54 protein-coding genes are annotated in these 55,906 nt (G+C 65.1%); 29 read left to right on the top strand and 25 right to left on the bottom strand.

Annotated features, from left to right (window positions below; all coding sequences use genetic code 11):
* Positions 1-234 precede the first annotated feature (234 nt).
* Complete coding sequence (gene tyrS / locus DMX10_RS17270) at positions 235-1,434, bottom strand: tyrosine--tRNA ligase (protein WP_111262223.1); 1,200 nt, start codon at positions 1,432-1,434, stop codon at positions 235-237.
* Positions 1,435-1,614: 180 nt separating this feature from the next.
* Between tyrS and DMX10_RS17275 the strand changes: the two genes are divergently transcribed.
* Both DMX10_RS17275 and DMX10_RS17280 read left to right on the top strand, forming a co-directional pair.
* On the top strand, positions 1,615-3,051 hold the full coding sequence (locus DMX10_RS17275) for a peptidoglycan DD-metalloendopeptidase family protein (protein ID WP_111262224.1): 1,437 nt from the start codon (positions 1,615-1,617) through the stop codon (positions 3,049-3,051).
* Positions 3,052-3,055: 4 nt separating this feature from the next.
* Positions 3,056-4,147 (top strand): anhydro-N-acetylmuramic acid kinase, encoded by a 1,092-nt coding sequence (locus DMX10_RS17280; RefSeq protein ID WP_111262225.1) that lies wholly within the window; start codon positions 3,056-3,058, stop codon positions 4,145-4,147.
* A gap of 63 nt (positions 4,148-4,210) precedes the next feature.
* On the opposite strand, the gene erpA is transcribed toward DMX10_RS17280, so the two are convergent.
* The 3 genes from erpA to DMX10_RS17295 form a co-directional block, all read right to left on the bottom strand.
* Complete coding sequence (gene erpA, locus DMX10_RS17285) at positions 4,211-4,561, bottom strand: iron-sulfur cluster insertion protein ErpA (RefSeq protein ID WP_111262226.1); 351 nt, start codon at positions 4,559-4,561, stop codon at positions 4,211-4,213.
* 81 nt (positions 4,562-4,642) lie between these two features.
* On the bottom strand, positions 4,643-5,056 hold the full coding sequence (locus tag DMX10_RS17290; protein WP_111262278.1) for a polymer-forming cytoskeletal protein: 414 nt from the start codon (positions 5,054-5,056) through the stop codon (positions 4,643-4,645).
* 5 nt (positions 5,057-5,061) lie between these two features.
* Positions 5,062-5,787, bottom strand: a complete 726-nt coding sequence (locus DMX10_RS17295; RefSeq protein ID WP_236206249.1) for a DUF6776 family protein — start codon at positions 5,785-5,787, stop codon at positions 5,062-5,064.
* A 191-nt stretch (positions 5,788-5,978) separates the two neighbouring features.
* On the opposite strand from DMX10_RS17295, the gene hemJ reads away from it, so the two are divergent.
* From hemJ to DMX10_RS17320, 5 genes are all read left to right on the top strand, one after another.
* Positions 5,979-6,404: a protoporphyrinogen oxidase HemJ gene (hemJ, locus tag DMX10_RS17300; protein ID WP_111262227.1), complete on the top strand. Its 426-nt coding sequence runs from the start codon at positions 5,979-5,981 to the stop codon at positions 6,402-6,404.
* Between the two features lie 30 nt (positions 6,405-6,434).
* On the top strand, positions 6,435-7,397 hold the full coding sequence (locus DMX10_RS17305; protein WP_111262228.1) for a nitronate monooxygenase family protein: 963 nt from the start codon (positions 6,435-6,437) through the stop codon (positions 7,395-7,397).
* Positions 7,394-8,656, top strand: a complete 1,263-nt coding sequence (locus tag DMX10_RS17310; protein ID WP_111262229.1) for an alanine racemase — start codon at positions 7,394-7,396, stop codon at positions 8,654-8,656. The genes DMX10_RS17305 and DMX10_RS17310 overlap by 4 nt, the downstream gene beginning before the upstream one ends.
* Before the next feature lie 96 nt (positions 8,657-8,752).
* Positions 8,753-9,865, top strand: coding sequence for a DUF805 domain-containing protein (locus tag DMX10_RS17315; RefSeq protein WP_111262230.1), 1,113 nt, complete (start codon positions 8,753-8,755; stop codon positions 9,863-9,865).
* A 53-nt stretch (positions 9,866-9,918) separates the two neighbouring features.
* Positions 9,919-10,707, top strand: coding sequence for an SDR family oxidoreductase (locus DMX10_RS17320; protein ID WP_111262231.1), 789 nt, complete (start codon positions 9,919-9,921; stop codon positions 10,705-10,707).
* Positions 10,708-10,747: 40 nt separating this feature from the next.
* On the opposite strand, the gene DMX10_RS17325 is transcribed toward DMX10_RS17320, so the two are convergent.
* Positions 10,748-12,229 (bottom strand): AAA family ATPase, encoded by a 1,482-nt coding sequence (locus DMX10_RS17325; protein WP_111262232.1) that lies wholly within the window; start codon positions 12,227-12,229, stop codon positions 10,748-10,750.
* A gap of 89 nt (positions 12,230-12,318) precedes the next feature.
* Here DMX10_RS17325 and DMX10_RS17330 point away from each other — a divergent pair, with 89 nt between their 5' ends.
* The 3 genes from DMX10_RS17330 to coq7 all read left to right on the top strand — a co-directional run bounded on the left by DMX10_RS17330 (position 12,319) and on the right by coq7 (position 14,182).
* Entirely contained in the window at positions 12,319-12,657 is a 339-nt protein-coding gene (locus DMX10_RS17330) for a histidine triad nucleotide-binding protein (protein ID WP_111262280.1), read from the top strand.
* Positions 12,657-13,466, top strand: a complete 810-nt coding sequence (locus DMX10_RS17335) for a formylglycine-generating enzyme family protein (RefSeq protein WP_111262233.1) — start codon at positions 12,657-12,659, stop codon at positions 13,464-13,466. Before DMX10_RS17330 ends, DMX10_RS17335 begins: the two co-directional genes overlap by 1 nt.
* Positions 13,467-13,534: 68 nt before the next feature.
* A complete protein-coding gene (gene coq7 / locus DMX10_RS17340; RefSeq protein ID WP_111262234.1) occupies positions 13,535-14,182 on the top strand; it encodes a 2-polyprenyl-3-methyl-6-methoxy-1,4-benzoquinone monooxygenase in 648 nt (215 codons plus the stop codon).
* Positions 14,183-14,299: 117 nt separating this feature from the next.
* Here the strand turns inward: coq7 and speD are convergent, their stop codons facing one another.
* Both speD and DMX10_RS17350 read right to left on the bottom strand, forming a co-directional pair.
* Complete coding sequence (gene speD, locus DMX10_RS17345; RefSeq protein ID WP_111262235.1) at positions 14,300-15,094, bottom strand: adenosylmethionine decarboxylase; 795 nt, start codon at positions 15,092-15,094, stop codon at positions 14,300-14,302.
* 226 nt (positions 15,095-15,320) lie between these two features.
* Positions 15,321-15,743, bottom strand: coding sequence for an OsmC family protein (locus DMX10_RS17350; protein ID WP_111262236.1), 423 nt, complete (start codon positions 15,741-15,743; stop codon positions 15,321-15,323).
* A gap of 239 nt (positions 15,744-15,982) precedes the next feature.
* Here DMX10_RS17350 and crp point away from each other — a divergent pair, with 239 nt between their 5' ends.
* Positions 15,983-16,627, top strand: coding sequence for a cAMP-activated global transcriptional regulator CRP (gene crp / locus DMX10_RS17355; protein ID WP_021221613.1), 645 nt, complete (start codon positions 15,983-15,985; stop codon positions 16,625-16,627).
* Positions 16,628-16,680: 53 nt separating this feature from the next.
* Here the strand turns inward: crp and trpC are convergent, their stop codons facing one another.
* From trpC to rpe, 6 genes are all read right to left on the bottom strand, one after another.
* Entirely contained in the window at positions 16,681-17,517 is an 837-nt protein-coding gene (trpC, locus tag DMX10_RS17360; protein WP_111262237.1) for an indole-3-glycerol phosphate synthase TrpC, read from the bottom strand.
* Positions 17,514-18,563 (bottom strand): anthranilate phosphoribosyltransferase, encoded by a 1,050-nt coding sequence (gene trpD, locus DMX10_RS17365; RefSeq protein ID WP_111262238.1) that lies wholly within the window; start codon positions 18,561-18,563, stop codon positions 17,514-17,516. The genes trpC and trpD overlap by 4 nt, the downstream gene beginning before the upstream one ends.
* A gap of 1 nt (position 18,564) precedes the next feature.
* Positions 18,565-19,158 carry an aminodeoxychorismate/anthranilate synthase component II gene (locus tag DMX10_RS17370; protein WP_111262239.1) on the bottom strand — a complete coding sequence of 198 codons (594 nt, stop codon included), beginning with the start codon at positions 19,156-19,158 and terminating at the stop codon, positions 18,565-18,567.
* Positions 19,159-19,168: 10 nt separating this feature from the next.
* Positions 19,169-20,656, bottom strand: a complete 1,488-nt coding sequence (gene trpE / locus DMX10_RS17375; protein WP_111262240.1) for an anthranilate synthase component I — start codon at positions 20,654-20,656, stop codon at positions 19,169-19,171.
* Positions 20,657-20,746: 90 nt separating this feature from the next.
* The gene (locus DMX10_RS17380) at positions 20,747-21,586 is read right to left on the bottom strand and encodes a phosphoglycolate phosphatase (RefSeq protein WP_111262241.1); all 840 of its coding nucleotides are present in this window, start codon (positions 21,584-21,586) and stop codon (positions 20,747-20,749) included.
* Entirely contained in the window at positions 21,586-22,254 is a 669-nt protein-coding gene (gene rpe, locus DMX10_RS17385) for a ribulose-phosphate 3-epimerase (RefSeq protein ID WP_111262242.1), read from the bottom strand. Before rpe ends, DMX10_RS17380 begins: the two co-directional genes overlap by 1 nt.
* Positions 22,255-22,363: 109 nt before the next feature.
* On the opposite strand from rpe, the gene DMX10_RS17390 reads away from it, so the two are divergent.
* Entirely contained in the window at positions 22,364-22,750 is a 387-nt protein-coding gene (locus DMX10_RS17390) for a hypothetical protein (protein WP_111262243.1), read from the top strand.
* Between the two features lie 83 nt (positions 22,751-22,833).
* On the opposite strand, the gene DMX10_RS17395 is transcribed toward DMX10_RS17390, so the two are convergent.
* The 6 genes from DMX10_RS17395 to DMX10_RS17420 form a co-directional block, all read right to left on the bottom strand.
* A complete protein-coding gene (locus tag DMX10_RS17395; protein WP_111262244.1) occupies positions 22,834-23,661 on the bottom strand; it encodes an ABC transporter permease in 828 nt (275 codons plus the stop codon).
* Between the two features lie 11 nt (positions 23,662-23,672).
* On the bottom strand, positions 23,673-24,905 hold the full coding sequence (locus tag DMX10_RS17400) for an ABC transporter permease (RefSeq protein WP_111262245.1): 1,233 nt from the start codon (positions 24,903-24,905) through the stop codon (positions 23,673-23,675).
* Positions 24,906-24,974: 69 nt separating this feature from the next.
* Positions 24,975-26,006 (bottom strand): ABC transporter substrate-binding protein, encoded by a 1,032-nt coding sequence (locus DMX10_RS17405; protein ID WP_111262246.1) that lies wholly within the window; start codon positions 26,004-26,006, stop codon positions 24,975-24,977.
* Between the two features lie 52 nt (positions 26,007-26,058).
* Positions 26,059-27,168, bottom strand: a complete 1,110-nt coding sequence (locus tag DMX10_RS17410; protein ID WP_111262247.1) for an ABC transporter ATP-binding protein — start codon at positions 27,166-27,168, stop codon at positions 26,059-26,061.
* A gap of 153 nt (positions 27,169-27,321) precedes the next feature.
* Positions 27,322-27,951 carry a response regulator transcription factor gene (locus tag DMX10_RS17415; RefSeq protein ID WP_111262248.1) on the bottom strand — a complete coding sequence of 210 codons (630 nt, stop codon included), beginning with the start codon at positions 27,949-27,951 and terminating at the stop codon, positions 27,322-27,324.
* Positions 27,948-30,347 (bottom strand): PAS domain S-box protein, encoded by a 2,400-nt coding sequence (locus DMX10_RS17420; protein ID WP_111262249.1) that lies wholly within the window; start codon positions 30,345-30,347, stop codon positions 27,948-27,950. The genes DMX10_RS17415 and DMX10_RS17420 overlap by 4 nt, the downstream gene beginning before the upstream one ends.
* Positions 30,348-30,491: 144 nt before the next feature.
* Between DMX10_RS17420 and DMX10_RS17425 the strand changes: the two genes are divergently transcribed.
* Positions 30,492-31,544, top strand: coding sequence for an alpha/beta hydrolase family protein (locus DMX10_RS17425; protein ID WP_111262250.1), 1,053 nt, complete (start codon positions 30,492-30,494; stop codon positions 31,542-31,544).
* Position 31,545: 1 nt separating this feature from the next.
* Here DMX10_RS17425 and DMX10_RS17430 read toward each other — a convergent pair whose 3' ends face one another.
* The 3 genes from DMX10_RS17430 to DMX10_RS17440 are packed head-to-tail and all read right to left on the bottom strand — an operon-like array spanning position 31,546 to position 34,011.
* Complete coding sequence (locus DMX10_RS17430; protein WP_111262251.1) at positions 31,546-32,313, bottom strand: TerB family tellurite resistance protein; 768 nt, start codon at positions 32,311-32,313, stop codon at positions 31,546-31,548.
* Position 32,314: 1 nt separating this feature from the next.
* Positions 32,315-32,989: an N-acetylmuramate alpha-1-phosphate uridylyltransferase MurU gene (gene murU, locus DMX10_RS17435; RefSeq protein ID WP_111262252.1), complete on the bottom strand. Its 675-nt coding sequence runs from the start codon at positions 32,987-32,989 to the stop codon at positions 32,315-32,317.
* Complete coding sequence (locus tag DMX10_RS17440; RefSeq protein ID WP_111262253.1) at positions 32,986-34,011, bottom strand: aminoglycoside phosphotransferase family protein; 1,026 nt, start codon at positions 34,009-34,011, stop codon at positions 32,986-32,988. Before DMX10_RS17440 ends, murU begins: the two co-directional genes overlap by 4 nt.
* Positions 34,012-34,138: 127 nt before the next feature.
* On the opposite strand from DMX10_RS17440, the gene DMX10_RS17445 reads away from it, so the two are divergent.
* The 12 genes from DMX10_RS17445 to DMX10_RS17500 all read left to right on the top strand — a co-directional run bounded on the left by DMX10_RS17445 (position 34,139) and on the right by DMX10_RS17500 (position 48,762).
* The gene (locus DMX10_RS17445; protein WP_111262254.1) at positions 34,139-36,916 is read left to right on the top strand and encodes an LPS-assembly protein LptD; all 2,778 of its coding nucleotides are present in this window, start codon (positions 34,139-34,141) and stop codon (positions 36,914-36,916) included.
* Positions 36,897-38,189: a peptidylprolyl isomerase gene (locus tag DMX10_RS17450; protein ID WP_173179798.1), complete on the top strand. Its 1,293-nt coding sequence runs from the start codon at positions 36,897-36,899 to the stop codon at positions 38,187-38,189. The genes DMX10_RS17445 and DMX10_RS17450 overlap by 20 nt, the downstream gene beginning before the upstream one ends.
* A gap of 78 nt (positions 38,190-38,267) precedes the next feature.
* A complete protein-coding gene (pdxA, locus tag DMX10_RS17455) occupies positions 38,268-39,257 on the top strand; it encodes a 4-hydroxythreonine-4-phosphate dehydrogenase PdxA (protein ID WP_111262256.1) in 990 nt (329 codons plus the stop codon).
* Positions 39,258-39,375: 118 nt separating this feature from the next.
* A complete protein-coding gene (gene rsmA, locus DMX10_RS17460) occupies positions 39,376-40,179 on the top strand; it encodes a 16S rRNA (adenine(1518)-N(6)/adenine(1519)-N(6))-dimethyltransferase RsmA (RefSeq protein WP_111262257.1) in 804 nt (267 codons plus the stop codon).
* Between the two features lie 38 nt (positions 40,180-40,217).
* Positions 40,218-40,598, top strand: a complete 381-nt coding sequence (gene apaG / locus DMX10_RS17465; protein ID WP_111262258.1) for a Co2+/Mg2+ efflux protein ApaG — start codon at positions 40,218-40,220, stop codon at positions 40,596-40,598.
* Positions 40,599-40,610: 12 nt separating this feature from the next.
* Positions 40,611-41,435 (top strand): symmetrical bis(5'-nucleosyl)-tetraphosphatase, encoded by an 825-nt coding sequence (locus DMX10_RS17470; protein WP_111262259.1) that lies wholly within the window; start codon positions 40,611-40,613, stop codon positions 41,433-41,435.
* The gene (glpE, locus tag DMX10_RS17475; protein WP_111262260.1) at positions 41,432-41,761 is read left to right on the top strand and encodes a thiosulfate sulfurtransferase GlpE; all 330 of its coding nucleotides are present in this window, start codon (positions 41,432-41,434) and stop codon (positions 41,759-41,761) included. The genes DMX10_RS17470 and glpE overlap by 4 nt, the downstream gene beginning before the upstream one ends.
* 279 nt (positions 41,762-42,040) lie before the next feature.
* Positions 42,041-43,963: a PrkA family serine protein kinase gene (locus DMX10_RS17480; protein ID WP_111262261.1), complete on the top strand. Its 1,923-nt coding sequence runs from the start codon at positions 42,041-42,043 to the stop codon at positions 43,961-43,963.
* Positions 43,964-44,075: 112 nt separating this feature from the next.
* Positions 44,076-45,347 carry a YeaH/YhbH family protein gene (locus DMX10_RS17485; protein ID WP_111262262.1) on the top strand — a complete coding sequence of 424 codons (1,272 nt, stop codon included), beginning with the start codon at positions 44,076-44,078 and terminating at the stop codon, positions 45,345-45,347.
* A 10-nt stretch (positions 45,348-45,357) separates the two neighbouring features.
* On the top strand, positions 45,358-46,923 hold the full coding sequence (locus DMX10_RS17490) for a SpoVR family protein (RefSeq protein WP_111262263.1): 1,566 nt from the start codon (positions 45,358-45,360) through the stop codon (positions 46,921-46,923).
* A 59-nt stretch (positions 46,924-46,982) separates the two neighbouring features.
* Complete coding sequence (locus DMX10_RS17495) at positions 46,983-47,564, top strand: DUF4136 domain-containing protein (RefSeq protein WP_111262264.1); 582 nt, start codon at positions 46,983-46,985, stop codon at positions 47,562-47,564.
* Complete coding sequence (locus DMX10_RS17500; protein WP_111262265.1) at positions 47,530-48,762, top strand: multifunctional CCA addition/repair protein; 1,233 nt, start codon at positions 47,530-47,532, stop codon at positions 48,760-48,762. The genes DMX10_RS17495 and DMX10_RS17500 overlap by 35 nt, the downstream gene beginning before the upstream one ends.
* On the opposite strand, the gene folK is transcribed toward DMX10_RS17500, so the two are convergent.
* Positions 48,735-49,277, bottom strand: a complete 543-nt coding sequence (gene folK, locus DMX10_RS17505) for a 2-amino-4-hydroxy-6-hydroxymethyldihydropteridine diphosphokinase (protein ID WP_111262266.1) — start codon at positions 49,275-49,277, stop codon at positions 48,735-48,737. The genes DMX10_RS17500 and folK overlap by 28 nt on opposite strands.
* Complete coding sequence (folB, locus tag DMX10_RS17510) at positions 49,268-49,621, bottom strand: dihydroneopterin aldolase (protein WP_111262267.1); 354 nt, start codon at positions 49,619-49,621, stop codon at positions 49,268-49,270. The genes folK and folB overlap by 10 nt, the downstream gene beginning before the upstream one ends.
* Positions 49,622-49,673: 52 nt before the next feature.
* Between folB and plsY the strand changes: the two genes are divergently transcribed.
* A complete protein-coding gene (plsY, locus tag DMX10_RS17515; RefSeq protein WP_111262268.1) occupies positions 49,674-50,243 on the top strand; it encodes a glycerol-3-phosphate 1-O-acyltransferase PlsY in 570 nt (189 codons plus the stop codon).
* Between the two features lie 54 nt (positions 50,244-50,297).
* On the opposite strand, the gene tsaD is transcribed toward plsY, so the two are convergent.
* Positions 50,298-51,323 (bottom strand): tRNA (adenosine(37)-N6)-threonylcarbamoyltransferase complex transferase subunit TsaD, encoded by a 1,026-nt coding sequence (tsaD, locus tag DMX10_RS17520; protein ID WP_111262269.1) that lies wholly within the window; start codon positions 51,321-51,323, stop codon positions 50,298-50,300.
* A gap of 204 nt (positions 51,324-51,527) precedes the next feature.
* On the opposite strand from tsaD, the gene rpsU reads away from it, so the two are divergent.
* The 3 genes from rpsU (at position 51,528) to rpoD (ending at position 55,833) form a co-directional block, all read left to right on the top strand.
* Positions 51,528-51,743 carry a 30S ribosomal protein S21 gene (gene rpsU, locus DMX10_RS17525; protein WP_003085057.1) on the top strand — a complete coding sequence of 72 codons (216 nt, stop codon included), beginning with the start codon at positions 51,528-51,530 and terminating at the stop codon, positions 51,741-51,743.
* A 195-nt stretch (positions 51,744-51,938) separates the two neighbouring features.
* Positions 51,939-53,915: a DNA primase gene (gene dnaG / locus DMX10_RS17530; protein ID WP_111262270.1), complete on the top strand. Its 1,977-nt coding sequence runs from the start codon at positions 51,939-51,941 to the stop codon at positions 53,913-53,915.
* Between the two features lie 67 nt (positions 53,916-53,982).
* Entirely contained in the window at positions 53,983-55,833 is a 1,851-nt protein-coding gene (gene rpoD, locus DMX10_RS17535) for an RNA polymerase sigma factor RpoD (protein ID WP_111262271.1), read from the top strand.
* Positions 55,834-55,906: the final 73 nt, after the last annotated feature.

A 55,906-nucleotide genomic window follows, 5' to 3' on the forward strand; every position in this document is an offset into this window, starting at 1 on the left:
TTCAACCCGCTGTCAACACCTCCTTTTCAGTTTCTTTCGGAGTCATCCGAACGAAACCGGCGACACCTGAAACCAACCTGGCGCCACCCTTCCACCGCATCGATCAAGCCTTGGCCTGACCACCCTCCAGTTACTCAACCCATTGATTTACAAGAGGTTTTTCTTGGATTCCGCTGTGGAAGTGGTGCGCATTATAGGGATACGAAACGGCACGTCAACACTTAAATGAAAAAATCATTCAACCTTCAACGAGATACGCGCAAACGCCTTCTTGCCAGCTTGGCAGACATGCACGGCGCCACGCTTGAAGATGAAGCCGCGATCAACTACCGCGCCGTCTACACGAACACCACCAGAACCGAGCAGATCACGAGCGACAGCAGCGTTCTTCACCAGCCCTGCCTTATTAAGGACAGAAGCAATCGGCATATCCTCTTCTGCTACCAACTCGATTTCCGGAAGATCCTCAGGGAGCTCGCCCTCCTTCATACGGTTGCCCGCAGAACGATGCGCAGACGCCGCAGCCTCTTCCCCATGGAAGCGAGCCACGATCTCTTCCGCCAGCTTGATCTTGATGTCGCGCGGATTTGCACCCTGCTCAATGTCGCGACGGAATTGCTCGATCTCTTCCATGGAGCGGAAGCTGAGCAGCTCGAAGTAGCGCCACATCAGCGCATCAGGAATGGATACCAGCTTGCCATACATCACGCCCGGCGCTTCCTGGATACCCACATAGTTACCCAGAGACTTGGACATCTTCTTCACGCCATCCAGGCCTTCGAGCAGCGGCATGGTGACGATGCACTGGGACTCCTGCCCGTAGGCGCGCTGCAGTTCACGCCCCATCAGCAGATTGAACTTCTGATCGGTGCCCCCCAGCTCGACATCCGCCCGCAGCGCTACCGAGTCATAACCCTGAACCAGCGGATAGAGGAACTCATGGATCGCGATCGGCTGATTGCTGCTGTAGCGCTTGTCGAAGTCATCGCGCTCCAACATGCGCGCCACCGTGTACTGGGACGAAAGGCGAATGAAATCCGCCGGGCTCAGCTGATCCATCCAAGTGGAGTTGAACGCCACTTCAGTCTTCGCAGGATCGAGAATCTTGAACACTTGGCTTTTGTAGGTCTCGGCGTTGTCCAGGACCTGCTCGCGAGTAAGCGGAGGGCGGGTGGCGCTCTTGCCGCTGGGGTCGCCGATCATTCCAGTGAAGTCGCCGATCAGGAAGATCACCTGATGCCCCAGCTCCTGGAACTGGCGCAGCTTATTAATAAGGACGGTATGTCCAAGGTGCAGATCGGGCGCAGTCGGATCGAACCCCGCCTTGATGCGCAGGGGTTGCCCCCGCTTGAGCTTTTCTACCAGCTCGGACTCGACCAGAACCTCTTCTGCGCCGCGCTTGATAAGCGCCAGCTGCTCTTCAACCGACTTCATGAAAGCCCCGTAACCGCTCGACAAACCAAAAGGGAACCAAACATACAAGATCGCTGACTAATTACAAGTTTTGCGCCCGGGTCGGTACCAACCGGCGGAAGGCAGGATCTTGAGGTTGCCTACGCCGTATTTTGGTTATATTTTAGGCAGTTAGTTCACATTCTAAAAACACCACTCGCCATGACGCATATCGTTCCTAAAGCGCCGCGCTACCCGAAAAGCCATTTGCTGGCCGCAAGCGGTGTAGCTGCGCTGCTCAGCCTGGCTTTGCTGGTGTTCCCGTCTCGTGAAGTCGAGGCGAAGAAGACCTACATCAATCTGGAAATGGAGAACGGCTCCGAAGCCCTCATCCAGGAGAAGGACGACCTCCGATCAGACACCGTCAACGGAGAAGAGGGCAGCTCGCCATTCGCATCCATTGAGCGCCCTGCGGACGACCAGAACAGCGCCGACAAAGACGCGGACAAGGACGAAGCCTCAACCGACCTAGCATCCAGCGAACCACCCAAAGAGCCCGGCCTGCACACCGTAACCGTCGGCAACGGCGACACCTTGTCGACCCTGTTCAGCAAGGTCGGCCTGTCCGCTACCGTTCTGCATGACGTGCTCAACAGCAGCAAGGATGCCAAGGACCTCAGCCGTCTGAAGGTCGGCCAGGCGTTCGAGTTCCGCCTCTCTCCCGAAGGCGAGCTGCAGAGCCTGCATTCCAAGCTCAGCGACCTCGAGACCGTGACCTTGTCCAAGACCGACAAGGGCTATGACTTCAAGCGTGACCTGGCCAAACCGGATATCCACCCCGCCTACGCCCGCGGCGTGATCGACAGCTCGCTGTTCCTCTCCGCCAAGCGCGCGGGTCTCTCGCACAACCTGACCATGGACCTGGCGAACATCTTCGACTACGACATCGACTTCGCCCTCGACATCCGGGAAGGGGACGAATTCGAAGTCATCTATGAAGAGAAGTCAGTCAACGGCAAGCAAGTAGGCACCGGCAACATCCTCGCCGCGCGCTTCACCAACCGTGGCAAGACCTACAGCGCCGTTCGCTTTACCAGCAGCCAGGGCATCGCCAGCTACTTCCGCGACGACGGCACCAGCATGCGCAAGGCCTTCATCCGGACACCGGTGGACTTCGCCCGCATCAGCTCCCGCTTCTCCATCGGCCGCCGCCACCCGATCCTCAACAAGATCCGGGCCCATAAAGGTGTCGACTACGCAGCCCCGCGCGGCACGCCTATCAAGGCCACCGGCGACGGCAAGATCGTCCTGGCCGGTCGTCGTGGCGGCTATGGCAACGCGGTGATCATCCAGCACAGCGGCAAGTACCGGACCCTCTACGGCCACATGCAGGGCTTCGCCAAGGGCATCAAGACCGGCGGCACCGTCAAGCAAGGGCAGATCATCGGCTACATCGGCACAACCGGGCTCTCCACCGGTCCCCACCTGCATTACGAATTCCAGGTCAACGGCCAACACGTCGACCCGCTCGGCGTGAAGCTGCCCATGGCCGATCCGCTGGCCAGCGCCGAGAAGAAGCGATTCCTGCAGATGAGCAAACCGCTGATGGCACGCATGGACCAGGAAAAGGCCACCATGCTCGCGCAGAACAAGCGCTGATCCAATGCCGCGCTACCTCGGAGTGATGTCCGGAACCAGCCTGGACGGACTGGACATCGCCCTGATCGACCAAGGCGAGCGCACTCGCCTGATCGCCTCACACTACATCCCCATGCCCGACTCGCTCCGCCAGGAGCTGCTATCGCTCTGCGCGCCCGGCGAGGACGAACTCGCGCGTGCGGCCCTGGCCGAACGGCGCTGGGTAGAACTCGCCGCCTCAGGCATCGACCTGCTGCTTCGCGAAAAGGGCCTCGCGGCCACCGACATCCGCGCCATCGGCAGCCACGGTCAGACCGTGCGCCACGAACCGGTGCGCGGCTTCACCATCCAGATCGGCAACTGCGCCCTGCTGGCCGAGCTCACCGGCATCACCGTGGTCGGTGATTTCCGCCGCCGCGATGTCGCCGCCGGCGGCCAAGGCGCCCCTCTGGTGCCCGCCTTCCATGAAGCGCTCTTCGACGACCGCAATGGCAACCGCGCAGTGCTCAACATCGGTGGATTCAGCAACCTGTCACTGATCGAGCCCGACCAACCGGTGCGCGGCTTCGACTGCGGTCCCGGCAATGTGCTGATGGATGCCTGGATCCAGCTCAACCACGGCCAAGACTACGATCGTGACGGAGCGTGGGCGGCCAGCGGCCAAGCACAACCGTCATTGCTGGACACACTGCTGGAGGACGACTTCTTCAGCACACGCGGCCCGAAAAGCACCGGTCGTGAACTGTTCAACCTGAACTGGCTCCAGGCACACCTCGCCAAACTGCCGCCCCTCAAGCCCGAGGATGTGCAAGCCACCCTCCTCGAACTCAGCGCCCGCAGCATGGTGGATGCGCTCAAGACCGCCCAGGCCGACACCCTCGAACTGCTGGTGTGCGGTGGCGGTGCCCACAACGGCGCCCTGATGCGCCGCCTCGCCGAACTGCTGCCCGGAACCCAGGTCAGCGCCACCGACAGCCGTGGCGTGCCTGCGGACTGGGTCGAAGCCATGGCCTTCGCCTGGCTGGCCCACTGCTGCCTCGAAGGCATCCCCGCCAACCGCCCGAGCGTGACCGGCGCCAGGGGCCTGCGCGTGCTCGGCGCCATCCATCCCGCTTGAAGCAAACCGCACAAACGAAAACGCCGTGCATGAGCACGGCGTTTCTGCATCAGCGAACAGCGATCAGATCGAGAAGGACGAACCGCAACCGCAGGTAGTAGTGGCATTCGGGTTCTTGATCACGAAGCGCGAACCCTCGAGGCCTTCCTGATAGTCCACTTCCGCACCGGCCAGGTACTGGAAGCTCATGGGATCGACGACCAGGCTCACACCGTCGCGCTCGACGATGGTGTCGTCGTCAGCCACGTCTTCATCGAAGGTGAAGCCATACTGGAAGCCCGAACAGCCACCGCCCGTGACGAAGACACGCAGCTTGAGCCGCGGATTGCCTTCCTCATCGATCAGGTTCTTCACCTTGTTTGCCGCTCCATGCGTAAACATCAGGGCTGTGGGGGTGAAGGATTCGACACTCATGCTGTAACTCTCCCGGCTGGACGCCGCCTTACTGCGCTGTGGCCACGCATTATCCGCTTACCCTAGAAAACTGGTCAACTATTAAGCGTCCGTGTTTTCCGGGCTGGCCGGCGCTTCCAGCAGGCGCTGTGCCTCCTTGATGTGCCCGAGGCGCCCCTCTATCTGCGCCCCCATGGCCATCTCCATGAGCCCGTAATAGAGATTGCCGCGAACACGCGCCTTGGCGCCCAGCTCCAGGTGTTCGGAGGCGAACACATCGCCCACCACCTCGCCGTCGATGATCACGTGGGGCGCGCGTATCTCCCCCTCCACCAGCCCTTCGACGCTGACCCTGACCAATCCTTCGCTGGCGTTTAGATTGCCCTTGAGGCGACCGTCCACCTGGACAGCACCCTGGAAGCGCAGATCGCCCTCCAGTTCCGCGCCGATGGCGATGATGCTGGTCTTGCCGCTGAAACGCTGCAGATCAGCCTTGGGTTTCTGTTTGTTGAACATGATCGTCATGACTCCTCGTCGATCCACTCGAATGTGCGCTCCAGCGGTTTCTGCTGGCCGTCCACCTGTGCTCGCACCTTTACCTGACGGGGACTGAAACCTTCGGGCAGCTGCAGCTCGGCGAAACGTCCCGCCTCGGGAATCGCCTGGAAGTGCTTGAAGGAAAAAACGACATCCTGCTGCGCCATCTCGCTGGAAAGTGCAGCCAACTCCAGGCTCGCCTCCTTGCCATCCTGGCGACCGATCACCCGCACCTGCAGCGTGCCCTTGATCGGCTGGTCATCCTTGCCGACCCGGCTGAGCATCAGCCGGAAACGGAAGCGCTGCGGCTGGTCCGTGCCGTGCAATTCGAAGGCGCGGATACGCAGTCCCTCCCGGCGACTGTCCGGCGCCAGCACGCCCCGGTAGAACGCCAGCTCCTGCTGCAGCTTGAAAACCTGCTCCTCCATCATCTTGATGCTCTGGCGGCTCTGCTCGTTGGCCTGGTGACCCAACCGCTCACCGCTTTCCAGCACCGCCTGGCGCTGCTGCAACTGATCGAGCGCACGGGTGCGCTCATCCAGCTGCGCACGCAGGCTGTCGCGTTCGGCCACGGCATCCGCCAGGCCCTCGGCGCGCAGCCAGCCACCCACGAAGAACGCCACCGGCAGCGCCAGCAGCAACACCACTACCAACCAGCGCACCAGCCGCTCGCGGCGCGGGTCACTGATTCGGACCTCCCAGCGCGACATCAGCGAAGCACGGCAGAGGGCGACCGGGGAGACAGAACGCCATCGCGAATGGCTAGCTTGGACATCGACCGCACCCTAAGACCGGAAAGCCGCCGATGATAAAGCCGCATCGGCCAAGGGCCAACCGCCGAGGTGACGCATGACCGCCGGAGCCTCTACTATCGGACCCACCTCACATCAGGGAACATCCGATGCTCTATCTCTGGCTCAAGGCCTTCCACATCATCGCCGTCGTATGCTGGTTCGCCGGCCTCTTCTACCTGCCTCGCCTGTTCGTCTACCACGCCTCGGCCGAAGACACGCCCAGCCGCGAGCGCTTCTGCATCATGGAGCGCAAGCTCTACCGCGGCATCATGCAGCCCTCCATGATCCTCACCCTGCTGATCGGCGCCGGCATGCTCTACCTCAATCCCGCCTGGCTCAAACAGGGCTGGTTGCACGCCAAGCTCACCCTGGTGTTCCTGCTGATCGGCTATCACCACGTCTGCGGTGCCATGCTCAAGCGCTTCGCCCGTGGCGAGAACGGCCGCAGCCACGTGTTCTACCGCTGGTTCAACGAAGTCCCGGTCCTGTTCCTGCTCGCCATCGTCATCCTGGTGGTGATCAAACCCTTCTGACCCCCGACTGCCCCATACGAGGAACGCCCGATGTCACTGCCCGCCCTGCTCGAACAACGCCTGCGCATGCCCGTCGTCGCCGCGCCCATGTTCCTGATCTCCGGTCCGGAGCTGGTCATGGCCTGCAGCAATGCGGGCATCGTCGGCAGCTTTCCCGCGCTCAATCAGCGCGACAGTGCAGGCTTCCGCGCCTGGCTCGACGAGATCGAAGCGGGTCTGCAGGCCGATGCCGCCCCCTTCGCGGTCAACCTCATCGTCCACCACAGCAATCCGCGCCTGCAGGCCGACCTGGCCATCTGCGTCGAGAAGAAGGTCCCCATCGTCATCACCAGCCTGGGCGCGGTAAAAGAAGTAGTCGATGCGGTGCACAGCTACGGCGGCCTGGTGTTCCACGACGTCACCACCCGTCGTCATGCCGAGAAGGCCGCCGAAGCCGGCGTCGACGGCCTGATCGCCGTAGCGGCAGGCGCCGGTGGCCATGCCGGCACCTGGAGCCCCTTCGCCCTGGTCGCCGAAATCCGCCAGTTCTTCGACAAGACGCTGCTCCTGGCCGGCTGCCTCAACCACGGCCACGAGATCCTCGCCGCACAGATGCTCGGTGCCGATCTCGCCTACCTCGGCACCCGCTTCATCGCCACTCGCCAGAGCAACGCCGACAGCCCCTACAAGCAGATGATCCTCGACGCCCGCGCCGCCGACATCGTCCACACCCCGGCCGTCTCCGGCGTCCCGGCCAGCTTCATGCGCCAGAGCCTCGAAGCCGCCGGCTACGACCTCAAGCGCCTGACCGACAAGGCCGACATCAACTACGGCGAGAAGCTCAAGCCCATCAGCGACGAGGCCAAGGCCTGGAAGACCGTCTGGTCAGCCGGCCAGGGCGTGGGCGACATCGACGACCTGCCGACGGTCGCAGAACTGATCACACGCCTCGACCACGAGTACCGTGCCGCCACCCAGCGGGCGAACCGCCTCGGCCAGCGCTGGCCAGGATGAAGCGTCGGCACCTGCTCGGCCTGGGCGCACTCGGAGCGCTCGGGCTGTGGGCCATGCGCCCCGGCGACCAGGGCCGCCCCCATGCGCCCTATTTCGCCAGCCTGCAGAACCTGTTGAAACAGGAAGGCGGCGGCGTGCCGCAACTGGTCATCGACCTCGACCGGCTCGATGCCAACGCCGACCTGCTCGCCCGGCGCCTCGGCAAGCTGCCGTTGCGCCTGGTCGCCAAATCCCTGGCCTCCAACGGGCTGCTCGAGTACCTCGCCAAGCGCCTGGATACACGCCGCTTCATGGTCTTCCACCAACCCCAGATCAACCAGTTGGCACAGGCATTCCCAGATGCCGACCTGCTGCTGGGCAAGCCGCTACCGGTCGCGGCAGCGCTCGCCTTCTACCAGCAACTGGGCAACGGCCAGCCCTTCGACCCATCGCGCCAGCTCACCTGGCTGGTCGATAGCCCGCAACGCCTGGCCCAGTACCTCGAACTGGCCCAGGCCCTGCAAAAACCCATGAATATCGCACTGGAGATCGATATCGGCCTGCAGCGCGGCGGCCACCCGGACACCGCGAGCCTGGCGCAAACCCTGCGATTGCTGGCCGACAACCAGCCGCTGCTGCACCTGCGCGGCCTGATGGGCTACGACGCCCAGGTGGCCCACGCGCCCTTCTGGACCGGCAGCCAGGATGCGTTCGAAACCGCCAATGCCCGCTACACGACGTTCATCGAGGCCGCACGGGGCTTCCCCGCCATCTGGCCCCGGCAGCCCTTGCTCAACGGCGCCGGCAGCCTCACCTATCCCCTGCACGCGAAGGGCACGACGCCGCTGAACGAGGTCGCGGTAGGCTCTGCCCTGCTCAAGCCCGTCGAGTTCGATACGCCCCTGCTGTCCAGCCACCAGAGTGCGATCTGGATCGCCGCTCCGGTGCTCAAGGTACAGAGCGGCGCCCTTCCCTACCTGCAACAGGCACAAGGCGCACTCGAAGCCTGGAACCCCAACCGGCACAACGCCTACTACCTCTATGGCGGTCGCTGGCCGGCGCAACCGGTCTCGCCCGGGGGCCTGTCCTATGACGGCATCTACGGGCGCAGCGCCAACCAGGAGCGCCTGATCGGCTCCGCCGGCACGGCACTCGCCGTGGACAACTGGGTGTTCCTGCGTCCCTTGCTCTGCGAAGGCTTGTTCAATCGCTTCGGCGAACTGCGCCTGCTCCGCCATGGCAAGCTGGTCGGCACCTGGAAGCCGCAACCAGCCGCCTGACCGGCTCCGCTTTTTGTGCGGCAGGCCGCTTGTGCCGCAGGGTACGCCACCATTACGCTGTGCCATCCCCAACCAGCCGCCGACAAGGATGCCCGCATGTCCGATGCCCGCTACAAGATCGTCTTCGAAGGAGAACTGATGCCCGGTGTGGCATTGGAAACCGTGAAGGAGAACCTCGCCAAGCTCTTCAAGAGCGACGCCAGCAAGATCGACAGCCTGTTCGGTGGACGCCCCGTTGCGCTCAAGCGCGACCTCGAGGAAGTCGAAGCGGACAAGTACCTGGCCGCCCTGCAACGTGCCGGCGCCCAGGTGCGCAAGGAACAGGACCTCGCCGCCGGCTTCAGCCTGGTGGAAACCGAGGACCACCCCAATCCGGAGACCCTGGCAGCCGTCGAAGCCGAGCAGGACACCGGAACCATGACCTGCCCCAAATGCGGCCATGAGCAGGCCAAGTCCGTCGAATGCCAGGCCTGCGGCATCATCATCGAGAAGTACCTGGCGCGTCAGGCCCAACTGGCCGAAAGCGCCCCGGCAACCACCCCCGCCGTGGCCGGCACCGCGACCTCGCCCTACGCCACCCCGCAGGCGCAGGTTGGCGAAGCGTTGCCGCAGTACTGCGAGCTGCGCCCATTCGGCATCACCGGCCGTATCGGCCGAGTGCGCTACCTGGCCTGGTCCTTCGTGTTCATGATCGCGCTGCTGGTCGTGCTTGGCGTCGGTGCCGGCATCGGCTTCGCCATCCACCCGATCGTCGGCGGCCTCATCGCCACCGTGCTGGGTATCGCCGCCATCGTCGTCAGCGTGCAGATCAACGTCCAGCGCCTGCACGACATCGGCTGGTCGGGCTGGCTCTACCTGCTGAACTTCGTGCCCATCGTCGGCAGTGTCTTCCCCCTGCTGCTGCTGTTCATCCCCGGCACCACCGGCGCCAACCGCTTCGGCGCACCACCGCCGCCGAACACCAATGCGGTGAAGGTCCTGGCCTGGATGTGGCTGGTCATCCCCGTGGTCTTCGGCATCCTCGCGGCCATCAGCATCCCGGCCTACCAGGATTACGTAGAACGCTCCGAGATGAGCAGCTACGAAGCGCCGGCCGACGGCGAGTACGCGCAACCCACCGAGGAAGGCGAGTACGTCGATCCCGCCGAGTCGGCCGACCCGGCTGAGGCGGAAACACCCGCCGAGCAGGAAGAGTTCGAGTCCAACTGAGCAACCTCCCGGGGCTGACGTTGTCCAACCCGGCCCCGACACGGAGATTCGCGATGCCTCGTTTTGCCCTGATTACCGGCGCCTCCAGCGGCCTAGGCCTCGCCCTGGCGGAAGCCCTGGCTCGCCGGGGCCGCCATCTGATCCTGGTGGCCCGGCAACGCGACGCGCTGGAGAGCATCGCCTACGAACTGACCCAGCGCTTCGGCGTGGAAGTGCTCTACCGCACCTGCGACCTCTCCGAACCCCTGCAACTCTCCGGGCTGCTGCATGAGCTGAACCAGGGCGAGCGGGAAATCGACCTGCTGGTGAACAACGCCGGCATCGGCACGTCCGGCCTCTACGTCGAACAGGACTGGAGCCGCGAACAGGAGCTCATCGAGCTCAACGTCCTCGCCCTCGCCCGTCTCTGCCATGAAATCGGCGGCGCCATGGCCAGCCGTGGCACCGGCCAGATCCTCAACGTCGCCTCGGTCGCCGGCTTCCAGCCTGGCGCCTGGATGAGCAACTACTACGCCAGCAAGGCCTACGTGCTCCACTTCTCCGAAGGGCTGCGCGAAGAACTCAAGGTCCATGGCGTCGGCGTCTCGGTGCTCTGCCCCGGCCCGACCCGCACCGCATTCTTCCGGGGTGCGCGGATGGCCGGCGAGAAGCTCGAAGGCAGCAAGCTGATGATGAGCGCCGAGGAAGTCGCCCTGATCACCGTGAAGGCGCTGGAAAAGAACCGCGCCATCATCATCCCCGGCTGGCGCAACCGCCTGCTGGCGGTGAGCCCGCGCCTGTCGCCGCGCTGGCTGGTCCGGCGCCTGGCCGGGCGGATCAACAAGGCCTACCTCCCGAAATAGAAGAGGCGCCGCGAGGCGCCTTTCTTCAAGTCCAGCCGTGTCAGTCGGCCTTCACGCAACGCCCGTCCGCCCAGGTCCGCAACTTGGCCTGCTCCTCGGCCATCACCACCGACAGCGGCGCCGTACCCAGCAACTGCTGCAGCAGCAGTGCCTGGCTCACGCCGACCTGGGCCGCCTGCGCGGCATAGAGCATCCCCACCACCGCTTGCTCGATCTCGGCGCCGGAAAAACCGTCGCTGGATGCCGCGAGGACCGGCAGATCGAACTGGGCGGGGTCGATGTCGCGGCGGGACAGGTGGATGCGAAAGATCTCGGCCCGCACCTCGGCGCCAGGCAGGTCGACGAAGAACAGCTCGTCGAAGCGCCCCTTGCGCACCAGCTCCGGCGGCAGGCGGTGTATGGCGTTGGCGGTGGCCACCATGAACACCGGCGCCTTGCGCTCCGACATCCAGGTCAGCAGCGTGCCCAACACGCGCTGGCTCACGCCGCCGTCCTGGTCACCGCTGGCCAGCCCCTTCTCCAGTTCGTCCATCCACAGCACGCAGGGCGCCATCTGCTCGGCCAGCTTGAGAGCATCGCGCAGGTTGCGCTCGGTCTCGCCGAAAAACTTGTTGTACAGGCAGGCGAAGTCCAGGCGCAGCAACGGCAGCCCCCAGAGACCGGCCACCGCCTTGGCTGCCAGGCTCTTGCCGCCGCCCTGCACGCCCACCAGCAACATGCCCTTGGGCATGTTGGTCGGCTTGGCTTCCATGAAGGCGCTCTGCCGCTCGCCCAGCCAGCGCTTGAGGTTGGCCAGCCCACCGACGTCGGCGAAGCGCGCGGTGTCGTATTCGAAGCTGAGCACGCCTTCCAGGTCGAGCAGCTGGAACTTGGTCTTGTTCAGCTCAGGCAGGTCCTCCTGGGTGATGGCGCCGTCATCGCAGATCACGTTGCGCGCCAGCGAACGCGCCTCGCCATGGCTGAGCCCGCGCAGGTTCTTCACCACCTGCTGCAGGGTACGGTTGTCGGTGCGCACGCGAGCGCCACGGTTGCGCTCGCTCCAGCGCGTGGCTTCTTCGCGGACGATGGCCAGCAACTCGTCTTCGCTCGGCAACGCCAGGCTGAAGCGCGCGCTGTAGCGCTGCACTTCGGCGGGCAGCTTCATCGCGTGGGAGACCAGCACCAGGGTCGGCTTGTGAATGGCCTCGGCCATGGCGACTTCCTTGAGCAGGCGCACCAGCTTGGGGTTGTCGTCGAAGAAGGGGTGCAGGTCGCACATCACGTAGAGATTGGGCTGCGGGTCGGCCTTGATCAGGCGCAACGCGGCTTCCGCATCGGTGCTCGCGCCATCGCCTACCGGGTCGCCACCGAAACCGAGCCGCTGCAGGCCCTCGGTCACCGCCCAGGTGAACAGGCCGAGCCCGCGTTTGACCGCCAGGGTGGTCAGGGTCTCCAGCACGCGCTGCTCGTCCCAGGACTCGATGACGATGAGCTTGACCTTGGAGTCCAGCACCAGCCCCAGATCGTGGATGTCGTTCTTCACACAGGCTCCTTGTGCAGCCAGGCAGGCTGGCCGGGATAAACACGCGCCGCTAAACTCGGGGGCTTCTTATAACAGGCCGGAGAATGTCCGTGGACTGTCTGTTCTGCAAAATCGTCGCTGGGGACATCCCCGCGCGCAAGCTCTATGAAGACGATCACGTGATCGCCTTCCACGACATCGCCCCCCAGGCTCCGGTGCACTTCCTGGTCATCCCCAGGAAGCACATCGCCACCCTCAACGACCTCACCGAGGACGACAAGGCGCTGACCGGGCATATCGTCCATACCGCCCAGCGCCTGGCGAAGGAACAGGGCTGCGACGAAGGCTTCCGCGTGGTGATGAACTGCAACGAGCTGGGTGGCCAGACCGTCTACCACATCCACATGCACGTGCTCGGTCAGCGCCAGCTGCACTGGCCGCCGGGCTGATGCGCCGCACGCTACTCCTCGCCCTCTCGCTGCTACCGCTCGCCGCCCTGGCCCAACAGGCCGGCGAGCGCCTGCGTGATGCACTGCCGGACGGCGCCCAGGGCCCCGAGCTGGTGGTGGTCCCTGCGGGCGAATTCCTCATGGGCGATACCACCGGGCGCGGCAACGACAACGAGCGCCCGCCACACCCCGTGGTCATCGAGAAACCCTTCGCAATCGGTCGCCTCGAGCTGACCTTCGACGACTGGCAGCGCTACGCGAGCGCGACCGGCAAGCCGATGCCCGATAACGAAGGCTGGGGCCTTTCCGGGCAGCGCCCGGTGATCCACGTGAACTGGTTCGACGCCCGCGCCTACTGCGACTGGCTCAGCAAGGCCACGGGCCAGCGCTACCGGCTGCCCACCGAGGCGGAATGGGAATATGCCGCGCGGGCCGGCAGCCGTGGCTACTACTGGTGGGGCGACGAACTGGACAGCAGCGAGAGCGCACCACGCGCCCATTGCCGAGGCTGCGGCACGCCCAATGCGATCCGCGGCAAGACCGCGCAGGTGGGCCAGTACCCAGCCAACGCCTTCGGGCTGCACGACACCGCCGGCAACGTCTGGGAATGGACCGCTTCGCGCTTCGTCGCCCCCTTCGACGGCAGCGAGACGCAGGCTGCGGCGCTGCTCGACCGCAGCCCGCGCGTGGTGCGGGGTGGCGCCTGGAACAGCGGACCGGCCTACCTGCGAACCAGCCTGCGTGATCTCAAGCAGCCGGGGCACGACGACTACGCCCTGGGCTTCCGGGTGCTGCGCGAGCTGCAGTGATCCCGGTCAAACCCGGGCAGTTCCGATGGGTTAAACTGCTCGGCATTCTTGCCTACCGGAGGTGCCCCATGGCCACCGAACGCCAGTACTCCCCCGTTGACCGCTTCCTGCTCCAGGCCGATGCGGCCCTCAAGACCCTGCTGCCCTTCAAGGGCCAGCCCTATCGCCCCAACCCGGCGAACCTGCAGGACGAAGCGCCCATGAGCGAGGCGGACAGCCGCCACGTCACCGGCCTGATGCGTATCAACCACACCGGTGAAGTCTGCGCCCAGGCCCTGTACCAGGGGCAGTCACTGACCGCCAAGCTGCCGGAAGTGCGCAAGGCGATGGAGCACGCCGCCGAGGAGGAGATCGACCACCTGGCCTGGTGCGAACAACGTATCCGCGAACTCGGTGGCCGCCCCAGCGTGCTCAACCCGCTGTTCTATGGCCTGTCCTTCGGTGTCGGCGCCGTCGCAGGCCTGATCAGCGACAAGGTCAGCCTCGGCTTCGTCGCCGCCACCGAGGACCAGGTCTGCAAGCACCTGGACGACCACCTGCAGCAGATTCCCGCCGAGGACGCCAAGTCCCGCGCCATCCTCGAGCAGATGCGTACGGACGAAGAGCACCACGCCACTACCGCGCTGGAGGCCGGCGGCCTGCGCTTCCCCGCTCCGGTGAAGTTCGGCATGACGCTGCTTTCCAAGGTGATGACCAAGAGCACGTATAGGGTCTGAAGCCGCAAGCGGCGAGTTTCAAGCGGCAAGCAAACTGCAAGAACGACAAAGGGCGCCCAGGCGCCCTTTGTACTTTTCACGTGCTGCTTGCGGCTTCGAGCTTGCAGCCCCCGCGCGTCAGCGCGGCATATTGCGCGCGTAGAAGATTTCCAGCATCTCGTGCCGGACGCGCTCTTCGACCTGCTTGCGCTGCTCAGCGGTCAGGTTGGAGGTCGCGTCGCCGAACAGATAGTTGTCCAGGTCGAAGTTCTTCAACAGCATCTTGGTGTGGAACAGGTTCTCCTGGTACACGTTCACGTCCGTCATCTGGTACGCGTCCTGGGTATCGTCGGAGAGGTAGTTCTGGATCGAGTTGATCTCGTGGTCGATGAAGTGCTTCCGACCTTCAACATCGCGGGTGAAGCCACGCACGCGATAGTCGACGGTGACGATGTCCGAGTCGAACTGGTGGATCAGGTAGTTGAGCGCCTTCAGGGGCGAAATCACGCCGCAGGTGGAAACGTCGATGTCCACGCGGAAGGTCGCGATCCCCGACACCGGATGGATTTCCGGGTAGGTGTGAACGGTGATGTGGCTCTTGTCCAGATGGGCCAGGATGGTCTCGGGCAGCGGGCCGGGGGACTCCTCGATCTGGCTGTCGGTGGGCGTCACCGGCTGCTCGGAAATGAGGATGGTCACGCTGGCGCCCTGGGGATCGTAATCCTGGCGGGCGATGTTGAGGATGTTCGCACCTATGATGTCGACCACGTCGGTGAGGATCTGGGTCAGGCGCTCGGCGTCGTACTCTTCGTCGATGTACTGGACGTAGGCCTGCTGGTCCTCGGGGGTCTCTGCATAGCAGATGTCATAGATGTTGAAGCTCAAGGTCTTCGTCAGGTTGTTGAACCCGTGGAGCTTGAGTTTGCTTTTCACCGTTGGGAACTCTCTGTTCATTGCGGCCCTGCCGCGTTGTTGAGCATGCCCGTCAGAAGCGCACAGTGACTTCTGCGTAGGACGGTTTACACCTCTTCGCGATGGCGATTGTGGTTATCGGTTCTGGGGCGGAGTGCCCCGGAAAAACGAGGGGGCGCATTATGCAGTCGACGGGCGTCACCTGCCAGAGTCTGCGCCCCGAATATGATGATCGGGTGTACGTCGGTCAGCCGAGCTCGACGATCTCGTAATCATGAGTGATCTCGACGCCGGCGCGCCCGAGCATGATGGAGGCGGAGCAGTACTTCTCGGCGGAAAGCTCGACGGCGCGCTTGACCTGCGCCTCCTTCAGGCCGCGACCCTTGACCACGAAGTGCACGTGGATCCTGGTGAACACCTTGGGGTCTTCGTCGGCGCGCTCGGCCTCGAGGAAGGCTTCGCAGCTCTCCACCGGCTGGCGGGATTTCTTGAGGATGCTCACCACGTCGAAGTTGGTGCAACCACCCAGGCCGATCAGCAGCATTTCCATCGGACGCACGCCGAGGTTGCGACCGCCGCTCTCCGGCGGACCGTCCATCACCACGGCATGGCCGCTGCCGGACTCGCCGAGGAAGAGGGCTTCGCCCGCCCACTGGATACGCGCTTTCATCGCCAGACTCCAGGCTGAAAAAAAGGGTCGCCAGCTTATCACAGCGCCCAGGAGGCGCCGCGTGTCACATACGTTGGTCGTTTAGTTCCCCGGCAGTTGTTACCTGCGTCTCAATTTCGGATCACCGGTCACGGTCCGTCTGTTAAGCTGACGCCGGATAACTGGCACACTTAGCCAGATAACTAATAAGAAAGTGCCTGTTGGACAAAGGCTTACCTTCAAAATTTCGGGACTCGGGCATGGTAGCTATTACCCTCACACCTAAAATCAAGAACCTCGACAAGCTGCTAGCGCACTGTCACCGCCGTCGTTACACGGCGAAGAGCACCATCATCTATGCGGGCGACCGCTGCGAGACGCTCTTCTTCATCATCAAGGGCTCGGTCACCATCCTCATCGAGGATGACGACGGCCGGGAAATGATCATCGCCTATCTCAACTCCGGGGACTTCTTCGGCGAGATGGGGCTGTTCGAAAAGGAAGGAACCGAGAAGGAACGCAGCGCCTGGGTACGGGCCAAGACGGAATGCGAAGTCGCTGAACTCAGCTACGCCAAGTTCCGTGAACTGACCCAGCAGGACCCGGAGATCCTCTACGCCCTGGGCAGCCAGATGGCGGATCGCCTGCGCAACACCACGCGCAAGGTCGGCGACCTGGCCTTCCTCGACGTCACCGGTCGCGTCGCTCGCACCCTGCTGGACCTCTGCAAGCAGCCCGACGCCATGACTCACCCGGACGGCATGCAGATCAAGATCACCCGCCAGGAAATCGGTCGCATCGTCGGCTGCTCGCGGGAGATGGTCGGCCGCGTACTCAAGAGCCTGGAGGAACAGGGCCTGGTACACGTCAAGGGCAAGACCATGGTGGTATTCGGCACCCGCTGAGACGCGCACATGAAAAAGCCGGCAGGACGCCGGCTTTTCCATGTGCACTTCCGTCAGTCAGGATCGACCGCCCGGCTCACCCCGCCACGTTCGGGGAAGAACAGCCGGCGCAACTCGGTGCCAGGTTCCTCGGCCCGCATGAACGCCTCGCCCACGAGGAAGCCGAACACCTCGCTCACCTCCATCAGCTCGACATCGGCGCGATTGAGGATGCCGCTTTCGGTGATCACCAGACGATCGCGCGGAATCCGCGGCAGCAGATCCAGGGTGGCCTCCAGGCTGACCTCGAAGGTGTGCAGGTTACGGTTGTTGATCCCCACCAGCGGGGTGTCCAGCGTATTCAGCGCACGCTCCAGCTCATCGCCATCGTGCACCTCCACCAGTACATCCAGCCCCACGTCCTTGGCGGTCTTCGCCAGTTCGCTCATCTGCGCATCGGACAGCGCCGAGACGATCAGCAGCACGCAGTCGGCGCCCAACGCCCGTGCCTCGACCACCTGGTAGGGGTCGATGAGGAAGTCCTTGCGGATCACCGGCAGCGAACAGGCGGCGCGGGCTTCCTGCAGGTAGGCGTCGCCGCCCTGGAAGAAGTCGATGTCGGTCAGCACCGAGAGGCAGGTCGCACCGCCGTCCTGGTAGCTGCGGGCAATCTGCGCCGGCACGAAGTTCTCGCGTATCACGCCCTTGCTCGGCGACGCCTTCTTGATCTCGGCGATCACCGCCGGCTGCTTGCGCGCGACCTGCCCCAGCATCGCGCGGGCAAAGCCCCGGGGCGCATCGGCGGCGCGGGCCAGGGCCTCGACCTCGGAGAAGGGCACGCGCAGACGGCGCTCGGTGACTTCCTCGGCCTTGCGGGCAAGGATCTTTTCAAGAACGGTTGGGATGCTCACGCTTCATTCTCCACTCGGAACACCGCGGTAAAGGAGGCCAGCTCGTCCAGCTTCTCGCGGGCGAGGCCGGTGTGCAGGGCGTCATGGGCGAGCTGCACGCCTTCCTTGAAGGTGCTCGCGTGGTCCGCCGCATAGAGCGCGGCACCGGCGTTGAGCACGATCATCTCGGCGGCCTTCTGGCCATTCTCGGTCTTGCGCCGACCCAGTGCGTCACGGATCAGCTCCAGCGACTGCTGCGGGCTGTCCACGGCGAGGCCGATCAGGCTCTGGCTCTTGATGCCGAAGTCTTCGGGCTGCACTTGGTACTCGGTGACCACGCCGTCCTTCAGCTCGGCGACATGGGTCGACGCGGCCAGGCTGACCTCGTCCAGGCCATCCTTCGAATGCACCACCAGGATGTGCTCGCTGCCCAGGCGCTTGAGCACTTCGGCAAGCGGGCGGCACAGCGCCTGGCTGAATACGCCGACCACCTGGTGCTTCACACCGGCCGGATTCGTAAGCGGGCCGAGCATGTTGAACAGGGTGCGCAGGCCCAGCTCACGGCGCGGGCCGGCGGCGTACTTCATGGCCTTGTGGTGGACCTGGGCGAACATGAAGCCGACGCCGACGTGCTCGATGCAGCGCGCCACCTGCTCGGGCTTCAGGTCCAGGTAGATGCCGGCCGCTTCCAGCACGTCGGCGCTGCCGGTCTTGCCGGACACCGCGCGGTTGCCGTGCTTGGCGACCTTGCCGCCTGCCGCGGCGACCACGAAGCTGGCTGCCGAGGAGACGTTGAAGATGTTGGCGCCGTCGCCACCGGTGCCGACCACGTCAACCACCCGCGCCATCGACTCCAGCTCCACACGGCTGGCCAGCTCGCGCATCACCGAGACCGCCCCGACGATCTCGTCGATGGTCTCGCTCTTCATGCGCATGCCCATGAGGAAGGCACCGATCTGTGCGTCGGTGCACTGCCCGGTCATGATCTGGCGCATCACGTCCTGCATTTCCTCGGTGGTCAGGTCCAGCTGGTTGACCACGCGGTTGAGGGCTTCCTTGATATCCATCTCAGCGCACCCCGCCTTGTTGCTTGAGGAAATTGGCCAGCAGCTCGTGGCCTTGCTCGGTGAGTATGGATTCCGGATGGAACTGCACACCCTCGATATTCAGCGTCTTGTGGCGCAGGCCCATGATCTCGTCCACCGCACCGTCGGCGTGCTGGGTCCAGGCGGTGATCTCCAGGCACTCCGGCAGTGTCTCGCGCTTCACGATCAGCGAGTGGTAGCGGGTCACGGTCAGCGGGTTGTTCAGCCCTTCGAACACGCCCAGGTCCTCGTGGAACACCGGGCTGGTCTTGCCGTGCATGGCCTGGCGCGCACGCACCACGTCGCCACCGAAGGCCTGGCCGATGCTCTGGTGGCCCAGGCATACGCCAAGAATCGGCAGCTTGCCGGCGAAGTGCTGGATCACCTCGAGGGACACCCCCGCCTCGGTGGGGGTGCATGGGCCGGGCGAAACCACGATGCGCTCGGGGTTCAGTGCCTCGATCTCGGCGACGGAAAGCTCGTCGTTACGGATCACGTGCACGTCCGCGCCCAGCTCACCGAGGTATTGCACCACGTTGTAGGTAAAAGAGTCGTAGTTGTCGATCATCAGCAACATGGGGCGATCCTCAGGCATCGGTCTTGGCGGTCTGTTCGGCGAGAGCCACGGCACGGAACATGGCGCGGCGCTTGTTCAGCGTCTCTTCCCATTCCAGTGCCGGGACCGAGTCGGCGACGATTCCCGCGCCTGCCTGCACGTGCAGTTGGCCGTCCTTGATGACCGCCGTGCGGATCGCGATGGCGGTGTCCATGTTGCCGTTCCAGGCCAGGTAGCCCACGGCACCACCGTAGACGCCACGCTTGACCGGCTCGAGCTGGTCGATGATCTCCATCGCGCGGATCTTCGGCGCCCCGGAGAGGGTGCCGGCCGGCAGGATGGCACGCAGCGCGTCCATGGCCGAGACACCTTCCTTCAGCTGCCCGGTGACGTTGGAGACGATGTGCATCACGTTGGAGTAGCGCTCGATCACCATCTTCTCGGTGACCTTCACCGAGCCGGTTGCGGATACGCGACCGACGTCGTTGCGGCCCAGATCGATGAGCATCAGGTGCTCGGCGATCTCCTTGGCGTCGGACAGCAGGTCCTCCTCCAGTGCCAGGTCGGCTTCCTCGCTGGCGCCACGCGGGCGGGTGCCGGCGATGGGCCGCACGGTGACCAGGCCGTCCTCGACCCGCACCAGCACCTCCGGCGAACTGCCCACCACGTGGAAGTCGCCGAAGTTGAAGAAGTACATGTAGGGCGTCGGGTTGAAGCAGCGCAGCGCCCGGTACAGGTCGATGGGCGCAGCCTTGAAGTCGATAGTCATGCGCTGGGAGATCACCACCTGCATGCAGTCGCCGGCGAGGATGTATTCCTTGATCTCGCGCACCGCCTGCTCGTAGTCCTCGCGGGTCGAGCTGGAGCGGTAGGGCAGGTCCTCGGTCAACTGCAGAGCCGGGTCCACGCCCAGGCGCGGGGTGATCGGCAGGCGCAGCTTTTCGCGCAGCTCGGCCAGCGCGGCCTGGCCACGCTCGAAGGCGTCGGGCGCGGCCGGGTCGACCAGCACGATGGCGTGCAGCTTGCCCGCCAGGTTGTCGAACACCACCACCGCGTCGGAGACCATCAGCAGGATGTCCGGGGTGCCCAGCGGATCGGGGTTCGGGCAGTAGGCCAGGCGCTTCTCGACGTAACGCACGCAGTCATAGCCGAAGTAGCCCACGAGCCCGCCGTTGAAACGTGGCAGCCCCGCGATGGGTGCCACCTGGTAGCGGTCCTTGAAGGCCTCGACGAAGCCCAGCGGGTCTTCGCTCTCCTCACGCTCCACCACCTCGCCATCGACGCTGACGCTGACCTGGTGGCCATGGGCGCGCAGCACGGTACGGCTTTGCAGGCCGATGATCGAATAGCGGCCCCACTTCTCGCCGCCCTGCACCGATTCGAGCAGGTAGGAAAAGGGTGTGTCGGCCAGCTTCAGGTAGAGGGAAAGGGGGGTGTCGAAATCCGCCAGCGTTTCGAAGGCGAGCGGGATGCGGTTGTAGCCTTGGGCGGCCAAACGCAGGAATTCATCGCGGGTCATGATCAGCCTCGTGGGCGAGGAGCCCGGAGGCTCCTGGAGAAAAACGTCGGTGTGCAAGCGCGCCGGAGCAGGTATCCGGCCAGAATCGAATCAGGCGCGCCAGCGCCAACGGGCCGCGGCCTTGATGATCTTCATTCCGGCTCGTTCGAGCCAACGCTTGCAGGGAACCAGCACGTTTCTATCTCTGTGAGGCAGATGATCTGGGGAGTCGGGCGACATTAGCGCAGCGCCGTGTGCCGCGCAACCGCCTGGCAGCAGCTCGCGCAGGTCGTCCACCACCAGCGCCGGCTCCTCTTCGCTGATGGGCCGGCCGTGGTTGTAGCCGTAGCTCAACGCCACGCATTGAACGCCGGCCGCCTTGGCCGCCAGCACGTCGTTGCGCGAGTCACCGATGAACAGCGACTCGGTGCGGCTGGTGCCGGTCATGTGCATCACATGGAGCAGTGCCGCCGGGTCGGGCTTCTGCTGGGGCAGGGTGTCACCGGCGATGATCAGCGGGAAGTAACGACCGAGCTTCATCTCGTCCAGCAAGGGGGCGACGAAGCGCTCCGGCTTGTTGGTGATCAGCGCCAGCTCGACGCCTTTCTTCTTCAGCCACCTGAGGGTCTCGGCGACGCCCGGGTAGACCACCGTCAGCGAATGGCTGTCGGCATAGGCCTCCATGAAGATCGCCAGCGCCTTCTCGGCATCCTCGTCATGCACCGCGCCATGGTCGAGGCCGCCGGCCAGCGCGCGGCGCACCAGCACCCGGGCACCGTTGCCGACCCATTCGCGCACCCGCTCGATACCCGCAGCCGGCCGGCCGAGGGTCACGAGCATGTGGTCGATGGCGGCGGCGAGGTCGGGGACCGAGTCCACCAGGGTGCCGTCCAGGTCGAACATCACCAGGCGCGGCAGGCGCCCGTCGAACAGCCGCTGCAGGGCGCTCATCAGGCCTGGGCCAGCTCGGCGCGCATGGCGGCGATGACTTCGGCGTAGTCCGGCGCATTGAAGATGGCCGAGCCGGCGACGAAGGTGTCGGCACCTGCGGCGGCGATCTCGCGGATGTTCTTCACGTTGACGCCGCCGTCGATCTCCAGGCGGATGTCACGGCCGGAGGCGTCGATCAGCGCACGCGCCTCACGCAGCTTGTCGAGGGTGCCGGGGATGAACTTCTGCCCGCCGAAGCCAGGGTTCACGCTCATCAGCAGGATCATGTCGACCTTGTCCATCACGTACTTCAGTGCGTCCAGGCCCGCTGCCGGGTTGAACACCAGGCCGGCCTTGCAGCCGCCATCGCGGATCAGCTGCAGCGAGCGGTCGACGTGCAGGGAGGCTTCCGGGTGGAAGGTGATGTAGGTGGCGCCGGCCTCGATGAAGTCGCCGATGATGCGATCCACCGGGGAGACCATCAGGTGCACGTCGATGGGCGCGGTGACGCCGTACTTGCGCAGTGCCGAACAGACCATCGGGCCGATGGTCAGGTTGGGCACGTAGTGGTTGTCCATCACGTCGAAGTGGACGATATCGGCGCCAGCGGCGAGCACGTTGTCGACTTCCTCGCCCAGGCGGGCGAAATCGGCGGAAAGGATCGACGGTGCGATGGCGAAGGGTTGCATGACAGACCTCGGAGCAGAATCACGGTGGCGCGGATTGTAGCCGCATTCGTTTTTCACCGGTGACAATCGCGACATTCAGTCCTGAATGCGACAGACAGAGGAGCGAAGAATGGGTGCCTATACAACGGTGGCTGGCTGGATCGAACTGAATTACTCACTTACAACTGAAGAAATCGCAGGGTGTATTGAGACCACAGGGGTGGACGTGGCGAGACTGCTGAATGACGACCAGAAAGCGCTTTATCGAGGCGGCTGGATGATTCAACCCGAAGCGATCAACGGCTCTCGATTCGTGTTCTTTGGTGCGCCGATCAGAACGGCAGCCATTCCCTATATCCGATCCCAAGTGATAGCGCTTTCACGTTTGGTGGCGTGCGGCGATGACTACACCATCCACCCGAGCGGCCATTTTCTTCTGACTGAGGACGGCACTCACGGCATCCCGGATATGGAGTGGATCATCGAAGAGGGGCACATCAGCGAAAGGCTGAAGTGAGTGCGCGCCTGGGAGCGCGCATGAACGCAGGGCAACGCCCTCGTTGTGAACGAGCACAGTGAGGGAGCCACCCTATACGGAAGTCACTCCGGCATGGAGGTACGCATCTTCTCGCTGCGCCCGCGCAGCCACTCCAGGGTCAGCAGCAGCACCACCGAGAAGCCGATCAGCAGGGTCGCCGCCGCGGCGATGGTGGGGCTGAGGTTCTCGCGGATGCCGCTGAACATCTGCCTCGGCAGGGTGGCCTGCTCGGGGCCGGCGAGGAACAGGGTCACCACCACCTCGTCGAAGGAGGTGGCGAAGGCGAACAGCGCCCCCGAGATCACCCCCGGCGCGATCAGCGGCAGGGTCACGCGGAAGAACGCGGTCAGCGGTGGCGCGCCCAGGCTGGAGGCGGCGCGCACCAGGTTGTGGTTGAAGCCCTGCAGGGTGGCCGACACGGTGATGATGACGAAGGGCACGCCGAGCACCGCGTGCACCAGGATCAGCGACAGGTAGCTGTTGCCGAGGCCCAGCGGAGCGAAGAACAGGTAGCTGGCGACACCGATGATCACCACCGGCACCACCATCGGCGAGATCAGCAGGCTCATCACCAGCGCCTTGCCGCGGAACTCGCCACGGGTCAGGCCGATGGAGGCCAGGGTGCCGAAGACCATCGCCAGCAAGGTCGCGGCCGGCGCCACGACGATGCTGTTGGTCAGCGCGCGCATCCACTCGGCCGAGCCGAAGAAGTCGGCGTACCAGCGCAGCGAGAACCCTTGCAGCGGGTAGACCAGGAAGGTGCCCGAGTTGAACGACAGCGGGATGATCACCAGCACCGGCAGGATCAGGAACAACAGCACCAGGCCGCAGAGGATGCGCAGGGTGTAGAACCACAGGCGCTCGACCGGGGACATATAGGGACTCAGCATTTCTTATCTCCTCAACCCAGGCGCAGGCGGCCGGCGCCCACCAGCCAGCTGTAGACGACGTAGAGCACCATGGTGGCGAGCAGCAGCATGCCGCCCAGGGCCGTGGCCATGCCCCAGTTGATGGTGGTGTTGGTGAAGAAGGCGACGAAGTAGCTGACCATCTGGTCGTTCGGGCTGCCCAGCAGCGCCGGGGTGATGTAGTAGCCGATGGACAGGATGAACACCAGCAGGCAACCCGCCCCGACACCGGCCACGGTCTGCGGGAAGTACACGCGCCAGAAGCTGGCGAAGGGGTGGCAGCCGAGGGAGATCGCCGCACGCATGTAGGTGGGCGAGATGCCCTTCATCACGCTGTAGATCGGCAGGATCATGAACGGCAGCATGATGTGCACCATCGCCACGTACACGCCGGTGCGGTTGAACACCAACTGCAGCGGCTGGTCGATCAGGCCCAGCTTGAGCAGCGCGCCGTTGATCAGGCCACCGGACTGCAGCAGCACGATCCAGGCCGCCACGCGCACCAGGATCGACGTCCAGAACGGCAGCAGCACCAGGATCATCAGCAGGTTGCTCTTGCGCGTCGGCAGGTTGGCCAGCAGGTAGGCCAGCGGGTAGGCCAGCACCAGGCAGATGAGGGTGATCACCGCGCCCATCCAGAAGGTGCGGGTGAAGATGTCCAGGTAGATGGCCTGGTCCGGCGTCGCCGGGGCGACTTCACCGAGGTCGTCGATGCGATGGTCGACGGCCGCCAGCAGGTAATAGGGAGTCAGGCTCGATGCGTTGCGGCGGATCGCCTGCCAGTAGGCCGGATCGCCCCAGCGCTCGTCGAGGCCTTCCATCGCGTCCTTGTAGGACGCAGGGGTCTCCTTGAACGGCAAGGCGCGGGCGGTCTTGGCCATCAGGCTGCGGTAGCCGGCCAGCTCCATGTTCAGGCGCTTGGAAAGATCGCCGATGGTCTGGTTCTTGCGCGCGGCGGCGAGGTCCTCGGCCAGGGCCTTGTAGGCCGGCTCATCGGGCAGCGCCTTGCCGTCCCAGGCGGTGATCGCCTCGACGGTCCGCGGCAGCGAGCCGACCACTTCGGGGTTGCTCACGCTCTTGTAGAGCAGGGTGCCGATGGGGACCAGGAAGGTCAGCAGGAGGAACAGCAGCAGCGGCAGGATCAGGGCCTGGGACTTCAGGCGGTTGACCCGTTCGGCGCGCGCGAGGCGTTGCTTGAGGGTCGGGCCGGCGACGAGGGTGGCCATGGCGAACTCCGGTGGATCTCTGGGTACTCCCCTCCCCCGCGAGGAGGAGGGGATGTGCTGGGTGGCCGGTTACTTGGCGGCCCAGGAGTTGAAGCGCTGCTCCAGCTGCTCGCCGTAGTCGGCCCAGAAGGTGACGTTCATGGCGACCTGGTCCTTGATGTTCTCAGGCGTGGTCGGCATGTCCTTGAGCAGCCCCTTGTCCAGCAGCGGTACCGCCTGCTTGTTGGCCGGACCGTAGGCGATGTTCTCGGAGTAGATCTTCTGCTGCTCGGGCTTGACCGAGAAGGCGATGAACTTCAGAGCGGCGTCCTGATCCTTGGCGCCTTTCGGGATGGCCCAGGCGTCGAAGTCATAGATGCCGCCGGTCCACACCACCTTCAGGTTGCTCTCTTTCTGCACGGCGGCGATGCGGCCGTTGTAGGCGGAGCTCATGACCACGTCGCCCGAGGCGAGGAACTGCGGCGGCTGGGCGCCGGCTTCCCACCACTGGATGCTCGGCTTGATCTGGTCGAGCTTCTTGAAGGCGCGATCCTGGCCTTCCTTGGTGGCGAGCACGGTGTAGACGTCTTTGGGTGCGACGCCGTCGGCCATCAGAGCGAATTCCAGGGTGTACTTGGCGCCCTTGCGCAGGCCGCGCTTGCCCGGGAACTTGCTGGTGTCCCAGAAATCGGCCCAGCTGGCGGGCGCGGTCTTGAGCTTGTCCGCGTTGTAGGCCAGTACGGTGGACCAGACGAAGAAGCCAACGCCGCAGGGCTGGATGGCCCCGGGAACGAAGTCCTCGGCCTTGCCGAACTGGGCCGGGTCCAGTTCCTCGAACAGCCCCTCATCGCAGCCGCGGGACAGCTCGGGGGATTCGACCTCCACCAGGTTCCAGGAAACGCTGCCGGTATCGACCATGGCTTTCACCTTGGCCATCTCGCCGTTGTACTCGCCGGCGATGATCTTGTTGCTGGTGGACGCCTGGAAGGGTTCGTAGAACGCCTTCACCTGGGCGTTCTTGTTCGCGCCGCCGAATGAAACGACGGTCAGGTCGGCTGCCATGGCCTGTGCGGCGCATGCCAGCCCCAACGCAAGGGCAGTGAGCTTCAAGGATTTGGACATTGTTGTTTTCTCCATAGTGCTGGGTGGGTAATGCCGGGGTGCCGCCGCGTCGTCAGTCCGCTATCAGCGGGTCCAGTGCGCGCACGTGCTCCACTTGCCAACCGAGGGACACCACGTCGCCTACCGCCAATGCGGGGTCGAGCTCGGCAATGGGTTGCTTGACGAAGAAATCGGGCTTGCCACAGACCTCCATGCGGATGCGCACGTGGTCGCCCAGGTAAACGAACTCCTCGACGCGGCCGGAGAAACGGTTCGCGCAGCGCTCGCTGCCACCGTTCAGGCGTATCCGCTCGGGGCGGATCGACAGGGTCACCGGCTCGCCCGGCTGGCCGACGTTGACCGCCAGCGCCTCGACCTTCTCGCCACGGGCCAGGCTGACCACGCAGCGCTCGCCGTCACGGCTGACCAACTGGCCGTTGAGCCGGTTGTTCTCGCCGATGAAGTTGGCCACGAAGGTGTTGCTGGGAGACTCGTAGAGCTCGCGCGGCGGGGCGATCTGCTGGATCTCGCCCTGGTGGAACACGGCCACGCGGTCGGACATGGTCAGCGCTTCGCCCTGGTCGTGGGTCACGTACACCACCGTCACGCCCAGGCGCTGGTGAATGTGCTTGATCTCCATCTGCATGTGCTCGCGCAGCTGCTTGTCGAGCGCGCCCAGCGGCTCGTCCATCAGCACCAGCTGCGGTTCGAAAACCAGGGCGCGGGCCAGGGCCACGCGCTGCTGCTGGCCGCCGGATAGCTGCGCCGGGTAGCGGTTGCGGAAGCTGTCGAGCTGGACCATGGACAGTGCGCGCTTCACACGCTCGCTGATATCGGTCTTGTTCATGCCGCGCACGGTGAGCGGGAAGGCCAGGTTCTCGGCCACCGTCATGTGCGGGAACAGCGCGTAGTTCTGGAACACCATGCCGATGTCGCGCTTGTGCGGCGGCACGTTGTTGATCGAGCGGCCGGCCAGGAGGATCTCGCCATTGGTCGGGGTCTCGAACCCGGCGAGCATCATCAGGCTGGTGGTCTTGCCGGAGCCGGAGGGGCCCAGCAGGGTCAGGAACTCGCCTTTGCGAATGTCCAGGTTGAGGTCTTTGACGATGAGCGACTCGCCGTCGTAGCTCTTCTGCACGCCACGGAAGCTGACCAGTACATCGTTCGCCGGAATGGAGGCCATCACCGCACCTTTTTGATTTTTGTTTATGCCGTCCCCAGAGACTAGAGAAGCCGGCAAGCCACGCAAATCGGGCGCTATGAGAGATTGCTATAAGGGCGTCGGAGGATCGCGTGTAGGGCGAGCCCTACAATTCCCAGCGATCCGATCAGGTATTCAGACCAGCTTGTGCTCCACCGCGTACTTGACCAGGTCGGCCACCGAGTGGGCGCCGAGCTTCTGCATCAGCCGCGCCTTGTGGGTGCTCACCGTCTTGCCGCTGACTGCCAGGTGCTGGGCGATCTCGTTGACGCCCTCCCCCTTCACCAGGCGCTCGAACACCGAGAACTCGCGCTCGGACAACAGCGCGTGGGGCGGGCGCGAATCGGTCAGGCCGACCTCGAAGACCATGCGATCGGCCAGCTCCGGGTCGATGTAGCGCCCGCCGGAGGCGACCTTGCGGATCGCCGTCAGCAACAGGGCCGGGTCGCTGTCCTTGGTGGCGTAGCCGGCAGCGCCGATCTTCAGTGCACGCGCCGCCATCTGCACCTCGTCGTGCATCGACAGCACCAGCACCGCCGGCGGGCTGTTCAGCGCGCGGATGCGCGGAATCGCTTCGAGGCCGTTGACGCCGGGCATGGAGATATCCAGCAGCACCACCTCGCAGGGCGTCTGGCGCAGGGTTTCGAGCAATTGCTCGCCGTTGCTCGCCTCGCCTACCACGCAGAGGTCCTTGGCCAGGCCGATCAACTGCTTGATGCCCTCGCGGACGATGGTGTGGTCTTCGGCCACCAGTACTCGGATCACGCGTTCTTCTCCTTGTCCAAAGCGATGCGCACCACCAGCGTGGCGCCCTCTCCCGGCGCACTGTCGATCGACAGCGCGCCGCCCAGCATCAGCACCCGTTCGCGCATGCCCACCAGGCCGAACGAGGTGCCGGGGCGACAGGCCTGCGGGTCGAAGCCCGCGCCATCGTCGCTGATGATCAATTGCAGGTCGTCGCCATCGCGCTCCAGCGCCACCTCGACGCTGTGGGCCCGGGCGTGGCGCAGCACATTGGTCAGCGCCTCCTGGAGGATGCGGAACAGGCCGATGGCCTTGGCGTCCGACAGTTGCGGCAACGAATCCGGCACCCGCACCAGGCAGGGAATGCCGCTGCGCGCTTCGAAGCGCCGCGCCTGCCATTCGATGGCCGAGGCAATGCCGGCGTCGAGGATCGGCGGGCGCAGCGCCGTGGCCACGTCGCGCACCAGCTGGAACAGCTGGGCGATCAGGCGCTTCATGCTGGTCAGGCGCTCGCCGAGGCCGGGGTCCAGCTCGCCGTAGGCCAGCTCGCACATGGAGGTCTCCAGCTTGAGCACGGTGAGCACCTGGCCCAGCTCGTCGTGCACCTCGCGGGCGATACGCGCCTTCTCCTCTTCGCGCACGCTTTCCAGGTGCGCGGAGAGATCGCGCAGCTGAGCGCGGGAGGCGGCCAGCTCGAGCTCGGTCTGCTTGTTGTCGGTGATGTCCCAGACCACGCCGTCCCAGGTCGCACGGCCGTCCTCGAAGAGCCGCGCACTGGCCTTGATGTCGGCCCAGCGCAACTGGCCGTCGCGGGTGAGGATGCGGCCCTGCCAGTGCCAGTCGCGGTCCGCGTCCAGGGCCGCCATCTGGCTGGCCCAGTAGCCGTCGACATCGTCCGGATGCACCAGGCCACGAATGCCGCGTCCGGTGTCCAGCAGCTCGCGGGCGCCGTAGCCCACCAGGGCCTCGGCACCGGCGCCGATGAAGGCGAAGTCGGCATCCTCGCCAGCGCACAGACGCTCCAGGCGGAACACCAGGCCCGGCACGTTGGAGGCGATGCCCTTGAGACGCGCCTCGCTTTCTTCCAGGGCGGCGTGGGCGCGACGGCGCTCGGTGACGTCGGTGAGGAACACCACCAGGTACTCGGAGGTGCCAAAGCGCAGGAAGCTGAGGGAAACATCCGCCGGCAGCTCGCTGCCATCGGCACGCAGGCAGTCGGTCTCGAAGGCCTGCGCGCTCTCGTCATGGTTGCGTGCACGCCGCCAGAGGTTGAGCCAGCGGTCCATATCCAGCTGCGGCTGGATGTGTGCCAGGGGCCGATCGGTGAGGCCGCCGGCCTCGTAGCCGAGCATCTGCTCGACGGCGCGGTTGGCGTAGCGCACGTGGCTGTCCCAGTTGACCCAGAGGATGCCGACCGTGCTGTGGTCGATGGAGAACTGGGTCAGGCGCAATGCCTCTTCCGCCGCCTCGCGCAACTCGATGGCATGGCGCGCTTCGAGCAGGCGCTTCTCCAGCGCACGCTGCTGGCGGCGCAGCCAGTAGATGATCGCCGCCGCGCTGAGCAGCAGCACGCCGAAGAGCAGGGCGAGGTTCTGCCAGAAGCCGGGCGACTCGCCGATGCGCGGGTATTTCGGCTGCAGCCAGCGCTCGTGAAGCTGGTCCAGGTCCTTCGGCGGGATGGTGCGCAGGGCGGCGTCCACCGCCGCGGACAGCTGCGGCCAGTCGCGCCGCGTGGCGACCCGCAGCAGTTGGGGGAAGCCGATGTCGCCCACCACCGCGAGGCCGGAGAACTCCTGCTCGCGCGACAGCCGGCTGAGCTGCGCCTCGTCGATCACCGCGTACTTCACCTGCTGTTCCAGCACCGCGCGCAAGGCTTGGCGCTCACTGGCAACCGGCTGTACCAGGACGCCGGAATAGGTTGCGCGCAGGTAGTCCGCCACCGCGCTGGGCGAGCGCACCGCAACCGGCTCGTCGCTGCCGAGCTTCTCGATATCCACGGCGCCGCCGTTGCCCCGCTCGCCCACCACCAGTTGCGGCACGCGCATGTAGGGATCGGAGAACAGCCACAGGCGCAGGCCCGCAGGGGTCTGGCTGAGGCCGGGAGCAAGGTCGATCTGGCCGGTGCGCAGGGCGTTCTCCAGCTCCGCGCTGTCGGCGAAGGTGCGCCAGACCAGAGGCACGCCGAGCGCCGTGGCGACCCAGTCGAGCAACTCGACGTTGACCCCGGACAGCTGCTGCAGGCGCCGATCCAGCTGAGCGTAGGGCGCCTGCAGGACGACACCGGCGCGCAGCTGCGAGTGCTGGTCCAGCCATTGGCGCAGGGCCGGATCCAGCGCGACGGGGGCGGGCGCGGGTGCTGCTGCCAGCGAGGAGGCGAGGCAGCAGGCGAGAAGGAGGAGACACAACGAACGAATCATGCAGGAGACACCGCACAGCCCAGGCTGCCGAGAACGAAGCCGACGTACCTTACTCCAGCAGCCCCGCCGAGGCGAAGGTGCGCCTGACAAATACCGGCCCAGCCATTAGGCTGCCTGCCTATGGCCACCCCGTGGAATCTTCAGATGCTCCGAGCCTCCCGCCCGACTCTCGCCGCCCTTTGCCTCGCCCTGTTGCTGCCGGCCGTCGCCCATGGCGAAGACCCGCCGGCCGAGGGCAAGGACGGAAGCGACCCTGCGCAAACCCCGGTGGAGCGCGCCCCCCTGGAAGAGCGCAGCCAGGAGGACGCCACCGCCCTCGAACGCCAGCTGCCGCAGAAGGAACAGCAACAACTGAAGGCCGGCGAAGACAGCTTCCTCGCCCTGTGGAAGCCGGCCAATGTGGCCGAGCCCAGCGGCGTGGTGATCCTGCTGCCCGGCGATGGCGAGAGCGCCGACTGGCCACGGGCGATCGCTCCCCTGCGCAGCAAGTTGCCCGACATCGGCTGGCACAGCCTCAGCCTCACCCTGCCCGACCCCAGGGGCAACGAGCCGCCGCCCCGCCCGGTCGAGCAGGCCGAGCCGCCCGCCGACGGCGAAACGAAAACCGAGAAGGCCGACCCGGCCACGCCCCCCCCCACGCCCGAGCAGGCCGGCAGCGCCGAGCCCTCCACCGACCCTGGCCGGCCCGTTCTCAGCGCCGAGGAGGAGCGCAAGGCACAGGCCACGCGGATCGCGGCACGCATCCAGGCGGCCATCGTGTTCGTCAACCAGCAGAGCCCGAAGACCATCGTCCTGCTGGGCCACGGCAGTGGCGCCTACTGGGCGGTGCAGGCACTGAGCGATTCGTCTTCCAGCGGCATCGACAACCTGGTGCTGGTGGAAGCCGAAGTACCCCCCGGCTACGGCCCGCCCCTGGAAGAGTCGGCACCCAAGCTCAAGCAGGCGATCGGCGATTTCTTCTACCAGGACAAGCCGCTGGACAGCGCCGCCGCCCTCAAGCGCCTGCAGGCGAGCAAGCGCGACAAGCACCCGGCCTATGTGCAGGTTGGCCTGAAGGCTCTGCCCAATCGCGACGCGGACCAGGAGCAGTTGTTCCGGCGGGTGCGCGGCTGGCTGGAAGCCCATCTGCAGGCTCCGGGCAAGCAGGCGCCGGCAGCCGCACCGGCGCCCATCATCCCGCAGTCGCCCGGCATCTGACTCAGCGGAAACCGTGACGCTCGCGGATCAGGCTGTAGGCGTTGTGCAGCTCGCGGGTCTTCTCGGTGGCCTCGCGCACCCGCTGCGGGGTGGCCCCCGCACCGGCCAGCTTGTCCGGGTGGTTCTGGCTGATGAGGCGACGGTAGGCGCGCTTGATCGCCGCCGGCTCGCTGTTGGCGTTCACCCCCAGAAGCGACAGCGCATCCTGATAGGCGCTGCCACGGCGCACCGGCGCGCCGCCGGGCACATCGAAACCGGCGCACAGGGCTTCGACCTGGTCCGCCGGCCAATCCAGCCACTTGCCCCATAGCAGGATCAGTTCACGCTCGCGCTGCCCCACCCGGCCATCCGCCGCCGCCATCTGCCAGCAACTGCGCAACAGCGCCTCGCCTTGCGCACGCTGGTAGCGCAAGCCCCGCAGGGGGCCACGCAGCTCGACCTGCTCGGCCTTGCCGCGAGTGAACGCGGCGATGGCACGACGCTGCCCCGCATCATCCAGCCCCAGGCGACGCATCTCGGCACGCGCCTGCTGGATATGCAGCTCCAGCACCCGGCCCTCGCTCTTGGCCAGGCGGCCAAGCATGAGGAACAGCAGGTCCTCGTGTGCGACGGCACCACTGCGCCGTAGCCGATCGCGCAGGCTGGCCCAGGAATCCAGCTTCAGCCGCCGATCCACCACCTGGCCGAGCAGGCCGCCGAGCAGCGCACCGGGAATGCTGGCGATGAAGAGGCCGGCGATGACGCCAAGCAGCGTGACGGGCCAGAACATCTCAGCGCCCCGCCTCGATCAGGCGCTCGACTTCCGCCAGGCGCTCGTGGGTGCCGACATCCACCCAGCGTCCGGCGAAATGTTCGCCGCTGACACGCCCCTCACCCATCGCACGGCGCAGCAACGGCGCCAGCTTGAAGGCGCCGGCGCTGCAACCGTCGAAAAGCGCGGGGTGGAGCACCGCGATGCCGCTGTAGGTGAACCCGGGCTCGCCAGGCAAGCCATCGCTGACCCTGCCCCCGGCCAGCCGGAAATCACCGCCCGGATGATGGCTGGGGTTATCCACCAGCACCAGGTGGGCGAGGCCCTGCAACGGATGATCGCGCAGGGCGCCGAAATCGTAGTCGGTCCAGATGTCGCCGTTGACCACCAGGAAGGGCTCGTCGCCCAGCAGCGGCAACGCGCGGTGGATGCCCCCGCCGGTTTCCAGCGGCTCGCCCTCGGGGGAATAGCGGATGCTGACGCCGAAGCGCTCGCCGCTGCCCAGGTGATCCTCGATCTGCTGGCCGAGCCAGGCGTGGTTAATGACCAACTCACTGAACCCCGCAGCGACGAGGGCGCGGATATGGAACTCGATCAGCGGGGTGCCGGCGGCACGAACCAGCGGTTTGGGTGTGTGCAGCGTCAGCGGGCGCATGCGCTCACCCTTGCCTGCCGCGAGGATCATCGCCCTCATGCGTGCACCGTTTCGGCTTGTGGCAGGGAGGCGAGCAGCGCCTTGAGGTCGGCCAGTTCGGGGCGACGCGCGATCACCGCCTCTATATAGGAGAAGAAGCGCGGCACATCGCCCAGGTACTTGGGCTTGCCGTCGCGATGGCAGATGCGCGCGAAGATGCCGATGACCTTGAGGTGGCGCTGCACGCCCATCAGGTCGCTGGCACGGAGGAAGTCCTCGAACTCCGGCTGCACCGGGATGCCCGCTTCGCGGGCCAGGTTCCAGTATCGCTCCAGCCAGTTGCGCACGCGCGCCTCGGGCCAGCTGAGGAAGGCGTCCTTGAACAGGCTGATGACGTCGTAGGTGACCGGGCCGTAGACCGCATCCTGGAAATCCAGTACCCCGGGATTGGGGGTGCTGAGCATCAGGTTGCGCGGCATGTAGTCGCGGTGCACCAGCACGCGGGGCTGGGCGAGCGCGCTGGCGACCAGCAGATCGCAGGTCCGCTCCCAGGCCGCCAGCTGCTCGCCGGCCAGCTCGATGCCCAGGTGACGCTTGAGGTACCAATCGGGGAAGAGCTGCAACTCCCGGCGTAGCAGCGCGTCGTCATAGACGGGCATCGGTGCCTCGAGACTGCGCTGCTGCAGGGCCAGCAGCGCCTGGAAGGCATCCTCGAACAGCGCGTCGGCATTGTCCGCGTCGATCACCTCCAGGTAGGTCTGGCGCCCGAGGTCATCGAGCATCAGGAAGCCCTGCTCCAGGTCCGCCGCGAGGATCCGCGGCACATGGACGCCCGCCTCGGCGAGCATGCCCGCGACCTTGACGAAGGGGCGGCAGTCTTCCTGGGGCGGCGGGGCGTCCATCAGGATCAGGCTGCGGCCCTCTGCCTGCCAGCGGAAGTAACGACGGAAACTCGCGTCGCTGCTGGCCGGCAGCAGCTCCGCCGGCGGCACGTCCCCCCAGCCTTCGGCGTGGAATAGAAGGGGCAGTTGCTGGTCCAGCCAGGCGCTAAGTTGTTGAAGGCGTACATCTTCATGGGGCATTACAAGGGTCTCCGACGGCGCTAGCCGTTGCGCGGGTCATGCTTTATTATCCAGCATCTTTTTCAGCCCATCGAGAGGCGTGCGGCCCCAGCGGGCCGATGGCGCGCAGGAAGCCCGGACTAACAAGATGGCAGTAAAATCCCCCGCGTTTCGTAAAAAATTCCCTCTGCTGGTGACCGGCAGCCTGCTGGCAATGCAGCCTGTAGCCACCCAGTTCGTAGTCGCCGCCGAGCAGTTCGACTGCCAGGCGTCCGCCTCCGGCGGCTGGGCCTGCGCACCCAAGGCAACAGCGGAAAGCCTGCCTCCACGCCCGGTCCACAGCGATAGCGCGGTGAGTTCCAGGGTCGGCGTAGCGGGCACCACCGCCGCCTCCGGCCAGGGCGAATCGGCCGAAGCCAAGGCCACGCTGGTCACCGAGGCAGGCGGCAAGGCACTCGCTTCCCGTAGTGCTGACTTCAGCCATCTGGACTGGGTTCCGCGTGACAAGCTGACCGCCGCACAACTGGCAGAGACCGGTCCGTACTGCGCCGGCGCCTATATCGAGCCGCGCCGACCGGGCATGAACGACAAGACCCCGCCCGAAGACTCGCCCACCTACGTTTCCGCCAAGGCCTCGCGCTATGAGCAGGAAAAGCAGGTCGCGACCCTGGCCGGCGACGTGGTCCTGCGCCAGGGCAGCATGCAGGTCGAAGCCGACGAGGCAAACCTGCTGCAGGCCGAGAACCGTGGCGAGCTGGTCGGCAACGTCAAGCTGCGCGACAACGGTGCCCTGGTGGTCGGCGACAAGGCCGAACTGCAACTGGACAACGGCGAAGCGAAGATCGACAACGCCGAATACGTGCTGCACAAGTCCCATACACGCGGTAGCGCCCTGTACGCCAAGCGCCAGGAAGACGCGATCATCCGCCTGAAGGACGGCACCTACACCCGGTGCGAACCGGGCGACAACGCCTGGCACCTGAAGGGCAACAACATCAAGCTGAACCCGGCCACCGGCTTCGGCACCGCGACCAACGTGACGCTGCGGGTCAAGGACATTCCGGTGTTCTATACCCCGTACATCTATTTCCCCATCGATGACCGTCGCCAGTCCGGCTTCCTGCCGCCGAGCATCGGCACCAGCAGCGACACCGGTTTCTCCCTGCTGACGCCCTACTACTTCAACCTCGCGCCGAACTACGACGCCACCCTCTATCCGCGCTACATGGCCAAGCGCGGCCTGCTGATGGAAGGCGAGTTCCGCTACCTGACCAAGGGCAGCGAAGGCCAGTTCGGCGGCGCCTACCTGAACGACGAGGAAGACGAGCGCAAGCTGCAGTCCGAGTACAAGGACAAGCGCTGGCTCTACAACTGGCAACACAAGGGTGGCCTGGACGAGCGCCTGATGACCGAGGTGGACTACACCGACATCAGCGACCCCTACTACTTCCAGGACCTGCAGACCGAACTGGGCATCGAGCAATCGACCTACGTCAACCAGCAGGGCGCCGTCACCTGGCGCGGCGACAGCTACACCGCGCGCCTGAACGCCCATGCCTACGAGATGGCCACGGTCACCGAGATCACCCCGTACGACCGCCTGCCCCAGATCACCCTGGACGGCGTGCTGCCGGTCGACGCCGGCGGCCTGAAGTTCTCCTACTCCACCGAGTTCGTGCGCTTCGAGCGTGACCTGCGCAAGGGCCTGTTCACCGACGAGGATGGCGCGACCAGCCCCTGGTACGACACCCGCATCCCGGGCCTGGCCCGTGCCAACGGCAACCGCATCCATGTGGAGCCGGGCGTCAGCCTGCCCCTGGACTGGAGCTACGGCTTCATCAAGCCGTCGGTCAAGTACCTCTATACCCAATACGACCTGGACCTGGACCAGCAGGGCAAGAACAGCCTGCTCGCCGGCCAGGAGTTCAACAGCAGCGAAGACCGCAGCGTGCCGATCTTCAGCCTCGACAGCGGCCTGTACTTCGACCGCAACACCGAGCTGTTCGGCAATCAGTACAAGCAGACCCTCGAACCGCGCCTGTTCTATCTCTATGTACCCGAGGAGAAGCAGGACAACATCCCGGTCTTCGACAGCAGCGAGAGTGCCTTCAGTTATTCCTCGCTGTTCCGCGAGAACCGCTTCTCCGGTCGCGACCGCGTGGGCGATGCCAATCAGGTGTCCCTGGGCCTGACCAACCGCTGGATCCAGCCCAACGGCTTCGAGCGCCAGCGCTTCAGCATCGGCCAGGCCTTCTACTTCGAAGACCGCAAGGTGCAGCTGCCCGGCATCGACTACCGCGATCGCAAGTCGGCCCAGGCCAGCGTCTCTCCGTACGCCTTGCAGTACCTGTATCGCTTCAACCGCGACTGGCGCCTGTCCTCCGACTTCAACTGGGACCCGGATGCCGGTCGCACCCGCTCCGGCAGCATGATGTTCCACTACCAGCCGGAAGACGACGTCAACAAGGTGGTCAACTTCGGCTACCGCTACCGCAACGACGCCGTGGTCTACAACCAGACCACCGGCCAATGGCAGGAAGGCGGTGACTACATCGACAACGTGACCGGCCGCGTGATCAAGGACTACTACAAGATCGAGCAGCATGATGCGTCCGTCATCTGGCCGATCGTCCCGCAGTGGAACGCCATCGCCCGCTGGCAGTACGACTACAACCGCAGCCGCACCCTGGAAGCCTTCGGTGGCTTCGAGTACGACAGCTGCTGCTGGAAACTGCGCCTGATCAACCGCTACTGGGTCGACTACGACGAGAGCACCCTTTCGCCCGAACTCAACGAGAAGGCCGACCGCGGCGTCTTCCTGCAGATCGTGTTCAAGGGCCTCGGCGGCGTGATCGGCAACAAGGTTGAAAGTTTCCTCGACAATGGCATCCAAGGTTACCGTGAACGTGAAGACCAAGCTTTCTGATTGTCTCCGCCCGCTGCTGTTGGGCGCCCTGTTCCTGGGTAGTGCCGTGCATGCCGAGGTCCAGTCGATCGACCGCGTCGTGGCCATCGTCGACAACGACGTGATCATGCAGAGCCAGCTCGACCAGCGCATCCACGAGGTGCAGCAGACCATCGCCAAGCGCGGGTCTGCCTTGCCCCCCGAGCACGTGCTGGGCCAGCAGGTGCTGGAACGTCTGATCATCGAGAACATCCAACTGCAGATCGGCGACCGCTCCGGCATCCGCATCACCGATGAGGAGCTTAACCAGGCCATCGAGGCCATCGCCCAGCGCAACGGCATGAGCGTCGATCAGTTCCGCGGTGCCCTGGCACAGGACGGTCTCTCCTATGAGGACGCCCGCGACCAGGTCCGCCGCGAGATGGTCATCAGCCGCGTGCGCCAGCGCCGCGTCGCCGAGCGCATCCAGGTCACCGACCAGGAAGTGCAGAACTTCCTGGCCTCCGACCTGGGCAAGATGCAGCTCTCCGAGGAATTCCACCTGGCCAACATCCTGATCCCGGTCGCGGACGGCTCCTCGCCCGAGACCATCCAGGCCGCCGACCGCCAGGCCAAGGATCTTTACCAGCAACTGCAACAGGGCGCCGACTTCGCCCAGCTGGCGATCTCCCGCTCCGCCGGCGAAACCGCCCTGGAAGGCGGCGAGATCGGCTGGCGCAAGGCCGCCCAGCTGCCGCCCCCCTTCGACGGCATGGTCAGCGCTCTCTCTCCGGGTGAAGTGACCGAGCCGGTGCGCACGCCGGGCGGCTTCATCATCCTCAAGCTCCTGGAAAAGCGCGGTGGCAGCACCCAGGTGCGTGACGAGGTACATGTGCGCCACATCCTGCTCAAGCCTAGCGAGATCCGCAGCGAAGCCGACACCGAACGCCTGGCCGAGCGCCTCTACCAGCGCATCCAGTCCGGCGAGGACTTCGCCGAGCTGGCGAAGAACTTCTCCGAGGACCCGGGTTCGGCGCTCAACGGGGGCGACCTGAACTGGATCGACCCCAATGCCCTGGTGCCCGAGTTCCGCGAAGTCATGGCCAAGACCCCGGCCGGCCAGCTGTCCCGCCCGTTCAAGAGCCCCTACGGCTGGCACGTTCTGGAAGTCCTCGGTCGCCGCGCCACCGACAGCGCCGACCAGATGCGCGAGCAGCAGGCGATAAACGTCCTGCGCAACCGCAAGTACGACGAAGAGCTGCAGGCCTGGCTGCGCCAGATCCGCGACGAGGCGTACGTCGAAACCAAGCTCTGATTCTTCGGCACCCTGCCACGCAGGGTGGCGCGCTGGCGGTACAATCGCCGCCACGCGCCACAGCCGGAGAGCCCCGCAATGCCCCTTCCCCGCTTCGCCCTCACCCCTGGTGAACCCGCCGGCATCGGCCCGGACCTCTGCCTGCTCCTGTCCCGCGAACGCCAGCCTTACCCACTGATCGCCATCGCCAGCCAGGCCCTGCTGGAAGAGCGCGCCAGCCAGCTCGCCCTCGACATTGGCGTCATCCCCGTATCACCCGACGCCTGGCCCGACAGCCCCGCAGAAGCGGGTTCGCTCTATGTCTGGGACACTCCGTTGCAAGCCCCCGTCCAGCCCGGCGTGCTCGATCGCGCCAATGCCGGCTACGTGCTCGACACCCTGACCCGTGCAGGCAAGGGCTGCATGGACGGCCACTTCGCCGGCATGATCACGGCGCCCGTGCACAAGGGCGTGATCAACGAGGCCGGAATCGCCTTCTCCGGCCACACGGAGTTCCTCGCCGAACTGACCCACACCGAGCAGGTGGTGATGATGCTCGCCACTCGTGGCCTGCGCGTCGCCCTGGTGACCACCCACCTGCCGCTCAAGGACGTTGCCAGCGCGATCACGACCGAGCGCCTGGAACGGGTCGCTCGCATCCTGCACGCCGACCTGGTGGAGAAGTTCGGCCTGCCCACGCCACGCATCCTGGTCTGCGGCCTCAATCCCCATGCGGGAGAGGGCGGCCACCTGGGGCGCGAGGAGATCGAAGTCATCGAGCCCTGCCTGCAGCGCCTGCGCCAGGAGGGCCTGGACCTGATCGGCCCGCTCCCCGCCGATACCCTGTTCACGCCCAAGCACCTGGAGCACTGCGATGCGGTGCTGGCCATGTATCACGACCAGGGCCTGCCGGTGCTGAAGTACAAGGGCTTCGGCGCGGCGGTGAACGTCACCCTCGGCCTGCCGATCGTCCGCACCTCGGTCGACCACGGCACCGCCCTCGACCTGGCCGGAACGGGGCGCATCGACGGCGGCAGCCTGCAGGTGGCACTGGAGACGGCCTACGAGATGGCAGCCAGCCGTAGCTGAGCCCGCAGGCGCCGATCAGCACATTTCGGCCTGGTCGGCGCAATGCTGTAGACTGCGCGCCTTTCCCCGCTTCCAGCTTCAAGCTACCGGCTTCAAGCTGCTCCACCTGGAGCCCGCAATGTCCGAATACCAACACCGCGCACGCAAGCGCTTCGGCCAGAACTTCCTGCATGACGCCGGCGTCATCCACCGCATCCTGCGCGCCATCCACGCGAAGGAAGGCGAACACTTGGTGGAGATCGGCCCGGGCCAGGGCGCACTGACCGAGGGCCTGCTCGGCAGCGGCGCGCAGCTCGACGTCATCGAGCTGGACCTCGACCTGATCCCCATCCTGCAAGGCAAGTTCGGTACCGAGCCGCGCTTCCGCCTGAACCAGGGCGACGCCCTCAAGTTCGACTTCGCCCAGCTCGACACCACGCCCAACAACCTGCGCGTGGTGGGCAACCTGCCCTACAACATCTCCACCCCGCTGATCTTCCACTTGCTGGATAACGCCCACCTCATACGCGACATGCATTTCATGTTGCAGAAGGAGGTGGTCGAGCGCCTGGCCGCCGAGCCCGGCGGTGGCGACTGGGGTCGCCTGTCGATCATGGTCCAGTACCACTGCCGCGTGGAGCACCTGTTCAATGTCGGCCCCGGCGCCTTCAATCCACCGCCCAAGGTGGACTCGGCCATCGTCCGCCTGGTGCCCCACGAAGTGCTGCCGCATCCGGCCAAGGACCACCGCCTGCTGGAGCGCGTGGTGCGCGAAGCCTTCAACCAGCGCCGCAAGACCCTGCGCAACACCCTCAAGGGCCTGCTCGACAGCAACGCCATCGAGGCGGCCGGCGTAGAGGGCGGCCTGCGCCCCGAACAGCTGGACCTGGCGGCCTTCGTGCGCCTGGCCGACAAGCTTGCCGAACAGACAACGGGCGCATGACGCCCTAGACTTCCATTCCGGTTCCAGAGAACAGACCCGTGCCCGATTCCCGCTACCTGGTCGCCGTCAGCGTCACCACCCGCTTCCTCCCGGAGCAGTCGCAGCCCGAACAGAGCCGCTTCGCCTTCTCCTACACCGTGACCATTCGCAATGAAGGCGAATTGCCGGCCAAGCTGGTATCGCGCCACTGGGTGATCACCGATGGTGACGGCCATGTGCAGGAAGTGCGCGGTGCCGGCGTGGTCGGCCAGCAGCCGCTGATCGAGCCGGGCGCGAGCCACGTCTACAGCAGCGGCACCGTGATGGCGACCCGCGTCGGCACCATGCAGGGCAGCTACCAGATGGTCGCCGAGGACGGCAAGCGCTTCGATGCCGAGATCGCTCCCTTCCGCCTGGCCGTACCCGGCGCGCTGCACTGACAGGAGAGCTCGATGACGGTTTACGCAGTCGGCGACCTCCAGGGCTGCCTCACCCCGCTCGAGTGCCTGCTCGAACGCGTCGCCTTCGACCCCGCCCGCGACCGCCTGTGGCTGGTCGGCGACCTGGTCAATCGCGGCCCGCAGTCCCTGGAGACCTTGCGTTTCCTGTACGCCATTCGCGACAGCCTGACCTGCGTGCTCGGCAACCACGACCTGCACCTGCTGGCAGTGGCACACAACACCGAACGCCTGAAGAAGTCCGACACCCTGCGCGAGATCGTCGACGCCTCCGATGCGGCGGACCTGCTCGACTGGCTGCGTCGGCAGAAGCTGGTGCACTACGACGAACAGCGCGACATCGCCATGGTGCACGCCGGGATCCCGCCCAACTGGACCCTGGCCAAGGCATTGAAACGCGCCGCCGAGGTGGAGGAAGTCCTGCTGGACGATGCGCGCCTGCCGCTCTTCCTTGACGGGATGTACGGCAACGAGCCGGCGAAATGGGACAGTGACCTGCAAGGCATCGCCCGCCTGCGGGTCATCACCAACTATTTCACCCGCATGCGCTTCTGCACGGCCGATGGCACCCTGGACCTCAAGAGCAAGGAAGGCGTCGACACCGCCCCGCCCGGCTACGCCCCCTGGTTCAGCCACCCGGGGCGAAAGACCCGCGGCCAGAAGATCATCTTCGGCCACTGGGCGGCACTGGAAGGCAAGTGTGACGAACCCGGCCTCTTCGCCCTCGACACCGGCTGTGTCTGGGGCGGGGCCATGACCCTGCTGAACGTCGACAGCGGCGAACGCATCAGCTGCAGTTGCGAGGAGAACAAAGCATGAGCGAATTCCAGCGTATCCCCCCGGAGCGCGCCCAGGCACTGCGTGAACAGGGCGCCCAGGTGGTCGACATCCGTGACCCGCAGAGCTACGCCAACGGCCACATCGCCGGGTCGCAGCACCTGGACAACTACTCCCTGGCCGACTTCATCGCCAAGGCCGACCTCGACAAGCCATTGATCGTCACCTGCTACCACGGCAACTCCAGCCAGGGCGCTGCGGCCTACCTCGTGGGCCAGGGCTTCTCCGACGTCTACAGCCTGGACGGCGGCTTCGAACTCTGGCGCGCCACCTACCCCGATCAAGTCGCCCAGGGCAGCGCCGAGTAAAAAAATTCTCGATGGCGCAACCCCGCGCCATCACTGGTCTCGCGCCGCGACCTGACGAACGGCAATCTCTTGTTATCCTTCCGTCATCCTTGACCTGCCGGATTCCGAACTACTCTTAGGTCAGGCCATCCAACAGGGGAGAGCCGGCACACCGGTTCCGGGCCATCGGCGGCGACCATTTAGGTGTTCTGGGGGATTCTCATCGGCCGACTCGTCGGCTGACTGCCCGCACCCGTGTGACCGACCCCGCCGGCTCCCAGTATCCAGCGAGGTGACGCAATGAGCATTTTCAGCCACTTCCAACAACGCTTCGAGGCGACCCGCCAGGAGGAATATTCCCTTCAGGAATATCTCGACCTGTGCAAGCAGGACCGCAGCGCCTATGCCACCGCAGCCGAGCGCATGCTCATGGCCATCGGTGAACCGGAGCTGCTGGATACCTCCGCCGACTCGCGGCTTTCGCGGATCTTCTCCAACAAGGTGATACGCCGTTACCCGGCCTTCGCCGACTTCCACGGCATGGAAGACTGCATCGACCAGATCGTCGCGTTCTTCCGCCATGCGGCGCAGGGACTGGAAGAGAAGAAACAGATCCTCTACCTCCTGGGCCCGGTCGGCGGCGGCAAGTCGTCCCTGGCCGAGAAGCTCAAGCAGCTGATCGAAAAAGTGCCCTTCTACGCCATCAAGGGCTCTCCGGTGTTCGAATCGCCACTCGGGCTGTTCAACGCCACCGAGGACGGCGCCATCCTCGAAGAGGACTACGGCATCCCCCGCCGCTACCTCTCCACCATCATGTCGCCCTGGGCCACCAAGCGCCTCGCCGAGTTCGGCGGCGACATCAGCCAGTTCCGCGTGGTCAAGCTCTATCCGTCGATCCTCAACCAGATCGCCGTGGCCAAGACCGAGCCTGGTGACGAGAACAACCAGGACATCTCCGCCCTGGTGGGCAAGGTGGATATCCGCAAGCTGGAGGAATTCCCGCAGAACGATGCCGACGCCTACAGCTATTCGGGCGCACTGTGCCGGGCCAACCAGGGCCTGATGGAATTCGTCGAGATGTTCAAGGCACCGATCAAGGTGCTGCACCCGTTGCTGACCGCCACCCAGGAAGGCAACTACAACAGCACCGAGGGGCTGGGTGCCATACCCTTCCAGGGCATCCTGCTGGCCCACTCCAACGAGTCGGAATGGCACAGCTTCCGCAACAACAAGAACAACGAGGCGTTCATCGACCGTATCTACATCGTCAAGGTGCCCTACTGCCTGCGCGTCACCGACGAGATCAAGATCTACGACAAGCTGCTGGCCAACAGCTCGCTGGCCCACGCCCATTGCGCGCCCGACACCCTGAAGATGCTCGCCCAGTTCTCCGCCCTGTCGCGCCTGAAGGAGCCCGAGAACTCCAACATCTACTCGAAGATGCGCGTCTACGACGGCGAGAACCTCAAGGACACCGACCCCAAGGCCAAGTCGATCCAGGAATACCGCGACGCCGCCGGCGTCGACGAAGGCATGAACGGCCTGTCGACCCGCTTCGCCTTCAAGATCCTTTCCAAGGTGTTCAACTTCGACCCGCATGAGGTCGCCGCCAACCCGGTGCACCTGCTCTACGTACTCGAGCAGCAGATCGAGCAGGAACAGTTCCCCGCCGAAGTGCGCGAGCGCTACCTGCGCTACATCAAGGAATACCTGGCCCCGCGCTACATCGAGTTCATCGGCAAGGAAATCCAGACCGCCTACCTCGAGTCGTACAGCGAGTACGGCCAGAACATCTTCGACCGCTATGTGCTCTACGCCGACTTCTGGATCCAGGACCAGGAATACCGCGATCCGGAGACCGGTGAAATCCTCAACCGCGTCGCCCTCAACGAGGAACTGGAGAAGATCGAGAAACCGGCCGGAATCAGCAACCCGAAGGACTTCCGCAACGAGATCGTCAACTTCGTGCTGCGCGCCCGGGCCAACAACAACGGCAAGAACCCCACCTGGCTCAGCTACGAGAAGCTGCGGGTGGTGATCGAGAAGAAAATGTTCTCCAACACCGAGGACCTGCTGCCGGTCATCAGCTTCAACGCCAAGGGCAGCAAGGACGAACAGCAGAAGCACAACGATTTCGTCAAACGCATGGTCGAGCGCGGCTACACCGAGAAACAGGTTCGCCTGCTGTCCGAGTGGTACCTGCGGGTACGCAAGTCGCAGTAACTGCAGCCACAAGCTACAAGCTTCAAGCGGCAGGAAGAGGCAAGAGCCAATGCTCTGCGCTTCTACCTGCAGCTTGCAGCGTGCGGCTTGAAGCTGCCCCGGAGGGGCATCCATGAGCTACGTGATCGACCGACGCCTGAATGGCAAGAACAAGAGCACGGTTAACCGCCAGCGCTTCCTCAGGCGGTACCGCGACCACATCAAGAAAGCGGTGGAGGAAGCGGTCAGCCGCCGCTCCATCACCGACATGGAGCATGGCGAGCAGATCAGCATCCCCGGTCGGGATATCGACGAGCCCGTGCTGCACCATGGCCGTGGCGGGCGCCAGACCATCGTCCATCCCGGCAACAAGGAATTCACCACCGGCGAACGCATTCCTCGTCCCCAGGGCGGCGGCGCGGGGCGTGGCAGCGGCAAGGCGAGCAACTCCGGCGAAGGCATGGACGAGTTCGTCTTCCAGATCACCCAGGAGGAGTTCCTCGACTTCATGTTCGAGGACCTGGAGCTGCCCAACCTGGTGAAACGCCACCTCACCGGCAGCGACACCTTCAAGACAGTACGCGCCGGCATCAGCAACGAGGGCAACCCCTCGCGCATCAACATCATCCGCACCCTGCGCTCGGCCCACGCCAGGCGTATCGCGCTTTCCGGCTCCAGCCGCGCCAAGCTGCGCATCGCCCGCGAAGAACTCGCACGTCTCAAGCGGGAGGAGCCGGACAACTTCGGCGACATCCAGGAACTGGAAGCCGAGATCCTCAAGCTGCGCGCACGCATCGAGCGGGTGCCGTTCCTCGACACCTTCGACCTCAAGTACAACCTGCTGGTCAAGCAGCCCAACCCCAGTTCCAAGGCCGTGATGTTCTGCCTGATGGACGTCTCGGGCTCCATGACCCAGGCGACCAAGGACATCGCCAAGCGCTTCTTCATCCTCCTGTACCTGTTCCTCAAGCGGAACTACGACAAGATCGAAGTCGTGTTCATTCGTCACCACACCAGCGCCCGCGAGGTCGACGAGGAAGAGTTCTTCTACTCCCGCGAGACCGGCGGCACCATCGTCTCCAGCGCCCTCAAGCTGATGCAGGAGATCATGGCCGAGCGCTACCCCGTCAACGAATGGAACATCTACGCAGCCCAGGCTTCGGACGGCGACAACTGGAACGACGACTCGCCGATCTGCCGGGACATCCTGATCAAGCAGATCATGCCCTTCGTGCAGTACTACACCTACGTAGAGATCACCCCGCGCGAGCACCAGGCGCTCTGGTTCGAGTACGAGCAGGTCTGCGACACCTTCGCCGACACCTTCGCCCAGCAGCAGATCGTCACCGCTGGCGACATCTACCCGGTGTTCCGCGAACTGTTCCAGCGCCGACTGGTTAACTGAGGGCCGTGTCATGACCGCCACAGAAAAGAAGAGGCAGCCCATCTCCACGGGTTCCGAGTGGACCTTCGACCTGATCCGCACCTACGACCGCGAGATCGGCCGGCTGGCCGAGCGCTATGCGCTTGACACCTACCCCAACCAGATCGAAGTCATCACCGCCGAGCAGATGATGGATGCCTACGCCTCCGTGGGCATGCCGCTGGGCTACCACCACTGGTCCTACGGCAAGCACTTCCTGGCCACGGAGAAAGGCTATTCTCGCGGACAGATGGGCCTGGCCTACGAGATCGTTATCAATTCCGACCCCTGCATCGCCTACCTGATGGAGGAGAACACCATCACCATGCAGGCGCTGGTGATCGCCCACGCCTGCTACGGCCACAACAGCTTCTTCAAGGGCAACTACCTGTTCCGCACCTGGACCGATGCCAGCTCGATCATCGACTACCTGGTGTTCGCCAAGCAGTACATCATGCAGTGCGAGGAACGCCACGGCATCGATGCGGTGGAGGACCTGCTGGACTCCTGCCACGCCCTGATGAACTACGGCGTCGACCGCTACAAGCGCCCTTATCCGATCTCCGCCGAAGAAGAACGGCGCCGCCAGAAGGAGCGCGAGGAGCACCTGCAGAAACAGATCAACGACCTCTGGCGCACCATCCCCAAGGGCGCCGGCAAGGGCGGCGACAAGGACAACCGACGCTTTCCGCCGGAACCCCAGGAGAACATCCTCTACTTCATCGAGAAGCACGCGCCGCTGCTGGAACCCTGGCAGCGCGAGATCGTGCGCATCGTGCGCAAGATCGCCCAGTACTTCTACCCGCAACGCCAGACCCAGGTCATGAACGAAGGCTGGGCCACCTTCTGGCACTACACCCTGATGAACGACCTCTACGACGAAGGCCTGGTCACCGAGGGCTTCATGCTCGAGTTCCTCCAGTCCCATACCAGCGTCGTGTTCCAGCCCGGGTTCGACAGCCCCTACTACAGCGGCATCAACCCCTATGCCCTGGGCTTCGCCATGTACCGCGACATCCGCCGCATCTGCGAGGAGCCCACCGAAGAGGACAAGCGCTGGTTCCCGGACATCGCCGGTGGGGACTGGCTCTCCACCATCAAGTTCGCCATGAAGAGCTTCAAGGACGAGAGCTTCATCCTCCAGTACCTCTCGCCCAAGGTGATCCGAGACTTCAAGCTCTTCAGCATCCTCGACGACGACCAGAAGGACGAGTTGCTGGTCCCCGCCATCCATGACGAACCCGGCTACCGCCAGATCCGCGAGACGCTCGCCGCCCAGTACAACCTCGGTAACCGCGAGCCGAACGTGCAGATCTGGAACGTCGACCGCCGTGGCGACCGCTCCCTGACCCTTCGCCACCAGCAGCACGATCGCAAGCCGCTTGGCGAATCCACCGAGGAGGTGCTGCGCCACCTGCATCGCCTGTGGGGCTTCGACATCCATCTGGAGACCATGAACGGCGAGCAGATCACCGGCACCCACCACGTACCGCCCAAGGGCGAGCGCAGCGAAGACGGCGAATACCCGCGACTGGACCTGGTCATCCCGCCCATTTGATCGGTTGACCGCATGCCAGGCGCCCCCGAGCATGCGGTCATCGTCCATGGAGAGCGTCGATGCGCCTGTTCCTCGTCCTGCTGCTGTGCCTGGTCCTGGCCACCTGCTCCACCCACATCCCCAGCATCCAGGTGCTGAGACCAGCCGACAGCGGCCTGGCCATCCGCCACAGCTTCCAGCTGGTTCCCCCGGAGCAGGCCTTGCAAAGCCCGGCGCCCTATCGCGAACACTACATACGCCTCGACCCGCTGCTTCGCCAGGGCCTGGCCGCGCGCGGCTACCACGAAAGCCAGAGCCCCGAACTGCGCATCTACTACTGGCTGGCCCTGCGGGACGCCCCCCTGGAATTCAGGGTCGACCAGGCACCGCCCAACCCGCTCGGCCCCTACCAGGCCATCCACCGCCTGCGGGACGAAACCGGCACCCTGCGCCTGCGCATCACCGACCTCGACGGCAACGTCCTCTGGGAAGGCATCGCCAGTACGGGCCTGAGCCCCTCCTGGGACAGCGCCGAGTTGCTGGAAAGCGCCGTGGAGGCACTGACCCGGCAAATCCCCATCGCAGCCAACGAGCGGGCTGCTATCCTCCGCACCCTCGGAGGTGAGCATGCAGATATACAAGGTGGGCGGCGCGGTTCGTGACCGGCTGTTGCAGCGCCCGGTCACGGAAGTGGACTGGGTCGTCGTCGGCGCGACCGCTGAAGAAATGCTCGAGCAGGGCTTCAAGCCCGTGGGCGCGGATTTCCCGGTGTTCCTTCATCCGCAAAGTGGCGAGGAGTACGCACTGGCGCGCACCGAGCGCAAGAGCGGGCGTGGCTACGGCGGTTTCACCTTCTTCGCCAGCCCGGACGTCAGCCTCGAAGACGACCTGATCCGCCGCGACCTCACCGTCAACGCCATCGCCGAAGACGAACACGGCGTGCTGGTCGACCCCTATGGCGGCCAGCGCGACCTGGAGCTGCGCATCCTCCGCCACGTTTCCCCCGCATTCGCCGAAGACCCGTTGCGCGTGCTGCGCGTTGCCCGCTTCGCCGCACGCTATGCGCCACTGGGCTTCACGGTGGCCGAAGAAACCCTGGCGCTGATGCGTGAGATCGCCGAGTCCGGCGAGTTGGACGCCCTGACCCCCGAACGCAGCTGGAAGGAAATCTCCCGTGCCCTGATGGAGCCCCGCCCGGACGTTTTCATCCAGGTACTGCGCGACTGTGGCGCGCTGAAAGCGTGGATGCCGGAGCTCGACGCCCTGTTCGGCGTCCCCCAGCCCGAGCAGCACCACCCGGAAGTGGATTCCGGCCTGCACGTGCTCGCCGTCCTGCAGCAGTGCGCCGAGCATGAGCAACCCCTTGCCGTGCGCTGGGCCTGCCTGCTGCACGACCTGGGCAAGGGCGAGACGCCGGAGGAGGAATGGCCCCGGCACATCGCCCACGAACAGCGCGGCCTGAAGCTGATTAAGCAGGTAAACGAACGCTGCAAGGCGCCCCGGGACTGCCAGGAACTGGCGATGCTGGTGGGCGAGTTCCATACCCACGCCCACCGCGCCCAGGAGCTCCGCGCATCGACCCTGGCCGAGCTGCTGGCGCGTTTCGACGTCTACCGCCGCCCCCAGCGCTTCGAGGAGTTCATCGCGGCCTGCGCGATGGACGCCCGCGGCCGGCACGGCCTCGAGCAGCGCGAATACCCTCAAGCCGACTACCTGCGGGGCGCCGCCTCGGCCGCACGCGCAGTCGCGGTCCAGCCCTTGCTGGAGAAGGGCTACAAGGGGGCCGAACTGGGCGAGGCGCTCAAGCTCGAGCGCCTGAAAGCGCTGAAGGCCTACAAGGAAGGCGCGGGGAAGGCCTGAAGCAGGTCGTCGGGGGTCAACGGGCGCCCCCGCCACGCGAAGGGCACCGGCCACAGCTGCTGCTGGATCTGCGCCGCCGCCCACAACTCCGCGAAGCTGCGTCTCTCGCCCGGGTGCAGGCGATCGGGCACCACCAGTGCCAACGGCCAGAGCACGAATGCATTCTTCAGCACCTCGGCACGGGGCAGCACCAAGCCATCGAAGCTGCCGACCAGATCGCCATAGAGCAACACATCGATGTCCAGCGGCAGGCCCTTGCGGTCTGGCGCGTAGCGGCCGTTGTCGGCCTCGATGAACTTGAGGCGGCGGTCCAGCTCCATCAGCGGCAGGTCGGTGTTGGCGGCCACCACCAGGTTGTAGAAGGGGCCGCTCTTGATGCCCACCGCCTGGCTTTCGAATACCGGCGAGCACTGGATGTCCTGGAGGAAACCGGCCAACGCGTCGAGGCCGGCTTCCAGGTGTTCCTCGCGCCCGATGTTGCTGCCCAGGCCCAGCAGAACCGGAGTCAGCGGCATCCGCGTTCGATCTCCACGCCAACGCTGCTGGCAGCGGGAACCGCGCCGGGCTTGTGCAGCTTCAGGCGCACCCAGGGAATCTGGAATTCAGCCATCAGCAGAGCGACCAGCCGCTCGGCGAAAGTCTCCACCAACTCGAACCGGGACTCGGCTGCGAACGCCTGGATGCGCTGGGACACCGAGGCGTAGTCCAGCGCATGGGCCAGTTCATCGCCTGCGGCGGCCGGGCGGTTGTCCCAACCCATCTGCAGGTCCAGGCGCAGGCACTGGCGAATGCTCCGCTCCCAGTCGTACGCACCGATGACGGTATCGACTTCAAGACCCTCGATGAAAACCGTGTCCACGTAAGTTCTGCCCCGTTAGAATCAGGGCTCCCTCGCCCTGGAATGGATACCAATGTTCTGGCTGCTGGCGATCCTCGCCTACCTGCTCGGCTCGCTGTCCTTCGCCATCCTGCTCAGCCGGGTGTTCGGCACCGCCGACCCGCGTGAACTGGGTTCAGGCAACCCGGGCGCCACCAACATGCTGCGCGTGGCGGGCAAGAAGCTCGCGATCCTCACCCTGCTCGGCGACCTGCTCAAAGGCCTCGTGCCCGTGCTGGTCGCTTACCTGATCGGGCTCGGCATCCAGAAACAGGCCTGGATCGGCCTCGCCGCCGTACTCGGGCATCTCTACCCGCTGTACTTCCGCTTCCGTGGCGGCAAGGGCGTCGCCACTGCCGCCGGCATGCTGCTCGGGCTCTATCCCCCGGCGGCCCTGCTGGCAGTTGCGGCCTGGGCGCTGACGTTCGCCCTCACCCGCACCAGCTCGCTCGCGGCCTTGATCGCGACACCGCTGACCCTGCCGCTGCTGGCCTGGCAGAAGCCTGGCGCATTGCTGCCAATGGCCGTGCTCTGCTGCCTGATCGTCTGGCGACACCGCGGCAATCTACGCGACCTTTTCGCCGGACGCGAACGACATTTCTGAAACTGAAGACAGCCTCAGGCTACAAGCCTGAGGCTTCAGGAAACCGCACGGGAATCAGATGGCCGGCAGGTTTTCCATGGGCCAACGAGCCTGCACGGCGATCGCCGGACCTTCCTGCTGCCCGGCCTTCAGGCGCTGGCAACCGGCGTAGGCGATCATCGCGCCGTTGTCGGTACAAAAGCGCGGACGCGCGTAGAAGACGTTGCCATGAAGCTCGGCCAGCATCGCCTCCAAAGCCTGGCGCAAGGCCTGGTTGGCGCTGACACCGCCAGCGATCACCAGGCGCTTCAGGCCGGTCTGCTTCAGGGCCCTGCGGCACTTGATGACGAGAGTCTCGACCACCGCCTGCTGGAACGCCAGAGCGATGTCGCAACGGGTTTGCTCACCGTCGTCCCCAGCATCGCGGCACTGCTGCCAGGTGTTGAGGGCGAAAGTCTTCAGGCCGCTGAAACTGAAATCCAGGCCAGGGCGATCGGTCATCGGGCGCGGGAAGGTGAAGCGCCCTGCCACACCGGACTCCGCCAGGCGGGCGATCTCCGGGCCACCCGGATAGCCCAGGCCGATCAGTTTGGCCGTCTTGTCGAAGGCCTCGCCGGCGGCGTCATCCACCGACTCACCGAGCAGCGCGTAGCGGCCGATGCCATCGACGCGCACCAGTTGCGTATGGCCGCCGGAAACCAGCAAGGCGACGAACGGGAACTCCGGCGGCTGCTCCTCCAGCATGGGCGCCAGCAGATGGCCTTCCATGTGATGCACGCCCAAGGCGGGCACGCCCCAGGCGAACGCCAGGGCTTGCGCACAGGAGGCGCCGACCAGCAGAGCGCCGACCAGGCCGGGGCCCGAGGTGTAGGCGATGCCGTCGATATCCGTCGGCTTGCAGCCTGCGCCATCCAGCACTTCCCGCAGCAGCGGCAGCATGCGTTTGACGTGATCGCGGGATGCCAGCTCAGGCACCACACCGCCATAGACGCGGTGCAGGTCGATCTGACTGAACAGCGCATCGGCCAGCAGGCCGCGTTCGCTGTCGTAGAGGGCGACGCCGGTCTCGTCGCAAGAGGTTTCCAGACCCAGCACTAGCATTGGGATCGAGCCTTCGAGGCCTAGCCAATAAAGAAGGCGCGCATCATAATCGCCGCCCTCCGCCCCGGCCAGCGGTTTTCGACTGAAGGCTTTGCATTCCGGGGCGCAAGGCGTTAACATCCGCAACCCTTGAAAACCGACGTTCTCCCGCAACCCTAGCCAGGAGCACGTTCACCCACGGTAATTAGTGAAGGTACGACCTGGATGCCAGCCGTCAAAGTTAAAGAGAACGAACCCTTCGACGTAGCCCTGCGTCGCTTCAAGCGCTCCTGCGAAAAAGCCGGTGTACTGGCTGAAGTACGTAGCCGCGAGTTCTACGAGAAGCCCACTGCCGAGCGCAAGCGCAAAGCTGCTGCTGCAGTTAAGCGTCACGCCAAGAAAGTGCAGCGCGAACAGCGCCGCCGCGAGCGCCTGTACTGAGTTAACAGGCTTCGCCGCACGCTTTCAGCATCGCCCGGCTCCGGCCGGGCGAGTGCATTCAGGCACCGCACGCGACACTCCGCTTCGCCTTGGCGAATGCCGGAGTTTTTTGCATTTGCAGCCCCTGGTAATGCCGCTATCACCCAAGGGTGATGGAGGCCTATGCTTTGACCCTTCCCGAGTCCTGAGCACCCTATGGCCGGCCTGATCCCCCAAGGCTTCATCGACGATCTGCTGAACCGCACCGACATAGTCGAAGTGGTGAGTTCGCGCATCCAGCTGAAGAAGACCGGCAAGAACTACAGCGCCCGCTGCCCTTTCCATAACGAGAAGACGCCCTCCTTCAGCGTCAGCCCGGACAAGCAGTTCTATTACTGCTTCGGCTGCGGCGCGGGCGGCAACGCCCTCGGCTTCGTCATGGACCACGACAACCTGGACTTCCCCCAGGCCGTCGAGGAACTCGCCAAGCGCGCCGGGATGGACGTACCACGCGAAGAAAGTGGTCGCGGCAACCGCCCGCGACAACCCACGGACTCGCCCCTCTACGCCCTGCTCAGTGCCGCCTCGGACTACTACCGCCAGGCCCTGAAAAGCCACCCGACGCGCAAGGCGGCAGTGGACTACCTGAAAGGCCGCGGCCTGTCCGGCGAGATCGCCCGCGACTTCGGCCTGGGCTTCGCACCGCCAGGCTGGGACAACCTGCTCAAGCACCTGGCCAGCGACGCCCTGCAGCAGAAGACCCTGATCGACGCCGGCCTGCTGATCGAGAACGCCGAAAGCGGCAAGCGCTACGACCGCTTCCGCGACCGGGTCATGTTCCCCATCCGCGACAACCGTGGCCGCATCATCGCCTTCGGCGGCCGGGTGCTGGGTGACGACAAGCCCAAGTACCTGAACTCCCCCGAGACACCGGTCTTCCACAAGGGCCAGGAACTCTATGGCCTGTACGAGGCCCGCAAGAACAACCGCAACCTCGACGAGATCATGGTCGTCGAGGGCTACATGGACGTCATCGCCCTCGCCCAGCAAGGCCTGCGCAATGCCGTCGCCACCCTGGGCACCGCTACCAGCGAAGAACATGTCAGGCGCCTGTTCCGCCTGGTGCCCAGCATCCTGTTCTGCTTCGACGGCGACCAGGCCGGCCGCAAGGCTGCCTGGCGAGCACTCGAAGCCACCTTGCCGAGCCTGGAGGACGGGCGCCGCGCGCGCTTCCTGTTCCTTCCCGAAGGCGAGGACCCGGACAGCCTGGTGCGCGCCGAAGGCACCGACGCCTTCCGTGCCCGCATAACCCAGCACGCCCAACCCCTTGCCGACTACTTCTTCCAGCAGTTGAAGGAAGAAGCCGACCCCAGCTCCCTGGAAGGCAAGGCACACCTGGTGACCCTGGCAGCACCGCTGATCGACAAGGTTCCCGGCGCCAACCTGCGTACACTCATGCGCCAGCGCCTGTCGGAAATCACCGGATTGAACGGTGAGGCGATCGGCCAACTGAGTCACGACGCACCGCCCCCCAGCAGCGAGCCGTCGCACTACCCCGACGACTACCACTACGGCGCCCCCGCCGGCTACGAAAGCTACGGCGAGCCGAGCCAGGAACACTACTTCGAACCACCCGCCCGGCAACAGGGCGACTGGCAGAAGGGTGAGCGCAAGAAAGGCGACTGGAAGAAAGGCGGCAAGCCCTGGGACAAGAAGGGCGGGCGCGACGACTTCAAGCGCCCGCCGCGCACCGAGATCAAGGTCGAGTCACCGACACTGACCGCCCTGCGCACCCTTCTGCATCACCCGAACCTTGCCCAGAAGGTCGAAAATGCCAGCCACTTCGCGGCAGAAGACGACACGTACGCGCGCCTGATGGTGTCCCTGCTCGAAGCCCTGCAGAAGAACCCGAAGCTGCGCTCGCTGCAGCTCATCGCCCGCTGGCACGGCACCGAACAGGGCCGCCTGCTGCAGGCCCTGGCGGAAAAGGAATGGTTGATTTCGAGCGACAACCTTGAACAACAGTTTTTCGACACTATAACTAGGTTGTCGGCCCGCCAACGTGAGCGCAGCCTCGAACAACTGCTACGCAAAGCAAGGCAGAGCGAACTCAGCGCAGAGGAAAAAGACCAACTGCGCGACCTCCTCAGCCGCAGTCCATCTCCAGCCTCCACCAGCCCAACTGGCGCGTGAGGCACCTGGTCAGGTATAATCCTCGGCTTGTTTTTAGCCCGCCAAGACCTTAAGTGGATAGGGTGTTATGTCCGGAAAAGCGCAACAGCAGTCTCGCCTCAAAGAGTTGATCGCCCGTGGTCGTGAGCAGGGTTACCTGACTTACGCGGAGGTCAATGACCACCTGCCGGAGGATATTTCCGATCCGGAACAGGTGGAAGACATCATCCGCATGATCAACGACATGGGGATCAACGTATTCGAGAGTGCCCCGGATGCGGATGCCCTGTTGTTGGCCGAAGCCGACACCGACGAAGCCGCCGCGGAAGAAGCCGCCGCAGCTCTCGCCGCGGTCGAGACCGACATCGGCCGGACCACCGACCCGGTGCGCATGTACATGCGCGAAATGGGGACCGTGGAGCTGCTGACCCGCGAAGGCGAGATCGAAATCGCCAAGCGCATCGAGGAAGGCATCCGCGAAGTGATGAGCGCGATCGCCCACTTCCCCGGTACCGTCGACAGCATCCTTGCCGAATACCACCGAGTCACCACCGAAGGCGGTCGTCTCTCCGACGTCCTCGCCGGCTACATCGACCCTGACGACGGCAGCCTGCCGGCCGAGGAAGTCGAGCCTGTCGACCTGAAGGACGACAGCGCCGCGAAGGAAAAGGACGAGGACGAAGAAGAGGAAGGCGACGGCGACGACACCGAGGAAGAAGGTGACGGCGGCCCGGACCCGGAAGAAGCGCTGCGTCGCTTCACCGCAGTCTCCGACCAGCTCGAGAAAGCCCGCAAGGCCCTGAAGAAGCACGGCCGCAGCAGCAAGCAGGCGATCGACGAGCTGCAAGGCCTGGCCGAGCTCTTCATGCCCATCAAGCTGGTGCCGAAGCAGTTCGACGCCCTGGTCGACCGCGTTCGTGACGCCCTCGACCGCGTCCGCGCCCAGGAACGCGCCATCATGCAGCTCTGCGTGCGTGATGCCCGCATGCCGCGTGCCGACTTCCTGCGCCTGTTCCCGGGCAACGAAGTCGACCTGACCTGGGTCGAAGGCCTCGCCAAAGGCAAGGCCAAGTACGCCGAAGCCCTCGGCAAGCTGGTGGACGACGTCAAGCGCAATCAGCAGAAGCTGATCGACCTCGAGAAGGAAGTCGACCTCAAGGTCGCCGAGATCAAGGACGTCAACCGCCGCATGTCCATCGGCGAAGCGAAAGCCCGCCGGGCGAAGAAAGAGATGGTCGAGGCCAACCTGCGTCTCGTGATCTCCATCGCCAAGAAGTACACCAACCGCGGCCTGCAGTTCCTCGACCTGATCCAGGAAGGCAACATCGGCCTGATGAAGGCGGTGGACAAGTTCGAATACCGTCGCGGCTACAAGTTCTCGACCTACGCCACCTGGTGGATCCGCCAGGCGATCACCCGCTCGATCGCCGACCAGGCCCGCACCATCCGTATTCCGGTGCACATGATCGAGACCATCAACAAGCTCAACCGCATCTCCCGCCAGATGCTCCAGGAAATGGGCCGCGAGCCCACCCCGGAAGAGCTTGGCGAGCGCATGGAAATGCCCGAGGACAAGATCCGCAAGGTATTGAAGATCGCCAAAGAGCCGATCTCCATGGAAACCCCGATCGGCGACGACGAGGACTCCCACCTGGGCGACTTCATCGAGGACAGCACCATGCAGTCCCCGATCGACGTGGCCACGGTCGAAAGCCTCAAGGAAGCGACCCGCGAAGTACTGGCCGGCCTCACCGCCCGTGAAGCCAAGGTTCTGCGCATGCGCTTCGGCATCGACATGAATACCGACCACACCCTCGAGGAAGTCGGCAAGCAGTTCGATGTGACCCGCGAGCGGATCCGTCAGATCGAAGCCAAGGCGCTGCGCAAGCTGCGCCACCCGTCGCGAAGCGAGCATCTGCGCTCCTTCCTCGACGAGTGATCGAACAAACCCCCGGCCAGTCCGGGGGTTTTTCTTTCTGCTACCAAAGCGCCAGCGGCCGCGTCTACACTTC

The organism is Pseudomonas sp. 57B-090624, from assembly GCF_003234055.1.
In the GTDB taxonomy this organism is placed as follows: Bacteria; Pseudomonadota; Gammaproteobacteria; order Pseudomonadales; family Pseudomonadaceae; genus Metapseudomonas; species Metapseudomonas tohonis.

Bases quoted from the DNA above. Each gene is read 5' to 3' on its own strand.
- tyrS (WP_111262223.1), bottom strand. From the start codon at position 1,434: ATGAAGTCGGTTGAAGAGCAGCTGGCGCTTATCAAGCGCGGCGCAGAA.
- DMX10_RS17275 (WP_111262224.1), top strand. From the start codon at position 1,615: ATGACGCATATCGTTCCTAAAGCGCCGCGCTACCCGAAAAGCCATTTG.
- DMX10_RS17280 (WP_111262225.1), top strand. From the start codon at position 3,056: ATGCCGCGCTACCTCGGAGTGATGTCCGGAACCAGCCTGGACGGACTG.
- erpA (WP_111262226.1), bottom strand. From the start codon at position 4,561: ATGAGTGTCGAATCCTTCACCCCCACAGCCCTGATGTTTACGCATGGA.
- DMX10_RS17290 (WP_111262278.1), bottom strand. From the start codon at position 5,056: ATGTTCAACAAACAGAAACCCAAGGCTGATCTGCAGCGTTTCAGCGGC.
- DMX10_RS17295 (WP_236206249.1), bottom strand. From the start codon at position 5,787: ATGTCGCGCTGGGAGGTCCGAATCAGTGACCCGCGCCGCGAGCGGCTG.
- hemJ (WP_111262227.1), top strand. From the start codon at position 5,979: ATGCTCTATCTCTGGCTCAAGGCCTTCCACATCATCGCCGTCGTATGC.
- DMX10_RS17305 (WP_111262228.1), top strand. From the start codon at position 6,435: ATGTCACTGCCCGCCCTGCTCGAACAACGCCTGCGCATGCCCGTCGTC.
- DMX10_RS17310 (WP_111262229.1), top strand. From the start codon at position 7,394: ATGAAGCGTCGGCACCTGCTCGGCCTGGGCGCACTCGGAGCGCTCGGG.
- DMX10_RS17315 (WP_111262230.1), top strand. From the start codon at position 8,753: ATGTCCGATGCCCGCTACAAGATCGTCTTCGAAGGAGAACTGATGCCC.
- DMX10_RS17320 (WP_111262231.1), top strand. From the start codon at position 9,919: ATGCCTCGTTTTGCCCTGATTACCGGCGCCTCCAGCGGCCTAGGCCTC.
- DMX10_RS17335 (WP_111262233.1), top strand. From the start codon at position 12,657: ATGCGCCGCACGCTACTCCTCGCCCTCTCGCTGCTACCGCTCGCCGCC.
- coq7 (WP_111262234.1), top strand. From the start codon at position 13,535: ATGGCCACCGAACGCCAGTACTCCCCCGTTGACCGCTTCCTGCTCCAG.
- DMX10_RS17350 (WP_111262236.1), bottom strand. From the start codon at position 15,743: ATGAAAGCGCGTATCCAGTGGGCGGGCGAAGCCCTCTTCCTCGGCGAG.
- crp (WP_021221613.1), top strand. From the start codon at position 15,983: ATGGTAGCTATTACCCTCACACCTAAAATCAAGAACCTCGACAAGCTG.
- trpD (WP_111262238.1), bottom strand. From the start codon at position 18,563: ATGGATATCAAGGAAGCCCTCAACCGCGTGGTCAACCAGCTGGACCTG.
- DMX10_RS17370 (WP_111262239.1), bottom strand. From the start codon at position 19,158: ATGTTGCTGATGATCGACAACTACGACTCTTTTACCTACAACGTGGTG.
- trpE (WP_111262240.1), bottom strand. From the start codon at position 20,656: ATGACCCGCGATGAATTCCTGCGTTTGGCCGCCCAAGGCTACAACCGC.
- DMX10_RS17380 (WP_111262241.1), bottom strand. From the start codon at position 21,586: ATGAGCGCCCTGCAGCGGCTGTTCGACGGGCGCCTGCCGCGCCTGGTG.
- rpe (WP_111262242.1), bottom strand. From the start codon at position 22,254: ATGCAACCCTTCGCCATCGCACCGTCGATCCTTTCCGCCGATTTCGCC.
- DMX10_RS17390 (WP_111262243.1), top strand. From the start codon at position 22,364: ATGGGTGCCTATACAACGGTGGCTGGCTGGATCGAACTGAATTACTCA.
- DMX10_RS17395 (WP_111262244.1), bottom strand. From the start codon at position 23,661: ATGCTGAGTCCCTATATGTCCCCGGTCGAGCGCCTGTGGTTCTACACC.
- DMX10_RS17400 (WP_111262245.1), bottom strand. From the start codon at position 24,905: ATGGCCACCCTCGTCGCCGGCCCGACCCTCAAGCAACGCCTCGCGCGC.
- DMX10_RS17405 (WP_111262246.1), bottom strand. From the start codon at position 26,006: ATGTCCAAATCCTTGAAGCTCACTGCCCTTGCGTTGGGGCTGGCATGC.
- DMX10_RS17410 (WP_111262247.1), bottom strand. From the start codon at position 27,168: ATGGCCTCCATTCCGGCGAACGATGTACTGGTCAGCTTCCGTGGCGTG.
- DMX10_RS17420 (WP_111262249.1), bottom strand. From the start codon at position 30,347: ATGATTCGTTCGTTGTGTCTCCTCCTTCTCGCCTGCTGCCTCGCCTCC.
- DMX10_RS17425 (WP_111262250.1), top strand. From the start codon at position 30,492: ATGCTCCGAGCCTCCCGCCCGACTCTCGCCGCCCTTTGCCTCGCCCTG.
- DMX10_RS17430 (WP_111262251.1), bottom strand. From the start codon at position 32,313: ATGTTCTGGCCCGTCACGCTGCTTGGCGTCATCGCCGGCCTCTTCATC.
- murU (WP_111262252.1), bottom strand. From the start codon at position 32,989: ATGAGGGCGATGATCCTCGCGGCAGGCAAGGGTGAGCGCATGCGCCCG.
- DMX10_RS17440 (WP_111262253.1), bottom strand. From the start codon at position 34,011: ATGCCCCATGAAGATGTACGCCTTCAACAACTTAGCGCCTGGCTGGAC.
- DMX10_RS17445 (WP_111262254.1), top strand. From the start codon at position 34,139: ATGGCAGTAAAATCCCCCGCGTTTCGTAAAAAATTCCCTCTGCTGGTG.
- pdxA (WP_111262256.1), top strand. From the start codon at position 38,268: ATGCCCCTTCCCCGCTTCGCCCTCACCCCTGGTGAACCCGCCGGCATC.
- rsmA (WP_111262257.1), top strand. From the start codon at position 39,376: ATGTCCGAATACCAACACCGCGCACGCAAGCGCTTCGGCCAGAACTTC.
- DMX10_RS17470 (WP_111262259.1), top strand. From the start codon at position 40,611: ATGACGGTTTACGCAGTCGGCGACCTCCAGGGCTGCCTCACCCCGCTC.
- glpE (WP_111262260.1), top strand. From the start codon at position 41,432: ATGAGCGAATTCCAGCGTATCCCCCCGGAGCGCGCCCAGGCACTGCGT.
- DMX10_RS17480 (WP_111262261.1), top strand. From the start codon at position 42,041: ATGAGCATTTTCAGCCACTTCCAACAACGCTTCGAGGCGACCCGCCAG.
- DMX10_RS17485 (WP_111262262.1), top strand. From the start codon at position 44,076: ATGAGCTACGTGATCGACCGACGCCTGAATGGCAAGAACAAGAGCACG.
- DMX10_RS17490 (WP_111262263.1), top strand. From the start codon at position 45,358: ATGACCGCCACAGAAAAGAAGAGGCAGCCCATCTCCACGGGTTCCGAG.
- DMX10_RS17495 (WP_111262264.1), top strand. From the start codon at position 46,983: ATGCGCCTGTTCCTCGTCCTGCTGCTGTGCCTGGTCCTGGCCACCTGC.
- DMX10_RS17500 (WP_111262265.1), top strand. From the start codon at position 47,530: ATGCAGATATACAAGGTGGGCGGCGCGGTTCGTGACCGGCTGTTGCAG.
- folK (WP_111262266.1), bottom strand. From the start codon at position 49,277: ATGCCGCTGACTCCGGTTCTGCTGGGCCTGGGCAGCAACATCGGGCGC.
- plsY (WP_111262268.1), top strand. From the start codon at position 49,674: ATGTTCTGGCTGCTGGCGATCCTCGCCTACCTGCTCGGCTCGCTGTCC.
- tsaD (WP_111262269.1), bottom strand. From the start codon at position 51,323: ATGCTAGTGCTGGGTCTGGAAACCTCTTGCGACGAGACCGGCGTCGCC.
- rpsU (WP_003085057.1), top strand. From the start codon at position 51,528: ATGCCAGCCGTCAAAGTTAAAGAGAACGAACCCTTCGACGTAGCCCTG.
- dnaG (WP_111262270.1), top strand. From the start codon at position 51,939: ATGGCCGGCCTGATCCCCCAAGGCTTCATCGACGATCTGCTGAACCGC.
- rpoD (WP_111262271.1), top strand. From the start codon at position 53,983: ATGTCCGGAAAAGCGCAACAGCAGTCTCGCCTCAAAGAGTTGATCGCC.